Source organism: Absiella sp. AM09-50 (genome assembly GCF_003433845.1).
GTDB classification, from domain to species: domain Bacteria; phylum Bacillota_I; class Bacilli_A; order Erysipelotrichales; family Erysipelotrichaceae; genus Hoskinsella; species Hoskinsella hominis.
The window spans coordinates 57,672-115,342 of the sequence record NZ_QVFI01000006.1; the positions used below are offsets into that span (position 1 = coordinate 57,672).

A 57,671-nucleotide genomic window follows, 5' to 3' on the forward strand; every position below is an offset into this window, starting at 1 on the left:
CATTGATCCTGTTTGTGGTCTAGGATTAAGCTATGAGGAATGCATTCGTGATGCCTGTGATAATTTCAACCGTCATGATGTGCAATTATTCATAGGTGCATTGGAAAAAGATAAAACCAAAACCGTGATCATCAAAACATTGGAAAATCATGCATTTGATGTATATGAAAGTAAAGTATCTTCTCATGGAAAACGGGAAGGCATTATGCTGGAAAGCTTCTGGGATATGCTGGGAGAACAGATTTTAAAAAGATTAGGCAACAAGCGTTGTTACTGGATTAAAATCTATTGTGCAAAAATGGGAAGAAAGTCTGATATTGAAGTGCGAATCAATGATGTACTTTCTAAAGAATTAAGTGATCTATTAAAAGACTATGTTGGCAATTGGGATTGTATCGATGCATATCATACAGAAAAACAAAGCTTTTTGTTTTATCAAAAAGATGATACTTACACACCACCTGTATTCACAAAGGAACAGATTGTCACATATACAAAAAAAGCAATTCATATGTATGAAAAATGTGAAGATAAAGAGGAGTATAAAAAACTACGTGTTCAGTTGATCAAATTATGCAAAGATGAAAGTCTGGGTATGGAATTGTTTGGGTTTATTCCTGAATTATATTGTAAACACGTATTTAGTGATTTGGAATGTGGAGAACAATTATTTCTCATCAGAAAAGGGGAGCCGACAGTAGAGTTATATCAAAGTCAGGTACGATCTTTCTCATATATAGACGAAACCATTCGAAAATATCTAAAAAATGAAGAACCAAGTCAGGAACTGATTGAACAGATTGCGCAGTTTAGCGCAAATTATCGGGCAATTCAAAAAGCACTAGATGAAGGCGATGATATTAAAGAGCTTTATACACCAGGAATTGGATACTTTGTGAAAGAAAATTATATTTTACGATAAAAAGATTGACATAGTGGAACCACTATGATAAGATAAACAAGCAGAAAAGTTAGTGGAAAGTTAGAAGCACCCCTTCTCACCTGATATCCAAAGGATATGGGTCATAAGCTACATCGATATAGAAGTATTGATATCAGTAGGTTAATCATGCGGGTGCATATAAGTACCCGCTTTTCTTATGGCAACAAATGGAGGTGTCTATTATAAACAAGAAAGTTATTCCTAACAACGTAAACGACGATTTAGTTAATGAAAAGATCAAATTTAAGGAAGTCATGGTCATTGACGCTAATGGTGATAAACTGGGTGTCAAACTTCGTCGTGAAGCTTTACAAATCGCATATGATCAGGATTTGGATCTGTTGTGCGTAGCGCCAAAGGCAGTCCCACCGGTATGTAAGGTGCTGGATTATGGTAAATATCGCTTTGAACAGCAGAAAAAAGCGAAAGAGGCCAAAAAGAAACAGCATGTTACAGAGGTAAAGCCTATCCGTCTATCTCCGGTTATTGATAAACACGATTTTGATACAAAAATGCGTCATGCAAGAGCTTGGATTGAAGATGGTATGAAGGTCAAGGTAGATATGCGTTTTAGAGGACGATTGATTACAAGACTGGAAGTTGGTAAAAAGATTATGAATAACTTTACGGAAGAAATTTCTGATATTGCGACCGTAGAGAAAAAACCGATTCTTGAAGGTAACACAATGTCATGTGTTTTGGCACCGAAAAAGAATAAATAAAAAAATTAGAGGAGGTACTACTTATGCCAAAGATGAAGTCACATAGAGGATTAGCAAAACGAGTTAAAACAACTGGTTCTGGAAAATTAAAAAGAAGTCATGCTTATACTTCTCACCGTTTCCATGGAAAAACACAGAAACAAAAACGTCACTTGAGAAAATCAGGAACTGTTAACAACACAGATTTCAAACGTGTAAAACAGATGCTTGTTAAATAATAGGAGGAAGTAAATATGGCTAGAGTAAAAGGTGGATATACAACACGTCAGAGAAGAAAAAAAGTTATTAAATTAGCAAAAGGTTATTACGGAGCTAAACACATTTTATACAAGACTGCTCACGAGCAGGTAATGCATTCATTTAAATATGCTTACAATGACCGTAAAGATTTAAAACGTAACATGCGTAAGTTATGGATTGCACGTATCAATGCTGCAGCTAGAATGAATGAAATCTCTTATTCAAAATTAATGCACGGATTGAAACTTGCTAACGTAACAATCAACCGTAAGATGTTATCAGAAATCGCTATTCACGATCCTAAAGGATTCACAAAAATCGTTGAAACAGCAAAAGCTGCTTTAGAAAAACAAGCTGCTTAATTTGAGGAATATCTATGGATGACACACGTCATACTTTAAATGAACTTCTGGTAGATTTATTTAACTACATCCTTCTGATTGAGGAGAAGAATCTTCGTGATCAGGGGGTCAAGTTATCCATGACCGAAGTGCATATCCTAGAAGCAATTCAAAAAAGTGAATCCAATATGATGTCCGCAATCGCTAAACGTTTGATGGTAACACAGGGTACGCTTACCGTTTCGACAAGTAAGCTTGTAAAAAAAGGGTATGTAGAAAGAGTCAAGGATGAGAAGGACAAACGTATCGTGCGTCTGACATTAACGGATAAGGCAGAATCGATCATGCAGATCCATAATCAGTTTCATGAGGCAATGATTGAAAAATTATTGAATGAATTGGAACTGGATAAGGAAGAAGAACTGATCAACTCCTTAAAAAATCTAATGAAATTCTTTAAAGAAAAATATTAAGTCTGTTTGAAAAAACAGGCTTTTTTTATATGAAAAAATAAAAATCAATTTTTGATGAAAAAAGAGAACTTTTTGGCTCTTAAAACCATTAACTTAGTGAGGAGGTCAGATATGAAAGAAAAACATCTTGTCAAAAAGATACAAGCCGGCGATCAACATGCATTAGATGAATTAATTTCTAAACTGTATCCTCAAATATACTCCTATGTTTATGTACGTGTGAAAGGAAATGAATGTAGTAAAGATATTACGCAGGAGGTCTTTTTAAACTTTATCAAAAATATAGACCGTTTTGAATTTATCGGAAAAACTAAGCATTATTTGCTACGTATGGCAGTCAATGGCTGTCATAACTGGTATCGTACACATCCTATCCAGGAGAATGATGATAAACTAGAGAATATTGGTATAGAACCGCTTCATCCCCAAAGGGATTTAAAATCATTATTAGCAACGTTGCCGATGCAGCAACAGGAAGTCTTGGTTTTAAGGTATTATGAAGAATTGAAAATCAAGGAAATCGCAGATATATTAGGAATCAGTGAAAATACGGTAAAAACCCGGATAAGACTAGGATTGGAAAAGTTAAGAAAAATCACCAAGAAGGAGGACTGGCTATGAAACTGGATTGGAAAAGTGTAGAGGTTTTGGAAACAGAAGGATTAGATGAAACGCTACAGGCCTGTAAAGTGCAGCTCATGCAGAAAGAAAATCGTATAGAACATCAAAATATACATATCTTTACATCATATCTAAAAGCAGACGGCAACAAGATCATCATTGGTTATCTGATATTTTTATTCGTTTTTATATATTTGATATTCACAAAATATTTTGAATTATTCAACATCTCCTTATATTATTGTGCACTGGGAATCTATTTCACAACTTTGCTATTTCGCCATCAGGAAAGTGGCCTGCATGAAATTTTATATACAACACCGCTAAATGGCGCAAAGCTATTCCTTTTTCAGATTGGATGTTTTCTTACACTTTATATCTTAACTATAGGACTGTTAATCACCTGTGGCAGTTTTTCCCATCATGAAATCATAGAGGTGGTCACAACATCCGTGCTTCCATTATGTTTATCTGAATTTGTACTCTTATCTAGTATTGTCCCTATACGCAGCTATCAAGTCGCATTATCTGTATATGTAGTACTGTATGTATTATTTACTTATGTTTTTACCGGTGTGTTTGAGAAGCTTATACAGTATTCATTATCTTCCACATGGTTTTCATCATGGATATCTTATCAGCCATATTTGTGTGTGATAGCGATTATTTTATTCCTATCTGGCTGTATCTGTAAATATCAAAGGCTTGGAAAGGAGGGCTTTTATGAAATTAACAATTGAACATCTACAAAAATCATTTAAAGATAAAATCGCAGTAAACGATGTATCGTTCACTTTGGAAGAAGGTATTCATGCGTTGCTTGGCGCAAATGGCAGTGGCAAGACAACATTGATGCGTATGATTTGTGGTATTATGAAAGCTGATCAGGGGATTGTGAAAATGGATGATATCGCAATCTTGCAGAATTATAAAGAATATACAAAATCTTTGGGTTATCTGCCACAAAATGCTGGATTTTATATGGATTTTAATATTGAATCATTTTTACGATATATCGGTGTATTGAAATGCCTGAAGAAAGATTATTGTGAACAGAAAATAGATGAACTTTTAACAAGATTAAATCTTCAGGATGTCAGAAAGAAGAAATTAAAGCATTTATCAGGTGGTATGATGCAGCGTGTAGGGATTGCACAGGCTTTATTAAATCATCCCAAAATATTAATACTGGATGAACCTAGTGCAGGCTTAGATCCAAAAGAACGTATCGCATTACGACAGCTGTTGTCACATGTTGGCAAGGATACGATTGTCATTTTATCAACACATATCGTTAGTGATGTAGAATCGATCGCCGATGATATCATGTTGATGAAACAGGGACAGATCTTATTTAAAAAGCCATTGCCAGATATATTACAGGGAATGAGTGAAAAGGTTTATGAAATTAATGGGAATGAACAGGCAATCCGTGCATTTGAGCAGGATTATACAATCGTCAATCGAAAAACAGATGGAAATATTATCACAATCCGATTATTGTCGGATCACAAGCCTTGTGCACAGGCAATAGAAAAAGAACCGAATTTAGATGATGTGTATCTATCCTATTTCAGGGAGGAAAACGCTTATGTGGAAACTGATTTATTATGAAATGAAGAAACTGATCTCTTCCTTTTCTGGTAAACTTATATTATTGTTATTTTTAGGCATTTGTATCTGGCAGACACAACAGGATATCAAAAGTGTTTTTAATGATGACTGGAATGGGATGGAAGTATCACAGCTTATAGAAAAACAAAAAAGTTTAGAAGGAAATTATCAAGACATCTATAAGAAAATTCCTGATTTAGAAAAAGATGCGATGCATTATAACCCTAACCGTGAAATCGATGAAGAAATGACTAACAATATGAATTCCTTCGATTGGAAAAAGATCTACAAGGCTTATGAAAATCATACATTAACACTGGAAATGGTCAATGATCTGATTGATATAAAATTTCACTCCTTAGATGAAGTAGTTATCCATTATGGTTATAAAGATGATTTATTATGGTCTAATCTTATCCGATATATACCAGATCAGGATATCATGCTAAATCGAAACAACTATATATATCAACCAGGAAATAACTCATGTTTGTTAGGAGAATGTGATAATGTAAAAGATGAAGTTTCAAAGAAAGAAATCAATCGACGCTTCTTAAATCTTTCCAATACTTATCAAAGTAATTATATTGAAAATAATATCGTTGATCGCATAAACTATACGAATATGGTCATATTGATTGTGATTGCTGTACTTTTTGCGAATATCTTCAGCCGGGAAGCACAGGGAAAAACTGATACGTATCTTGCATGTTCACCTATCACTGCCAAAACAGTAGGAGCAAAGATTATTTTTGCGCTATTATTAGGAGCAGGTATCCCACTTTTATGTAAAATAGTTACTTTTGTTTATGCGATTCTTCAATCATCCGGTATCCATTGGGACATGTTTTTCTATCAACAGGAGAATTTGATTGCTTCCTATGTATTTTCCATCAAAGAGCTTGTAAGTATTGGATTTATTAATCAGCTATTGATGACGATATCCCTTTGTATCAGTATTTTGTTTATTTCACAAAAGTCAAAAAACACATATTTTTCTGCGATATTATCCTTGATTTTTGTAATTTTCCCAATATATTACGCGGTATTCCACATGGGCGGGTATGAAATTGCCAGCTATTTTCCTAGCAATCTTTTAATGTATTTTAGTGAGCATTTAAATGTTGTCAATTATACATCCGGCGTCACACCATTATTTATGTCAGTTGCAGGATTAATCATACCAGCAGCCACAAAATACTGGATCATCTGGATAATTTTAGATATAATTCTTGTTTTATGGATGTTTAGAGAAGGTAAATTACATCGTGTATTGCATGCATAAAGGCTAATGTGACCATAGCCTTTTTTTTAATTTTCAGACAATCTAGTAAAACTATATGTTAAAAAAATATCCATTTATTTGGAAATAATTAGAATAAGTCTATTGACATATCCCATCATCTGCTGTACTATTGTATTAGATGATTAATACAATGATGCATCATCTTTGAAAAAGAGGAGGAGCTTTATGTTTTGGAAATTATGGAAATATGAATTAAAATGTTCTTATAGAAGTTATTTATTTACGTATGCGATTTTATTATTATCTGCATTATTCTTCAGTACCAGAAGCAGTGATATCATTATGATGATCGTATCTCTTCTGTTTACGATTATGCTTTTTGTGGTTTTTATATTAACATTTGTGATGATTATCAGAACTTATCAACAATCGATGTTCACAAAAGCCGGCTATTTGACGATGACGCTGCCAACTTCAAGTAAGATGATCCTGTTAGTGAAAATCTTAAATTCTGCTTTATGGTTTATCTTATCTATGATTGTTATTGTATTAGCTGGAGTTTTATTGGCTTACAAAGCAGGTGGATTTACGTTATCTGAATTATTTGATGCATTTGGTAAAGTATTTCAGCAAATGGATTTCAATTTCCTAATGAATATCATCATGGTATTGATTGGTACGATTGAATCAGTTGCTATGGTTTATTTTGTGATGAATGTGACACATACAAACTATATTCGCCGTCATAGAGGAATCATTGCTGTCTTATTATTCTTCGCTATTACGATCGTGATTTCTTTATTTAATAATTATGTAATAGGAATAGATTCTGTAAGCGTCTTGTTTGGTGGAGGCGAAATGAATATTGTAAGCAGTAATGCATCACAGTATATTTCTATGGTAGAAGATGCCATCTTAATGGTTGCATTCTATTTTGGATCTGTTTATATCTTAGACCACAAACTGGAATTAGAATAATGCATGATTTTAAGGAAAACCTGTTGGCAATCCTGGTGATTCTTATGTTTACTTTCTGGTATTTATATACCGGATATTTGCTGGTCGACTATCTACAGCTGGGATTTGTGTTTCTGATGATAGGATCAGGTGTATTGCTAATCATTATTCTTGCAGTGTTGAGAACGATGCATATTATGAAAAAAAGAGAATATTAAGGAGTGGTCTAAATGAAGTTTGATGATAATATACCTATCTATTTACAAATCATAGATGAATGTAAGCGACGAATCATCACAGACGAATATCAGCCTGGAATGAAGGTACCGCCAGTTCGTGAGTTGGCAGTGGAATTTGGTGTAAATCCTAACACAGTACAGCGGGCAATGCAGGAATTAGAGCGGGATGGCTTGTTTATAAGTGAGCGAACAAACGGGCGATATATTTGTAAAGATCCTGAACGAATTATGGTATTAAAAAAGCATGTTATGAATGAAAAAATTGATCTTTTTCTGGATGAAATGAAAGAATTTGGAAGCAGTGAAGAAGAAATCATACAAATGATAAGGGAGCGTTACGAAAATGGAAAAGCTGATTGAAATATGTGGATTAAATAAATCCTATGGAAAAAAACAGGTATTAAACAATGTTGATTTAACCGTAGAAAACGGTCAGATTATTGGTTTATTAGGACCAAATGGAAGTGGTAAAACTACTATGTTAAAAATCATGACAGGTCTGTTAAAAGATTATCAGGGTGTTGTGAAAATTGATGGAAAAAGCGTTGGCGCAGAATCCAAAGCAGTTGTTTCATATTTGCCAGATGAGCCTTATTTTTCTGATTGGATGAAGGTAAATGATGTGCTTGGAATTTTCCGTGATATGTATCATGATTTTGATGAAACAAAATGCAAAAGAATCATGGATAAATTTAAAATTGATAATAAAATGCGTATCAAATCTATGTCAAAAGGAACAAAAGAAAAGTTTCAGCTGGCACTTGTGATGAGCCGTAAAGCAAAACTTATCATCATGGATGAACCAATTGGCGGTGTAGATCCTGCAGCACGTGAGGTGATTTTGGATACGATATTAGAAAATTATGATGAAAATCAGACAATTTTAATCGCAACCCATTTGATTGCGGATATCGAACGTATTTTTAGCAATGTTGTATTTATCAAAGAAGGCAATATCGTTTTAGATAAAGATGTAGAAACGTTGCGACAAGAAACTGGAAAATCAATTGATGAATTATTCCGTGAGGAATTCAAATACTAAAAGATTATGAAACAGGATAAAAGCCTGCAGAAAAAAAGAATCAGTTTAGTCAGTTTAGCACTGATCTTTGGTGTAGCGGGGTATTTAAGATTTCAACTGGTTTCTTGTATGTTTTTAGGCATCCTAACAGCAGTCATATGTATGCGTATGCATAATTTTGGATAGAGGACGTTCATGCGTTCTCTATTTTTTTAGAAATATATAAAGCAAAATGCTCATCATAATGGTAAATGAAGTTTCAAGCAGGGTGGATACACCACTATTTAAAAGATAGAGCAACAGATCACATACAACAAGGAGGGTATACGGACGCACGCAATATTGAAATAAAGGGATATCTTTTTTCATGATGGTTGTCAGGATATGATAAAACAAGATCACATATGCAGCTGTTCCTGCCATCGCAAGCTGTGTATGCCATTTTGAGAAGAAGGGGGCATGCATAGGATCATAGGGTATACATACCGATATGGCCATAAAAATACAAGCGAGCATTAATAGAAGATAACCAAGCCGATAGGAATATCGGTTTTTTTTCATAAATACAAAGGTATAAATGAAAAAATATAGGGCGGCACTGATTCCCCAAACGATGAGGTAAAATTTATGCCCCAGAGCATTTCCAAGATCACTTAGGTTTTGTGATAAAGGTGCAGTAAAGAAAAAAGTCCCTAAATTTATAAAAATGATAAAAATGAGGAATAGGATTTGAAAATGTTTAAAAAACGCTTTATTCATCGGCGATTTCTCCTTTCAGAGGTAGGAATATTATACCATTTTAATTATGTGAAAATATGTGAAATGACTAAAAATTTAGGATTTTCAGAATTTTTTACGTATGTATACTTGTACGGATAAAAAAAGAGGTGTTGAAATTGGAAGAAGAAATAAAAAAATTGGAGAAGCGTGATGATGGATTTGTGGAAGTAACGTTAAAGAAAGCAAAAGATTTTGATGAATACGTTTTGGCTCAGATGTGTAAAGATACATCTTGCCTGAATGTAATTCGTGATCCTAACAGCAAAGTGAAGTTCTATTATGATACCAACGGCTATTTAGATTTATTGTCTTATTTGGAAATGCATCGTTTTGAAGAAGATGAAGCAATGAAGTTTCTGATTTATTTATTTGAACATTTGGTAAGAACAAATACCAATAAACCGGTTGTCTTACAAAGTGATTTGATTTACCTAAGCTATGATGGCGGTATCTTAAAATTTATGGCATTACCATTGACGATGGATAAATGGGTATTTCAAAGTGAACAGAGTAAGACGTTTCTAAAAGAACTGATCAAAGTGTTGAAAGGAGAAAATCTATATGCGATATCAGGTTTCTTAGTTGAACAATTAAAAGGTAAAGAAGTATCCTTACCAAATGTTCTTCAGGGACTACATAGACTTTTTGATGCGAATAAACCAAAAGCACCATGGTATGCGAAATTCTTTCCTAAAAAACAAGAAGTCGCATTTGTTGTGAATGGACTTCCTAAACCAGCTGTTATACAAAAACCGCATTCTCCTATCGAAGATGAATTATTTATGGAAACGATGGTGTTATTTGGAAGAGATGATCAATCTTCATTCATTGATCAAAAAACGAAAGCTATCTATATCGTACAAAAGGATGAATATCATATTGGCAGAGATAAGGGAAATGATTTATGTATCAATGATACATTTGTTTCTGGCAAACATGCCGTATTTGATTCAAAAAGCAATACTTTGACAGATTTAAATAGTAGTAATGGAACCTTCGTGAATCATGAAAAAATTCAAGAACGAACATTAAACCATGGAGATATCATCAGCTTTGCCAATCATGAATTCCAGTTTCAATCACCATTTTCAAAGGAGGAGGAGCATGTGTAAGACATATCAGAAAATACGTTTATTAGGAAAAGGCGGCATGTCACAGGTATGGCTGGTAGAACATTTAGAAACTAAAAAGCGCTATGCTTGTAAAATTTGTAAGAAAGATGACGCAAAATCAGCGTTATATGCTTCAGCTTTACGAAAGGAAGCCTGTTTATTGGCAGGACTTCATCATCCCATGATTCCATCTTTGATTGAATACGATCCAAAAGGCAGCTTTGTTATGGAATATATCGAAGGGGAAAGCCTAGATCAATACATAGGTCGTAAAATCAGTAAGAAACAGCTGATAACATGGATGAAAGAGGTTCGTGATATTTTAGATTATCTTCATCATCATGGTATCTATTATCTGGATGTAAAACCTCAGAATTTGATATGTGATAAACAGAAACATTTGCATTTGATTGATTTTGGTGTTAGTGTCAGTGAAGAAAATCAGAAGGTATATGCATTAACTCCCAGGCTATGGAGCACCGGCGTTAAAAAAGCAGAAGCCCACTGCCACATGTGATGTATATAGTTTTGGACAGACTTTTTATGTTTTAGCACATCAATGTTTTGTGCCTGATCAAAAGCCAAAAGAAGCAATTGACATCTTCTTATGGCGATGTGCGCAAAAAGATCATAATCAATGTATCCATGATATGTCAGATGTAGCACTTCAGCTGGATAAGCTTAGTAAACATCATAAAAAACACATATCTTCATTCTTCTTAACAGGAATTATGGTAATGATGATTCTTGTATCAAGATATTGCATGCTTTGTTATGAAGATAAGAAACAACAAATCTATAACGATTTGATACGACAAAAAGCATTTGAAAAAGCCATATGCGCCAATCCTGATCAAATCGATGCCTATCGTGCATATCTATCTTATACAAATAAAAAAGATGCTTTAAAGCATATCGAAAGATTGTGTGAACAGGAAGCATTTGATTTACATCCGGATATCAAACAATATCTGGTATTGGAAAGTATGACGTTAAAGGATTTATCAACTGCCCATTTTGCATATCAATTATTGCAGAGGTCCAAGAGTGAATTTGATCAATCTTATCGACAAATACTGGGCGATGTCTTAGATAAAAAGGATTGTAAAAGAAGTCTTAGTGCATTGTATACACAGATCATAAAAGAAACAGACACTGATTCATCCGTACATAAAGAACTGTTGGCTGATTTATATGAATTAAGCAATGATCTGGATAAAACAATGTGGATGCAGCTGATACAACTGTATGAGGAAGCATCTATGCAGGATGAAATGCATCGTGTGCAATATGCTTTTGTGGTATGGCAGATAGAGCGTAAGGATAAGGACGTGACTGGCTATATCCAAAAGCTGGAGAAGGAATGGCAAAGTGATAAGGATTTGCTGTTACTAAGCTCTCTATACATGGATGCATTTGAATCCTGCATATCAGATGAAGAAAAACATGCCCATCTACATATGCTTCAGGAAGCGAAAACACTGTTGAAGAAAATCAAACACGAAGATGCCATCAGAGAAAGTATTCAACAGACAATATCACAACTTGATTATCTGATGGAGAAATGGAGAATATATGAGTGAATATTTTATCGCAAAATTAGGATATCTGATTGCCTGTATTCTGGTATTTTATATCATTTTATCTCACATTGATAAACAGCATCAAAAAACTAAAAAAGAAGTGCTGATGGCACAGACACAGGAAATGAAAGGAGAATAACTTGAGAAAAACCAAAACTGCGGGAGCCTGTATTTTATCCGCAATGTCGCTTTATTGTATGGATGCATCTCTATTTGCGAAGGAACAGATGTTTTTGATCAATGGTGCACAAATACAGGAAAGTTATCATGAACAGGCGAATTTAAGCTTTTTAGTAGACGATGATAAAAAGGATAAGGCCCAATTATTTGTGAAATCATCAAACCTGGATATGAAAGAAATTAAAACGATCACATGGCAGAAAGTAGAAAATGGCTGGATTGGACAGGTAGAGGTATTGGATGGTGATGATGTACAATACGAATTAAAGATTGATAAAGAAAGCTTTCTGACACCAGCCTTTGATAAGGATACTACACCATATTCCATAAAATTCTATGAAGATAAACAAGAATGCGGTGCTTTACAAGATACCTATTCTACACACCCTTTGATTACTTTTCAATTCTTTGATCAACATCAAAAGCAGGTGATTACAAGCGTAAAAAAAGATGGCGTAGAACAAACCATCTCTTGGTTAAAACAACAGGAGGAATTTCAATTACAATTAGAAAATGGATCATATCAATTTCATTTTGAAATGGAAGATGCCTATGGGAATCAGGCTGTCTATGATAAAGAAATTTTAGTAGATGATACCCTGCCACAGGTTACATTAATGAAAGATGGTGTAAAATGGGAGCCACAAGTCATGGAGCAGGATGGAACCTTTCGTTTATATGTAGTAGATGAGCATCTGGATATCGCTGCATCTAAGATTTATATCAATGATGTTTTACAGGAGGTTGCCTGGGAAAGTGACGAAAATGGACAATATATGACATTTTCCATTATGGGTGAAAACGAGCATGTATTGCGTTATGAGATTGTGGACAACTGTGGCAATATGGTAAAAGATCAGGTAGAATTGTCGATTGATCAAAGTGCACCAATTCTTCATCTGTTTGAAGGTAAGGAAGAAATCACAAATCTACAGCCAATATATGATCATGCACTTCAACTGCGTTTTCAAATCGATGAACCACATTTAAATTATGAAGAAAGCTATATTGAAATAGATGATAAAAAACAATTTCTCAATGAACCACGTGAAGCATATACCGTTTCTTTAAGTGATGGAAGCCATCATATCCGTTACTATTTTGTGGATCAGGTTCATCATGTCTGTGAACAGGATTTAGGGAAAGTATTGATTGATCAAATGGCACCTGTCATTGATATGAAAATCGATAAATATCAAAAAAACAATGTCACATTTCCCATTACGATTACAGAGGAGCATATCGATCAATATTGGGCGTTTATGAAAAAGGATGGCAAGGAAAAAGAGCTAGTCCTCAACTGGACACAAAAGGGTAACCAATACTTTGCATATCCAAAATTTGAACAGGAAGGTGTATATGAAATTGAAGTAGGCGCAAGTGATCTGGCATCTAATCGAACGATAAAAAAAGTAGATTTTGTCATTGACCACAATGCACCAACAGTAAGTTATACATATGATGATCATGAGCATACAAAGTATTTAAATCATGCCAGAATGCTTTGCTGGAATGTAAGTGATCTATATTTAGATGAAGAAAACAGCATAATACAAATTATGCGGGATGGAAAAGTCATTGATGAATTACATCCCAAAGATAACAAACAGGATACTTTACGCTATCAGATAAAAAAAGACGGCGTGTATGATATCAACTGGAAAATATTTGATCTTTCCGGTAATCAAACAAGTGGAAGTGATCATTTCATCATTGATCAAAAGGCACCAAAGTTATCTTTACAGGCATTAAGTGCTCCTATCACGAATCAACATCCATTGATTCAATATGCTGTATCAGATGATTATTTATCTGACTATACACTATCGATCACAAGAAACAGCCAAACAAAAACATATGAAGGAACACAAGCCATATGTGAACAGCTTTCTTTGATGGAACAGGGATATGGAGAATATGATATTCGATTAAGCGCAAAAGATCTTGCGGGAAATATAACCACGACTGACTCTTTGCATCTGATCTATGATCCTATCGCACCCAATATCAATACAACGATCAATCATCAGCCCTTTCATAATGCTCTTCCCTATATCACCAATAAAGATGTTCAAATACAATCATCCATCAGTGATTTATGGCTAAATCAGGTAATAGCTACTTTGTATGAGGATGATCAGTTCTTTAAACAGCTGCAAGGCAATGAAGTGCAGTTGTATATTGGAAAAGAAGATGGAAAAAAGCATCAATATAAATTAGTGATTGACGCAAGTGATCTAGCAGGAAATCTTACTTCCAGACAGTATGACTTTGTGATTGACAACTATAAGCCGAATATCCATTTTGAAAATGAAAAGGATGCCATCTATCATGCTCCCTATACGCCAGCTATCAAAGATGATCAAAAGAAATTGTCTGTGGTACATTGGACATTAAAACGTAATGGGGAAGTACAACCTTATTTATGGAATCAGCCAATCAAAGAGGAAGGTGATTATGAGTTAGAGGTGGATGTAAGAGATCAGGCAATGAATCGCTGGAAATTACCACCATATCATTTCACAATAGATGAACAGGCTCCCATCATATCACTTTATGATGTTGATCATGCATATCAAATACTAGATCATGGAATGATTCATTCTCAGATTTCTTTATACATTGATCAAAAAGACAGTCATAAACGAAGCCATGAATATTTTACAAAAATAATGATTGATGGCAAGGAAATAGATGTGAATCAAATCAAATATGATGAAAACGGTTATGCATATTATCTAATCATGCTGGAGCATGAAACACATATTTATGCGAAAGCGGAGGATGAGGCAGGCAATGTCACAGAATTTGATCAGATCATCACCCCACTTGAAGAAGCACAGGTAAAAGAAGAAATAAAAACTGCCAAACAGCAGGATTCTATTCAAATGAGTGAACAACTGGAAGAAAACGAAAGCAAAAGTGATATTATGATCTATTCATTAACAGGTATTTTATTTGTGATTACAGGTACGATCTGGTATGGCTTGCGAAAACGCAGAAATCATCATTCTTAGTCCTACCCATATTGATTCCTGTTTATTGCCATCACAAGCGATTGGAAGATTCTGGCTGTACAGACAAAAAAACCAACATCATATGCCGATCATGGAGGTGTGTGGACAAGACAATGAATGGTGTTTGTTGAAGAATCCACAATGTGACTTTCCCATTGATTTTCCTAAGTATTATCCATTAACCAAAAACAAACAGCTGTGTATACGCCATGATCATGATTTGATATATCTTTTATATATTCAAAAAGATACATTTCAATATCGTTATTATGCATTAGAACCATCAAAAACATATAAAATCGGCCGTCATAAAACATGCGATATATACATACAGGATACAATGATTTCTCATCATCATGCCAGCATATATTATCAAAACAATGCCTGGTTTATCAAAGATGAACAAAGTCGCAATGGCTTATATGTGAATGCATTACGAATAGATCATGAAAAACTTCATCCCGGAGATCGTATACAGATAATGCAATATTTGTTTATTATGGGGAAGGATACATTATTGGTTGTTTTACAGGATATGATGAATATCCATATGGAGGAAGGAAAAGAAAAAGTACATACCATACATCCATTCACTCCACAAGATATTCTTCCATCCGTTCATGAAACCTTTACGATAGAACCATTGGAACTAACGATAGAACTGCCACAGGAAATATCACAAGTGGATGATACACCATTCTTTATGAGTGCAGGACCCTCCTTTATCATGGGAATCGCTTCTATGGCAATGGCAATCGTCAGCGTGACTTCAATGAAAGCAAATCATGAATCCTTTACCAGTATTTTGCCAACCCTCATCATGAGTGGAAGTATGGCTTGTACAATGATGCTTTGGCCAATCATGACACGTATTTATGAAAAACGAAAACATAAGAAAAAAGCAAGCATCCAACAACGCCAATATCTTTCTTATCTTGAAAACATGCGTAAAGAAATCAAGGCATACCAACAAAAAGAATGCCACAGCAGAGCTTCTCGATATGAAGATACACAAGATGCCTTAAGAATGTTGAATCAAGCACCATGGAAGCTGCATAATCGATTGCCAAATGATCATAACTTTTTACATATTACGATAGGAAAAGGAGATTGTGATGCAGACATTCATCTTCACAGTAATGTAGAACCAGCCATTCATGAAGAAAGTATCTGCTGGGATGCATATCATGAATTTATGCAAAATACTACTAGACTGCATGATCAAAATATCACGATTAATTGTCGATGCAATCATAAAATTGGCATCTATGGTGAAGAAGCACTATGCCAGCAATTTCTTGCGAATATCATGTTACAGATCTATTTACTACATCATCGTGAACATATCACTTTCTGTATTCTGGCAGATATCGGTTTCATAAAACGCTATGCCCTTGGCTTTTTACCAGCTGTATATTTTGAAGAAACACGTTTTATCGTCTGTGATAAGCAAACAGGAAAACAGGTGAATTATGCTTTAAAACAATGGTGGAAAGAAAAAGATGAAGAAGATTATTTAATGATTTTCTCATTTGATCGGCATCTGGAACAAAACATGGATTACTTATCGTATCTTTTGAAAGAGGAACGGGTAGTATATTTTCAAATAGCACCATATCTACAATTATTACATCCCAAGTGCGAGCAGATCATCCAGCTTATGGATGATACCCATCTAATGCTTCAAAATGAACAGTTATCTATGCATTTAGCCAGTCGACAGGAAATAAAAGATACCATTTCCAAGTATCATACATATCATTTTCCCACCCAGCAGAAACAAGGTTATCCTGCTTCATTTACCTTTTTAGACTTGTATGAGTGTGCAAATGTCGAACAGCTGCAGATTCTTGAACGCTGGAAAAAACAAACTTCTTCTTTAGAAGCACTCATTGGCATCAATGAACATCAAGAAACGATTTCTTTGGATTTACATGAACATTTTCATGGACCACATGGCTTAATTGCCGGTATGACAGGTTCAGGTAAAAGTGAATGGATCATGACTTTGATCTTATCGCTGGCAGTTTCTTATTCTCCTTCACAACTCAGTTTTGTATTAATTGACTATAAAGGAGGAGGCATGTCACAGGCATTTTCAAAACTGCCACATGTTGCAGGTGTCATGACCAATCTGGATAATGATCAGATCATGCGTTCCATTCAGGGAATTCAAAGTGAACTTACTAGACGGCAGAAGATATTTAAAGCAATGCAGGAAACATGCCAAAAGCATGTAATGCATATCGATCAATATCAACAGTTATATAAAGAAGGCGTAGTATCAGAGCCATTATCCCATATTTTGATTATCGCAGATGAATTTGCGGAATTAAAACAACAACAGCCACAATTTATGGAAGATTTAAAAAAGATATCACGTATTGGCAGAAGTCTGGGCATTCATTTATTATTGGCTACCCAGAAACCAAGTGGCATTGTGGATGATCAAATCTGGAGTAATGCACGCTTTCATGTATGTTTAAAGGTTGCGGATCGTATGGATAGTGTGGAAATGTTGAAAAAAGATGACGCCATTTACTTGAAACAAGCCGGAATGTTTTATTTACAGGTGGGATATGATGAATGGTATGTAAAGGGTATGGGTGCATGGGCGAATGCTCCCTATTATGAAAAAACAAAGCATGAGCCATTTGCCCATCGTCAGATCAGCATTATTTCACCAACGGGAGAACCATTATTTGAAAAGGCTGTAGAAGAAAAAACGAAAAGTACAATGACCCAGCTGGAGGCAATCGTAAATCATATTCAAATATGTGCCCAAAGAAGCAGCCAGCAAGCCACTACCCTGTGGTTACCACCACTTTCTAACGATATAGAACAAACAGAAGCATACATGTTGGGGATGGTTGATGATCCAATGCATCAAAAACGCTTTGTATTACATCTACATCAGGAGCATTTTGCATATATCGGCACCAGAGAAGAGGATAAAGCATACTTTCTACAAGCCATATTGTCCTCAATCCAACAAATGGATGCGGATTGTTACATATTAGACCATTGTAGAAAAGAGTATCCTTCAGTGGATGATGTCATCATTTATGAAGATAAAGAAAAGATGGAAAGTTTCTTTTATCAGATAAAAAAACAACTGCATTTACGTAAAAAACAAGGATATACAAAACCAGTCTATTGTATTTTCCAGCATTATGAAATGGTAAATATACAGGATACCACCTATATGGAAGATATACGTATGCTACTAAAAGAAGGCGCAAGCTTTGGTATTTACATTTGTCTAGGACTTCAGGATCCTTATGCATTGACTTATCAGATCAAAACATATCTGCATGATATCTATTGCTTCTATATGGAAGAAAAAGATGATTATCATGTACTGTTTCATCATTGTGAGGTATTGCCTAAAAAGATATGTGGACGAGGAATCTTTGAAAAAGAAAACCAGATTTATCAATTTCAAAGTGTGAAAGCAACTGTGAAAGCAAAAACAAAACGACAGCAGATACCTGTATTACCAAAACATATCACTGTCAAAAAGAAAAAAGGACATGTTTATATTGGAAAACATGTCATCAGTAAGGAAGATATCTTTCTAAAAGAAGAGGAAGTGGTGATGTTGTGTGATCAAACCTTTTATGTGCCCTTTTTAAAAGCCATAACGAAACAGGAATGTCAGGTAGAAAAGTATGCTGTTCATGAAATCCCGGATTCCTGTAATTTACATGGAAAAACCATTTTATGGAATGGCGCAAACCTGAATGCTGCCACATATACATTACATTTACCTTACTTTAACGAAGAACATATCGAAGAAAGGATGGGAATCTTATGGAAAGATGGAAATTACCACACCATCCAGTTAGTGGAGGATATAACATATGGATGATCGTATTCTTGTGGAGGTGTACATCCCGTTCGTGCAGACCTCCCTAAGCATCTATCTGCCATTACAGGCAAAGCTTCAGGATTGTATGGATGTATGTATTGCATATATCGAAAAGAAACAAATACCAATACAAAAACAGTTTTATTTGTATCATGAAAATGACCAGAAGATTCTGGCAATGGATTGCTGTGTTGCCCAAAGTGGTTTACATACAGCATCCTATATCATTTTAATTTAAGGAGGAATGGCTATGAGCATTCAAATCAATGTAGATTACCAGCGTTTAGAAAGCAGTGCCGCAAGAATTGAACAACAGGCAGATGCCTATGAAAGAGGATATCGTCACCTATTTCAGGATGTAGATAATATGAAACAAGGATGGCAGGGAAAAGACAATCAGTCATTTACCAGTCAGATCAAAGGATTTGAAACAGATTTTGTAAAAATGGTGACCTTAATGCGTCAATATGCACAATATCTAAGACAAAGTGCATCCATTTATCGTAGAACGCAGCAGGAGCGTGCAGATATGGCACGCCGCTTAAGTAACTAAGGAGGCAGCTTTATGGAAACAATGAATATATCTTTGGCAAAGGTCACGACCTGTGCAAACCAGATTCGACAGGAAAACAATCAGTTAAATACCAATTTAAGAGAAATCACATCCACGATGCAGCAATTGTCCAATTTTTGGAACAGTCCTGCTAGTGATACGATTCGTCAACGCTTTATGGCAATGCTGCCAGCTTTTGAAAACTATCGCACGATAGTAGATACATACGCAAAATTCTTAGATCAGACAGTACTCACTTATCAGACAATGGAGCAGCAGCTAAATGCAGAAGCTGACACCTTCCAACGTTAATCAAATCTATACCTATCAAAGACAATTAAACCAAATCCAACAGTATCTTCAAAGAATGGAACAGGATGTACACACATCTGTTTCTTCTATGGAGCTTCCCTATGTAAAACAACATATCGCTAAGATGAAAAAGAACATACAGGAGCAACGCTATATCTGTGAAACTTTACTATAAATCTTACGTATATGCTGAGCGTACATACTGGAAAACTTCAGCAGACTTTAGCACTATGCAATCAAACTAGCTCACACATACAATTACTGCCTTATTATTTCTATCATGATCAGCTGAACTATAAAAATCATCAGCTGATCAATGATATGGCAAAATTACAAAGTTATCTTGAAGAATCCAAAGAAGCCTATGAATTAGCAGAAGAAGATATCGCCAATATCGCTACAGATGTTATTGAACGTGTTACACAGGTATTTCAAATTCTTGCTGCGCCAGTAAAAGAGCCATTCTGGGATTTCAGCTGCAGTAAGTGGAATGGTACCCATCGTTTTCATACATCTATATCACCAAGTAAATCATTAGATGATTACATCAAGAACGGTGTATGTTTTGGTGCATTTGGAAGTGCCAGTATTCTAGATTATCAAATTGGTAAAACCATGAAATTTGCAAAAGCGCAGGGAAATCTTTCCTTTGGCAATGTGGAAGGCAATACAGACTTACATATACAGCTATATGATGAAGATAAAAAAATCAACCCAGAAGTAAACCTTGAAGTTGGTGGAAATGCATCTATTGGTGAAGCAAAAGGATTATTGCGTATTGGCACAGAAAACTTTAATGTTGAAGGTGAAGTCAGCGGCAAAGCCGGTGTAGCATATGGAGAAGCAAAAATAACAGCGAATAAGGAAGAAATTACCATGAAAGCAGATGTAGGAATTGCTGCACTTCAGGGAGAAGCAGAAGGCGGATTTAATTTTTTTGGAGCGAAAATTACTGTAACAGGTACAGGTGAATTAGGAGCATTAGGTGCAGGAGTAGAGTTTTCCAGCAAAAAAGGGGAACTTGAATTTGGTGGTAAAGCTTCATTTTTGGCGGGTATAGGATTAAAAGTAAAAGTGGAATATTAATGATAAGTGAGAGAGGAATTAAAACGTACATGAAAAAGAGAACATTAGAACAAATTTTACCATTAGGTACCATTGTACTTCTAAAAGGCGGCAATAAAAAAATCATGATCATTGGCAGATGTCAAGAGGATGTCAAAACAAAGCACCAATATGACTATAGCGCATGCTTTTATCCTGAAGGATGGATATCTGCACAAGAAACGATCATGTTTAATCAAAGTGAAATCGATTATGTATATTATCTTGGATTACAGGATGGAGAAGAATTCGCATTTCGCGGTTTTATGGAAGAACGTCTGAGTGAATTAAACCTATTGGAAGAATAAAAAAAGGAGAGCTAGGCTCTCCCATTATAGACACTTATCGGATAACAGAAACAATTGCCATAAAATAAAAGGCAATTTGTGAAGTCTTAATACGACGTCCACTTTGTAACATCATCTCACTAATCGCACAATACTTATCAACTGCCTGTACGATCCAGCCTTCCTTTGTCTTAGGACAATGGATGGTCATCGGCCACATATGATGAACGATACAGTCCTCCATTACATGATTGATCTTCGTTGCTTTTTTTGCATTTTCTAATGCAATCTGTGGATGGATAGAACAATGTCTTCCTTCCATTGGACGTGTATCTTTTTCACGCCAGTCATAAAAATATAAATCATGTAATAATCCAGCTCTTGCAGTACTGTATGCATCCAAGTGAAACTTTCTTGCTAATAAAAAACTATAATATGAAACATTCAATGAATGTTGGAAACGACTTGTTTTTAAATGCTGTGAAAAGTCCTTTAACTTATGAACATCATCAATCTCAATCAAATCCTTGACACAGTCGAGATATTCATTTGCTAAATAACTGTTTACATTGTTTAAATCTACTTTTGAAAATATTGCTTTTTCCATTCCATCAGCCTTCCTGGTCCTTTTTCTTTTCTACCCAATATTCATTGTAGCACATTACACAAAAAAGTCATGTGAATTTTTTGTGATTTTGATTATTTTTACTTTTACAATCTAAACTGGAAAAAATATTTAAAATAAGGTATGATAAACAGGACGAAAAAATAAGGAAAAGAGGAATTTCATGGAACTAGAAAAAAGTATCGTGCATATTCTGGATTGTGAACATAACACATATATCGCAAGCAGTAAATGTATGCAGGAAATGAATGAAGATATTTTAAGCATGATAGAAAAAAAGGCAAATAAAGCTTTTGCCAGTACAAAGAAAAAAGCTGCTCACTTTAAAGAAGGCAGCATTGCCAAATCATGGATAGAAAACTATACCGCATCACGCATTTCTTTTGAAGAAATCAGTGAAAAACTGGCTAAGCATATTTTTGACTTAAAGATGCAATATGGGGTTTATGAAGGAAGTGACTTGATTATTGCCAGTGTCATGCAGGAGGGAAGACGCTATCTTTTGATTTTAGACAATGGATATCAAAGTGGCTTAACACATGACTTACATCAGGAAGAAGCAGTTTATAACGAATTGATTTCCTATCGTACACTGTTATCATCCAATTTGACAAGTAAAGATCGTGCTGCCTTAATCGAATGTAGTGATTTAAGTATTCATTGTGTAGAAAATAAAATTGAAATTGAAGCACAAAAGGTAAACTTTTTAGCCGAACTGGTTTTACAATGCACCACAAAGCCAAGTTATCAGGAAGCTGTAAAAACCATGAGTAAAACATTAGAAGAAGTCAGTGAAAAATATGATATACAAGAAGTAAATCTCATGCCAAAAATGAAAAGCATTATCGCAGATACAGTGGATCGTCAGGCACCGATTGATGTAGAAGAAATCGCAGAAATTCTGTTCGCAGAAAAACCACTCATAAAAAAAGACTTCACCCAAGAAGTCAAAGATAAAGGCATTGAAGAAAAAGTCGATGTAGAATACGTAAAACCAAGACGCAGTGAACGTGTACAGAAGATTAAAACGGATAATGGCATAGAAATTATTATTCCAGTAGATTATATGAATTCAAAAGATTATGTAGAATTCGTTACACAAAGTGATGGAACTATCAGTATTCAGTTAAAAAACATCACCAATATCACCAGTAAATAGACAGAAGGGAGTTATTAAAACTCTCTTTTTTTATTGCCTAGTTTGCCCATGCACGTAAATCAAATGCCATTCATGTATATAAAAAAGCACCCAATCGGTGCTTTCCTTATAAGGTAAATTATTCCTGAGCAACCTTTACACCAGTTACGCCGGCAACTTCATCTAATAAAATTGCTTCAATACCTTCACTAATCGTATCATCCAGGGCAACACATCCCATGCAGGCACCTAACATACGTACCGTGACGATACCATCTTCAAAAGAAACAAATTCAACATCTCCACCATCTCTTTGGATATATGGACGGATTTTTTCAATAACGTGTTTAATTTCATCTATTTTTGTCTGCATACTCATACCTCTTTCCTATATGTGTAGTAACTCAAATAAAATCAGAGCTACCAATATACCTAATAAAATACCACCTAATACTTCAATAAATTTATGACCAAGAACACTCTTGATTTTCTCATGATAGATCGGATCAGAAAATTTTAAACCCTTTAATGTTTCCAAATCAGATATCAGCTGCTTGGTTAACTGTATGTTTTTTCCAGCATAATAACGTACATTGGTCGCATCATAAATGACGATAAAACTGAATACGCAGGTAATGGCAAATAAAGTTGAATCAAAACCTTCACTCATTCCAATCGCAACAGTTAATGCAGTAACGGTACTGCTGTGTGAACTTGGAAAACCACCACAGGCGATACATTGATGTACATCTAACTTCTGGGTGCGTAGATACAGTACAACGGGTTTTAGTACCTGGGCAAATACGTTTGCCAGCAAAGCGGCCAATAACGGGTATATAGAACTCATAATGTCACCTCAAATAAATGCGAGAGTGGAAAATTTCCATCTGGCATCTATTATTATAACACATAAAAGCGAAGATATGATATAATAAGCACGATGAAATGAGGTGAAACCGTGCAGTATATGATTGGAAGTGTTGTAGAAGGTGTCGTCACTGGGATTAAACCGTATGGCGCATTCGTCTATCTGGACAGTAAGCATACCGGATTAATTCATATCTCGGAGATATCTGAACGCTTTGTAAGAGATGTGCATACGTATGTCAAAGTTAACCAGCGGGTGAAGGTAAAAATCCTGGATGTGGATGAAGATGGCACACACTTTAAACTGTCACTGAAAGCATTACAGCCGCAGAAGGCAAGAAGTATGCGTAAAAGAATCACACATGAATTGCCACCTATGAAAATCGGTTTTGCTTCTTTGCAGGAAAAACTGGATGGCTGGATCAAGGATGCCATTCAATAGAAGGAGGAAAAAAAGAAATGATGAAGTTAGATTTATCTCATGCCTTGTTGAAAGAAGACGTATTAAGCTATCAGGATGTTGTAAGCAAATATCATGATCAGCTGGTAAACAAGACAGGTAAAGGAAACGACTTTACAGGCTGGGTAGAATGGCCAAATAACTACGATAAAGAAGAATTTGACCGTATCAAGAGTGTAGCAAAGGATCTGCGCGATAAATGTGAAGTATTCGTTGTTTGTGGAATCGGTGGTTCTTATTTAGGAAGCCGTGCTGCGATTGAAATGATCAATGGCTTATACAACAAGGATAAAGTAGAAATCGTATTTATGGGAAATACATTCTCTAGCAGCTACATTAAGAATGTCATGGATTATATTGCTGATAAAGAAGTTTGCGTAAACGTTATTTCTAAATCTGGAACAACAACAGAAACAGCGTTGGCATTCCGTCTATTGAAACAGTTCATGGAAGAAAAATACGGTAAAGAAGAAGCTAGCAAACGTATTGTAGCTACCACAGATAAAGCACGTGGAACATTAAAAGCAATCGCTGATAAAGAAGGATATGAAACTTTTGTTATTCCTGATGATATCGGAGGAAGATTCTCTGTCATCACACCTGTTGGTTTATTGCCAATTGCAGTTGCTGGCATTGATATTGACGCAATTATGAGTGGTCTTGCAAAAGGTTATAAAGACTTTGGAGATGCTGATTTAAACAAGAATATCGCTTATCAGTATGCAGTTGCCCGTCGTATCCTTGAAAACCAGGGAAAAGATGTAGAAATGTTAGTATCTTATGAACCACAGATGAACATGGTCGCAGAATGGTGGAAACAGCTGTTTGGTGAAAGTGAAGGAAAAGAAGAAAAGGGAAATCTGCCAACAAGTGCTAATTTCTCAACTGATTTACACTCTTTAGGACAGTTTATCCAGCAGGGTAAAAAAGTATTATATGAAACATTATTGTTAGTAGAAAAACCAACAAGTGACTTAGAATTCCCAAGTGATCCAGATAATGCAGATGGCATGAATTATTTAAGTGGCAAGAGCGTTGACTGGGTAAATAAAATGGCTTGTAAGGGAACTTTGGAAGCACATGAAGTTACTGGTAATGTACCAAATATCCTGATTACTATTCCAGATATGGGAGCTGAAAGCTTTGGTTATATGTGCTATTTCTTCTTCAAAGCTTGTGCAATCAGTGTTTATATGTTAGGTGTAAACCCATTTGATCAGCCAGGTGTTGAAGTTTATAAGAAAAATATGTTCCGTTTATTAGGTAAAAACTAAAAAAGGTTAATAAGTGAGAAAAGTGCTTTAAAATAGCACTTTTCTTTTGCATAAGAAGTATCAAAAATGGTACTGTAAGTTACATGTAGGGTACAAACACCAGTAATGGTTTATAAAAAATAAAACGATGAATACAGCGATAGAAGCAGATGATTTAGCAAATCCTATAGCAAAAAAATTTTTCTGTCATAAACGCCTAACTAAATGGTTTTTTGTTTGCTTGCCAACAATGTTCATAAAAAAGTGAAAATTTAACTAGTCATATGGCATAGTTTATAGTATAATAGTACCAATGAAATGTAAACGATTACATTAGAGGAGGAATGCTTAATGAGCAAAAAGTATGTTTACCTTTTTTCTGAAGGAAACGAAAACATGCGTGAATTGTTAGGTGGAAAGGGTGCCAACCTGGCAGAAATGATGAACTTAGGTATGCCTGTACCATTCGGATTCACTGTAACAACAGAAGCATGTAATAAGTATTACGATGACGGAGAAAAAATCTCTGAAGACATTCGTAAAGAAATCTTTGAATATTTAATGAAATTGGAGGAATTGAGCCAGAAGCAGTTTGGGGACCCAAAGAATCCACTGTTAGTATCCGTAAGATCAGGAGCAAGAGCATCTATGCCTGGAATGATGGATACCATTTTAAATTTAGGGATGAATGATGATGTTGTAGAAGGGGTTGCTTCCTTAACAGGAAACCCACGTTTCGCATATGATTCTTATCGTCGTTTTATTCAGATGTTTGCTGATGTTGTTATGGGCTTAAATAAGGCAAAATTTGAAGAAATCATTGATGAAATGAAAGATAAAAAAGGCGTAAAACAGGATACTGAATTAGACGCTGATGATATGAAGGAAATGGTAAAACGATTCAAGAAGTTCTATCAGGAATCTTTAGACGAAGATTTCCCTGCTGATCCAAAAGAACAGTTATACCGTGCAATCGAAGCAGTATTCCGTTCTTGGAATAACCCTCGTGCAATTTTCTATCGTAAGATGAATGATATCCCAGGCAGCTGGGGAACAGCAGTTAACGTACAGATGATGGTATTTGGTAATATGGGTAATGACTGTGGTACAGGTGTTGCCTTTACACGTAATCCAAGTACTGGTGAAAATAAACTATATGGTGAATTCTTGATGAATGCACAGGGTGAAGATGTTGTTGCTGGTATTCGTACACCACAAACCATCGATCAGTTGAAAGAAACTGCACCTGCTGCTTATCAGAAGTTTACTGAAATCTGTGCAACACTTGAAAAGCACTATAAAAACATGCAGGATATGGAATTCACAATCGAAAAAGGAAACCTGTTCATGCTACAGACACGTAATGGTAAACGTACTGCAGCTGCAGCATTAAAGATTGCATGTGATATGTATGATGAAGGAACAATTACACGTGAAGAAGCATTGATGATGGTAGAACCTAAACAATTAGATAGTTTGCTACACCCACGTTTTGATGATGCAGCATTAAAAACTGCAAAACCAATCGCCAGTGCACTTCCAGCATCTCCTGGAGCAGCTTGTGGACAAATCGTATTTACTGCGGAACAGGCAATTGAAGAAGCAGCATTGGGACACAAAGTTGTCTTGGTACGTTTGGAAACTAGTCCGGAAGATATCGAAGGTATGCATGTATCTGAAGGTATTTTGACTGTACGTGGTGGTATGACAAGCCATGCAGCAGTTGTTGCCCGTGGTATGGGAACATGCTGTGTATCCGGTTGTGGTGAAATCAATATCAATGAAAAAGAAGAAACATTTGAAGTCAAAGGTGTGACTTATCATAAAGGTGATTATATCTCACTTGATGGTTCTACTGGTAACATTTATGGAGAAAAAATCCCTACAGTTCCAGCAGAAATCTCTGGTGATTTTGAACGCTTCATGAAATGGGCAGACGAAGTTCGTGTCTTGAAAGTAAGAACAAATGCAGATACACCAAAAGATGCAGCACAAGCAGTTGCATTTGGTGCAGAAGGTATCGGTTTAGTTCGTACAGAACACATGTTCTTTGAAGGAGATCGTATCAAAGCTGTTCGTGAAATGATCGTATCTAAAACAGAAGGACAAAGAAGAAAAGCACTTGCAAAATTATTACCTATGCAGCGTGGTGATTTTGAAGGAATTTATGAGGCAATGAAGGGCTTGCCAGTAACGATTCGTTATTTGGATCCACCTTTACACGAATTCCTTCCAACAAGCTCTTATGATATTGCTCAGTTAGCAAAAGATATGAAGATTGATTTGGATGAATTACGTTCTGTCATCATGGGATTACATGAATTTAACCCTATGATGGGACACCGTGGATGTCGTTTGGCTATTTCTTATCCAGAAATTGCTGAAATGCAGACAACAGCTGTTATTGAAGCCGCAATCAATGTAAATAAAGCACACCCTGATTGGAATATTGAACCAGAAATCATGATTCCATTAGTAGGCGATAAAGCAGAATTGAAATATGTAAAAGACGTTGTTGTACGTACAGCAGATGAAATCTTAAAACGTGAAAATGTTGAAATGAACTATCATGTAGGTACAATGATTGAAATTCCTCGTGCAGCATTATTGGCTGATGAAATCGCAGAAGAAGCTGAATTCTTTAGTTTCGGAACAAATGACTTAACACAGATGACATTTGGATTCTCTCGTGATGATGCTGGTGGATTCTTAAATGATTACTATGAAAAGAAAATCTTTGAACAGGATCCATTCGCTAGAGTTGACCAGAAAGGTGTCGGCAAATTAATTAAGATGGCTGCAGAACTTGGAAGAAGCACTCGTCCAAACATTAAGCTTGGTATCTGTGGAGAACACGGAGGCGATCCTAGCAGTATTGAATTCTGTCACCGTATGGGATTGACTTATGTAAGTTGTAGTCCATTCCGTGTACCAATTGCTAGACTTGCTGCTGCTCAGGCTGCAATTACAAATAAATAATAAAATTTATCAAAAAAGTGTCTTGTGGATATGCAAGGCACTTTCTTTCATATGTTAAATAATAAAATGATTGAGGATGTTTACCAAGGTAAATTAAAGGATGAATGAATATTGAAATGAGAATAATTCAATTTTTTGTATGATGATACATATGATGAATTGTGTTATACTTTATGGAGAAAACAGGTGATACTCATGAAAGACAAATTAACACGCGAACAGAAAAAAGAATTGGTAAGAGAACGTAATCAACCACCACGATTAACATTGTTAGAGGAAATAGGCAATGCTGTAACACATGGCTTAGGCGCAGTACTAGCCCTTGTTGGGATGATTTTATTACTAATTAAATCAGACACAGGAATGAAGGTAGCGGCATCTTTAATATTCGGTATCAGTATGTTTATTCTTATGCTTATGAGCTGTTTATATCATTCCTTTAAAAAGGACTCTACAGTAAAACGTTTATGGCGAAGATTTGATTATACTTCTATCTATTTCTTAATTGGAGGTACTTTTGCGCCAATATGTCTGGTTTATATCGCAAGTCCATTATCCATTACCATGTTCATCATTCAATGGTTGATCATTGCATTTGGTGTAACGATGATTTTAATATATGGACCAGGAAAATGGCCACCATTACATTTTACTTTATATTTCTTGATTGGGTGGAGCGGTGTTTTATATCTGCCAGATTTATATCAACACAATCAGCCTTTGCTTTGGATGATTCTGGCAGGAGGATTAGTCTATACGATTGGCATGATTCCATTCGCAAAAAAAGGAAATGGGATACATTTCCTCTGGCATTTATTTGTATTGGGTGGTGCGTTTTTACACTGGTTAGGAATTTATTTGTTTATATATTAGAAATGAAGATGCGCTATGTATCTTCATTTTCTTTTGTATAGTACTATAATCATAAAGCGTATTTCAATATGCATTTTCTTGATCATGTTCATTCCCCTCAAGTAACATTTTTAATTGCGTTTTGAGAAAAACTGTATGATTTTCATTCCTATGTTTCTCCTTTTATTATGAATTATCTGTGCTGTTGCTTGAGAATATGTTCATCTAACAATACGCCATCTTTTATGATAACACTATTGGATAGTACAGGATCATCATTACCCTCAACTAAGTAATCTATATACTGACACATAACTTCTGAAATGGAAGCAGTGGCAGATTTATAAAAGATATTTGGAACATTGCCTACACTATAGATCATAATGTCATCCAAATAATAAATAGGATGATTTAACAAGGTTGACCGGCTTTGTTCGATTGCACCATTTGCGTCATCACTGATATCAATAATAATTGCGGTTTTCTTCATACTTTTTCTTGCGATGGATGTAATTAAATGATCCGTTCTTAAAGTATCCCAGCGAATCGCCATAACGACGATATCCATATTTGGCAGCTCCTCTACAAATAAAGCTTCTTGTTTACGATTATATTGACGAATGATGACACCAAGTTTTGATAACATGGAGAAAGCTCCCGCAGCACTGTCCCCTCTGCCAATGATACCAGCTTTTAATCCATCAGGCAGATAACCAGTATATTGTAAAGCATTAATAACGCCACCTGCTCCAGCAATACGATTGTTTTTCCAAAATAAATGACGATGATCTTTATAGAAATTTTCCCATGCATAACAGGTAAATTTATGATTGATCAGGGTATTTGTCAAAGCTTTATCTGCACCTGCATGAATCCATCCGGTAATGATTTTGTTATCGCCAATAGAATTCAAATAAGAAGCATTTCCAATTTTGGTATCACATAAGATATCTTTTTGTAAAGCTTCCTCTTTACTTACGATATGGCAACCATAGGTTTCATAGCAAGCATCTTCGATTAAGAAATCTTTTCCATAGCCACTTTCAAAATAAAGCTGTTCACAATGTTTCACACTTTTTAAATCTTCTGGCAGAATGGCAATTCTTTTTTCATAAGGCATTTCACTTCTCAGAAAAGACATTGTTAAATTTTGTTTCATAAACTTCCTCCATACTCAAATGAATGAGCTTTCCTTATGCATCTTTTGCATAATAAAATAAGAAATCGTTTCTTAGAAGGAATGCAGAAAAATGTATCATAACATTTCAGTGTATGGTTGAAAGAATAATAATACGATTAAATATTATATTTATATTTCCTATTACTCATAGTATAACACAAAATAAGTTTATAAATATGCTTTTATTGATTTCACATAATTACTGACCATTATTTTTGGAATAGCGTATGATATCGTCTGTTTAAAAAAATAAGTTTTAAAATATCCTTATAAACAATAAATGTCTAAAACATAATAAAAGAGTTCTTTTTATGCTTTTGAAAAATCGATATACTAAAGGCATGAAAAGGAGGAATATCATTTGAAAACAGAAGAATTAAAGCAACATGTTGCACATATTCGTGAGAATATCGTCCGTATGGTCGCTAATGCGAATAGCGGTCATCCAGGTGGATCTTTATCCGCAGCTGATATATTAACGGTATTATATTTTGAAGTCATGGATATCAATGAAGACAATGTCAAAGGTATCGATCGTGATCGTTTTGTATTATCAAAAGGTCATGCTTCACCTTTACTGTATGCCACTTTATTTGAAAAAGGTTTATTAAAGGAAGATTTAAATACTTTCAGAAAGATCAACAGTAAACTACAGGGACACCCAAATATGAACTATGTAGATGGTGTCGATATGTCCACAGGTTCCCTTGGTCAAGGTATCTCTGCCGCTGTTGGTATGGCATTAGCTAACAAAGTAGATGGAAATGATCATAGAGTCTATACCTTATTAGGTGATGGAGAATGTGAAGAAGGCGAAGTATGGGAAGCTGCTATGGCTGCTGCTCATTATCGTTTGAATAATCTATGTGCGATCGTAGATTTCAACTCTTTACAGATTGATGGAAACATTCGTGATGTCATGAACCCTACACCAATTGATGAGAAGTTTAAAGCATTTGGATGGAACGTCGTCAACATCAAAGGACATGATTATGAAGATATCCGTTTCGCATTCGATGAAGCGAAGAAAGAAAAGGAAAAACCAACGATGATCTTAGCGCATACGATCAAAGGAAAAGGTGTATCCTTTATGGAAAACAACGCCGCATGGCATGGAAGTGCACCAAATGCAGAACAGTGTGCACAAGCAGTAAAAGAATTGGAAGGTGAAGGCAATGAGTAAAGTAGCGACAAGAACAGCATATGGAAAAGCACTAGCTGAACTGATCGTAGAACGTGATGATGTGATCGTACTAGATGCCGACCTGACCAAATCTACCAAGACATGTGATGCGAAAAAGGCAAGACCAGACCACCATTTCAATATGGGAATCGCAGAAGGCAATATGATGGGAGTCGCAGCAGGACTTGCGGCAAGTGGCAAGATTGTCTATGCATCTAGCTTTGCGATGTTTGCGGCAGGAAGAGCCTATGAACAGGTAAGAAATAGTATTGCTTATCCTAAGTTAAACGTAAAAGTATGTGCCACACATGCAGGTATTACGGTAGGCGAAGATGGCGCAAGTCATCAAAGTGTAGAAGATATCGCATTGATGCGCGCAATGCCAAACATGAAGGTATTCAATCCATGTGATGCCAGACAGGCAGAGATGATCGTAAAAGCAGTCGCAGATATCGAAGGCCCATGTTATGTAAGACTTGGACGAGGCAATGTGGAAGATGTGTACAGTGATGATACAGCATTCACATATGGCAAAGGCAATGTCTTGAGAAAAGGCAAAAAAGTCGCAATCGTAGCCACAGGTATGATGGTACAGGAAGCCTTAAGTGCATATGAAACATTGAAAGCTGAAGGCAAAGATGTGACAGTAGTAGATATGCCATGTATCAAACCAATCGATGAAGAACTGATCAAAGAACTGGCAAAAGAACATGAAGTCATTGTAAGCTGTGAAGAACACAGTGTCATCGGTGGTTTAGGCAGTGCCATCGGGGAAGTATTGGTAAAGAATGAACCAGTGAAGATGGTGATGATCGGTATGCAGGACTGCTTTGGAGAAAGTGGAACACCAGATGCTTTATTAGAAAAATACGAACTAGACGCAAAAGCAATTGTGAAAAAAATTAAAGAAATATTATAAAAAAAGGAGTTGTACAGAATATGTACAGCTCCTATTTTAATAATACCGATTCTTTTAAGGTTGGATCAAAATTAGTTTCAAACATTTTGGTCGTATGTTGATTCAAGACAAAATCCTTTGGCATATTTTTCGGTGTATATCCGGTAATTTCTTTAAATACACGATTGAAGTGACGAATCGTTTCAAAACCACATTGATAGGATATTTCCGTAACGGTAAATGCTTTTTCTTTTAATAAGGAAATCGCTTTTTCAATACGTATGATATTTAGATATCTGGAAAAGGTCATACCGGATAATTTATGAAAATATTTTGAAAAGTATGATTCTGAAAGCCCCATATAAGATGCCGCCTGAGAAAAGGTGATATCCGTATAGTTTTTCTGTATTTCAGAAAGCAGCCCTTTATAATCCATCAGATTCACATTCTTATTGATTGCATAAAATTTGTCTATGTTTTCTTTTCGATAAATTTCAATCAACAGCTGTTCTAACAGGTTATGACAGCGTTCAATATAGAAAGCATGCTTATGTTTTAGTTCATATTGGATGGATGAAAAAATATCTAAGAAATGATAAGCTGATTTTAAAACAGCATCCTTTGTATAAACGTCCTGTAATGCTTCAGGCAGAAAGTCCCCATGAAACATAATGATTTTCACAATGCAGTCCTGATCACAGTTGATATAGTGAATCTGTCCACTGTTGATATAAATCAAATCACCGCTTCGTAAGTGATATTCTTCATCGTTATGCGAAATGATTGCCTGCCCCTGTTCAATATAGATTAACTCTGTTTCCATATGCCAATGTGCTAGATTATGCAGGTTTCTATAACCACCAATCCAGATATGACAATGATCTTCATAGTTTCGTTTTTCAAAATTTGCCAGCATAAGATCACCTCTAGCTGTATTGTATAAGAAATGACAATAAATGTCCATATTTCCATAAGGAATTTCTTTTTTTCATTACCTGGTTTCATTATACTGTAAGTGTAAGATAAAGAAAGCAAAGGAGGTTTATGATCATGGAACATACAACACAACAAAAACAATTTAAAAAGCTGTATCTGGGAATAGAATTAGGGTCTACCAGAATCAAAGCGGTATTGATCAATGAAAATCATGAAGTGCTGGCACAGGGAAATTACGATTGGGAAAATCAGATGCAGGATGGTATCTGGACATATTCTCTGGATATGGTTCATACGGGTTTACAAGCATGTTATCATGCGTTAAAAGAAAATGTTAAAACAAAATATGGCTTTGTTTTGAAAAAACTAGATGGTATGGGAATCAGTGCAATGATGCATGGATATCTTGTATTTGATAAAGCAGGTAACTTATTGACACCATTTCGTACATGGCGCAATACGATGAGTGAAACAGCAAGTAAACAGCTGACAGAACTTTTTCAATATAATATCCCTCAACGCTGGAGCATTGCCCACTTATATCAGGCAATCTTAAACAAAGAACCACATGTAAAACAAATTGCATTCCAAACAACCTTAGCCGGCTATGTGCATTATCTATTGACGGGTGAAAAAGTATTAGGTGTTGGTGAGGCAAGTGGTATGTTTCCCATTGATTCTTCAAAAATTGATTATGATGAAGCAATGGTACAGAAATTTAATGAAAAAATATCAGGGGAACAACTGCCATGGAAACTACGGGATATCTTTCCAAAAGTATTAAATGCAGGGGATGAAGCAGGTCATTTAACGACTGCCGGTGCTGCTTTTTTGGATGTAGAGCATGATCTTTGCGCAGACGTTCCATTATGCCCTCCAGAAGGAGATGCAGGAACTGGCATGGTCGCAACCAACAGCATCAATGTAGGAAGTGGAAATGTATCAGCGGGTACCAGCGTATTTGCAATGGTCGTGCTTGAGAAAGCATTAAGCCGGGTATATGAAGCATTAGATATGGTCACAACCCCATCAGGAGATCTTGTTGCGATGGTGCATTGTAATAATGGTACCTCTGAATTAAATGCATGGGCAAATATATTTTCACAATTTCTAAACGGCATGAATGTGAAGGCAGATTTAGATGATATCTATGGAATACTATTTCAAAAAGCCTTACAGGCAGAACTTGATGGTGGCGGACTTATTGCATGTAACTATTTATCAGGAGAACCGATTACTGGCTTTACATCAGGCGTACCATTATTTGTAAGAAAACCGGATGGACATTTTACATTAGAAAACTTCATGTTGACATTGATTTATTCATCCTTATCTACATTAAAAATGGGTATGGATATTTTAACTCAAAAAGAAAATGTAAAAATTCATCAGATGTTTGGACATGGCGGCTTCTTTAAAACTCCGCTTGTCGGACAGAAAATCATGTCAGCTATTATGCGTGCACCGCTCAGCGTATTAGAAACAGCAGGAGAAGGCGGGGCATGGGGATGTGCTGTTCTTGCGGCATACAAACAACAAAAAGAAGCAGGAATGTCCCTTTCAAATTATCTACAACGACGGGTTTTCTTGAATGTAGAATGTAATACACAAATGGCAGATGAAGCATTGATTAATGGTTTTGATGCATTTATCAAAGATTATAAAAAATGTCTGATCGTAGAAAGAACAGCTGTGAAAGAGCTATAGGAGGAAATAAAAATGAAAAGTTTAGGAAATTATACATTCTGGTTTGTGGTAGGAAGTCAGGATCTCTATGGAGAAGAAGTTTTAAAAACCGTGGATGCACATACGAAAGAAATGGTAGAAGGATGGAATCAGGATGCCTTACTGCCTTGTGAAATTATCTGGAAACCAGTGGTGCGCAATCGTAAAGAAATCTATGATGTAATGTGTGCCGCAAACATGGATGAACATTGTGCAGGTGTGATCACTTGGATGCATACATTTTCACCAAGCAAGATGTGGATCAAAGGCTTTGAAGCACTTCAAAAACCATTATTGCATATCAATACACAATTTAATCGTGATATTCCTTGGAATGAAATCGATATGGATTTTATGAATCTGAATCAATCCGCACATGGAGATCGTGAACATGGCTTTATCACTGCTCGTATGCGTTTGGCACATAAGGTGATTAGTGGGTATTGGAAAGATGAAACGATGCGTCAACGTATGGGGAAATGGATGCGTGCAGCCGTTGGTGCTTATGAAAGTAATCGTGTAAAAGTTATGCGTATTTCTGATAATATGCGTGATGTTGCAGTTACGGAAGGAGATAAGGTAGAAGCGGAAATCAAGCTGGGATGGATTGTGGATCATTATGGTGTTGGAGATATCATTCAATATGTACAGGCAGTAAGTGAAGAAGAAATCGATGAACAGATGAAAGCTTATGAAGCATTATATGATATCGCAACAGAAAATATTGAAGCGATTCGTTATCAGGCGAGGGAAGAAATTGCCATTGAAAAATTCATGCAGGAACATGGCGGATATAATGCATTCCATACCAATTTTCAGGATTTACAACAATTAGAACAGCTGCCAGGACTTGCGGCGCAGGACTTAATGCGTAAAGGCTATGGTTTTGCGGGTGAAGGCGATTGGAAAACAGCAGCATTATGTCGTATCATGAAAATGATGACGAAGGATAAAGATGGTGGTACAGCGTTTATGGAAGATTATACATATCATTTTGATCCAGCATGTGGCATGAATATGGGAGCACATATGTTAGAAGTGTGCCCAAGTGTGGCAGCGACACGTCCAGAAATCAAAGTTGTGCCATTAGGTATCGGAGATCGTAAAGATCCTGCTCGTTTAACATTTAAAGCAAAAGAAGGACCAGCTGTACTTGCGACAATCATTGATATGGGCGATCGATTCCGTATGATTGTAAATGATGTCATTTGTCAAAAACAAAAGCATGATATGCCAAATTTGCCTGTGGCAGGTGTTTTATGGAAACCACTTCCAAGTTTAGAAACCAGTGCAGAAGCATGGATTTATGCAGGAGGTGCCCATCACTCTGTCATCAGTTATGATTTAGATGCGGATATCTTGCGTGACTTCGCAGAAATCATGAACATGGAATTTATTCATATCTGTAAAGAAACAAAAATTCCAGATTTACGTAAAGAATTAACATGGAATGATATGATCTGGAAACTGAAAGGATAAAACTTATGTTAGAAAACTTGAAACAAAGCGTATTAGAAGCTAATTTATTACTTACAAAATATCAACTTGTGACCTTTACATGGGGAAATGTATCTGGGATTGATCGTGAAAAAGGCATCATTGCGATCAAGCCAAGTGGTGTAGCGTATGATAAAATGAAAATGGAAGATATCGTGTTAATTGATCTGGAAGGAAATGTTGTGGAAGGACATTTAAAACCAAGCAGTGATTTTATGACACATATCGTATTTTATAAAAACTTTCCTCATATTGGTGGGGCAGTGCATACGCATTCTCGTTTCGCAACCAGCTTTGCACAGGCAGGCAGAGATATATTAGCTATGGGTACAACACAGGCTGATTATTTCTATGGCGATATTCCATGTACAAGATATATGCGAAAGGAAGAAATACAAGGCGCATATGAACTTGAAACTGGAAATGTCATTGTGGAAACATTTAAAGAAAGAGGCATGGAACCAGATGAGGTGCCAGGTGTTTTGGTACATAGTCATGGGCCATTCGCATGGGGAAAAGATCCATTTGAAGCTGTACATAATGCAGTGGTTATGGAAGAATGTGCCGCTATGGATTTTGTCAGTATTATGTTAATGAACCATGAACCACAAAGAATGCAACAGTCCTTATTAGACAAGCATTTTAAACGTAAACATGGACCTAATGCTTATTATGGTCAAAAAGGATAATGCTATGGAACAAATATTTGATCAAAAGTATCCTAATATCAATGTATATCGTTTAGAATCAGAATCTTTATGTGTGGATATCATCAATCTAGGTGCCACGATTACATCAATTCGATATAAAAAAGATGATACAGATGTCGTCTTAGGTTATGATACCATTGATGAATATCAAAAGTTTAAAAACTACTATGGCGCAACCATTGGACGGTGTGCCAATCGTATCGCAAAAGGAGCTTTCACATTGCATGATCAAGCATATCATTTAGATATCAATGATCATGGCAACAGCCTGCACGGTGGGAAAAATGGCTTTCATACACGTTTATTTCAGGTGCTGGCATATGATAAAACAAGTGTAACCATGCGATACAATAGCCCGGATATGGAGGAAGGATATCCAGGAAATCTTATATTGGATATTACATTTACATTGCATGATGATACGTTATGTATTGAATATTCTGCGATATCGGATCAGGATACCATTGTGAACTTTACCAACCATTCTTACTTTGCTTTACAAGGGCATGGGGATGGTTCTGTCGATGAACAGATACTAACAATGAACGCTTCATATTATGCAGAGAATGATGAAAACCGTTTGGTCACAGGAAAATTATCAGAAACAAAAGGTACGCCATTTGATTTTACCAAAGGCAAAGCAATTGGAAAAGATATTTATGATCAAATGAATATTCAAATACAAAGAGCCAATGGATATGATCATTATTTCCGCTTTGATGAAAACAAGGAACATATGGTAAAACTAGTGGATCAAAAACATCAACACAGCCTTATCGTGAAAACAGATTTACCAGGATTTCATCTTTATGTGCCAGATGATCAAGAGCCACAACATGGTAAACACGGCAAAGAATATATCGGGCATTGTGCAGTATGTATAGAAACATCGTATATGCCAGATGCGATAAATCTTCAAGAATGTCCAGAAACACTATTGAAGGCCAATGAGAAATATACAACAAAAACAACATATCAGTTTCAATAAAGTTGAAAATAATAAACTAAGTATTCCTTAATCTTTTTGGAATACTTTTTTATATTACTTAAGGCTAGATATTCCTACAACAATCTGATAAGATACACTTATAAAAGAAAAGGAGCTGTTTGTATGTATTATAAAACAACATACCATTCTCCCATTGGAGATATCTTGATTGTAAGCGATCATGAATCGATTGTTGGTGTATGGTTCTATGGACAAAAATATTTCTGTGGTCGTTTGAAGGAGGAAATGATAGAAAAAGAAACTGCTGTTTTATCAGAATGTAAAGCATGGTTAGATGATTATTTTCATGATTTACAACCTGAAATATCAAGACTTCCTTTACATCCGATGGGTAGTGAATTTCGATTAGAAGTATGGAATATTTTAAAAGAGATTCCTTATGGAGAAACTATGACGTATAAAGATGTTTCAAAAGAATATGCAAAGCGTACGGGGAAAGCTTCCATGTCCTCACAGGCAATCGGTGGGGCTGTTGGGCATAATCCGATTTCTATTATCATCCCTTGTCATCGTGTCATCGGCGTAAAAGGAAATCTGACAGGTTATGCAGGTGGTATGGATAAAAAAATTGCATTACTTCATCATGAACATGCGGATGAAAAACAATTGTTTATCATAAATACTTCAAAAAACAAGCGAGGGAAATCAATATGCTTTTGATAGAAAAGCTTCAACATTTAGAAAAGATATCTGATTCTCAAAAATCAGTTGTAGATTATATGCTGGAACAAAAAGAGCGAATAGAAAAACAAACAGTAAAAGAAATCGCAGCAGCCATTTATACATCAAGGAATTATTTAATAAGTTGATGGTGGACAATGCTTAATGAAAAAAAGATGGATGATCTAAAGGTGATCGTCCATCTTTTATGAGGTATTAATCCCACGCTATTTCATTTCCATTTTCTTTTACAATACGATATAATTCTGTTTCATTTTCCACTAGAGATTGAATGATTTCTATGAGTGATTCATTCAATGATGGTTGCAGATATTGATAGGAATAGGATTTGATATTAATTAATTCAAAACAAAATTAATTAATATCAAAAGTAAAAATATATAGCATAAGTTGACAATATTGATTATTTCAGTTTTTTTAGTAAAATTTTTACTAAGATCGCTATTGTTGATAGTAAGAAGTCCTAAGAGTAAGACTATAGGTGATAAAATAGGAGAACTATAGCTATCATTTATGAAAATCTGATAGACAATAATACATGCAATAAATAAAATTATAATTCTACTTAAAAGGATAGTGATTTTTTTTGTGTTCATAATTATTCTCTTTTCTCATATATAAGAATATTGTCTAACTATAACAGTTATTCTGTTTCCTGTCAAATTAGTTAAAAAAACAGTAGAATATACATTGCTTAAATGGTGATAATACTCATAAATGAGTATTAAACCAAGCTATTTCATTATCAATTTTTGACAATCTGATATAATTCTTCTTCATTTCCATTAAGATTGGATGATTTTAATGAATTTTTCTGTTTTGTTCCATTCGCTGATGCATGAGGATAAAAAGTTGTGTTATTTTTCAAATAGTAATAATACTTACAGGTGAAAATAAGGATTTTTTTTAAATGAGCAAATTTCTAATATTGACTTAGAGTTCACTCAAAGTGCTATACTGAAACTAACAATGAGGAGGGTGTAAGTTATGAAAATGCGTAAGATTGAACGTTGCAATATGATAGTAAGTGAAATAGGTCTTGGATGTGAAGGGTTTCATGAAGCTGATATGGATTTATATCAATTATTAGATATTGCAGAAACAAGTGGGGTAAATTGTATAGATTTATATTCACCAGATCCTATAATGAGAAAACGATTAGGAGAAGCTTTAAAAGGTAGAAGAGAAAAATTCATCATTCAGGGACATCTATGTTCTGTATGGAAAAATAATCAATATGAACGTACCCGTAATTTAGAAGAAACCAAAGCTGGCTTTGAAGAAATGAAACAGCTTCTTCAAACCGATTATATCGATATTGGCATGATACATTATGTTGATGCAATAAAGGATTTAGAAACAGTCATTGCAAATGGGATACTTGATTATGCAAAAGTTCTAAAAGCAAATGGTGAAATCAAGGCGATTGGTATTAGCTCTCATAATCCGCAAGTGGCGTTAAAAGCAGTAGAAACCGGGGATATTGATGTATTAATGTTTAGTGTAAATCCATGCTACGACTTAATGCCGGCAAATGAAGATGTAGAAGAATTATGGAATGATGCCAATTATGATAAAGACGAATTACAGATGGACAAAGATCGTGAACGCTTATATGAAACTTGTCAAAAATTAGGTGTTGGGATTACGGTCATGAAGGCATTTGCAGGTGGAGATCTATTAGATGCTTCCTTATCACCAACAAAGGTCGCATTAACGATACCACAATGTCTGCATTATGCTTTGACAAGACCTGGTGTTGTTTCCATCATGGCAGGCAGCCACAGCATTAAAGAATTTTTAGACTGTTTGGCTTATGAGCAAGCAAGTGATGAAGAAAAAGATTACGCAAAAGCGTTTGCGCAAATGCCAAAAGTAAATTGGGAAGGGCATTGCATGTATTGTGGCCATTGTGCACCATGTCCAAAAGCCATTGATATCGCTAGTGTCACAAAATTTTTGAATCTGGCCAAAGCGCAGAAAGAATTACCTGAAACGGTAAGAGAACATTACGCAGTACTTGAACATTATGCTTCAGAATGTATCCAATGTGGTGCATGTGAAACACGTTGTCCATTTCATGTATCTATTCGTGAGAACATGAAAGAAGCTGTAAAAATATTTGGTAAATAAAAAAAATCCAGTGTTTTCAAATCGAAAGCCTGGATTTTTATGTATTATAGGCGTAATCCCTTGATATCTTTAATACGGGATAAGATGATATTACAGCTGCTACTAATGACACCAGGAAGTTTATCAATGGTATTTTGAATCAGGTCTTCCATTTCTTCATTAGAAGAAGCTACCGCATGAACATGCAGTTTATTTTTACCTGTCACACGATAAATTTGTGTGATTGTATCATTTTGATTTAATTGATGAATTACTTCAGATAATGAATCAGGAGTGGTTTCTATTTCAAAGTAACAGGAAACAGCGCCATTAATCTTGGAAGGATTGATAATGGTGGTATATTCTTCTATAATGCCACGTTGTTCTAAAGATTGAACACGCATTTTTACAGCGACACGGGAGATTCCCACCTGTTGAGCAATATCAGAATAAGACATGCGGGCATTTTTTATCAATAATTGTAAAATCTGTTGATCCAAATCATCTAAGCCATGTAGAAACATAGGGGGAACCTCCTTGAAATGTATGGTTTCATTATAAGGGAAAATATTACATAAAGCAATTAGAGAATTGACTTATGGTATCTCTATTGATACAATAATTACGAAACGAAAGATAAAAGTTTCTTTTTGTAACTTGGAGGGAATTATGAAAGGTGATTTAACACGTGGACCAATCATGAAAACAATGCTTTGTTTTGCGATTCCAATGATTTTAGGAAATCTGCTTCAACAATGCTATAATATTGCGGATACCCTGATTGTTGGGCGTTATTTAGGCTCTAATGCACTTGCGGCGGTTGGTTCTTCTTTTACTTTGATGACATTTTTAACGTCGATTTTATTAGGCTTATGTTTAGGAAGTGGAGCTGTTTTTTCTATCCGTTTTGGACAACGTGATGAAAAAGGCTTAAAGGAAGGCATGTTTGCTTCATTTATACTCATTGGAGCGTTAACGATTATTTTAAATATTTTGTCACTTTGCTTTATTGATCAAATTATCAGTTTTCTTCAGGTTCCTTTAGAATTAAGAGGGATGATGCATGATTATCTGATGGTGATTTTCTCTGGTATCGTCGCTACCTTCCTATATAATTATTTTGCTTCCTTATTACGTGCAGTAGGCAATTCCATCATTCCTTTGATTTTTCTAGCAGTATCAGCAATTTTAAATATTGTTCTGGACTTATGGTTTGTGATAGGTCTACAAAGAGGTGTGGCAGGAGCAGGTGAGGCTACTGTAATTGCTCAATATGTATCCGGTATTGGCATTGCCATATGTACATGGATAAAATATCCAAAATTACGTATCACAAAACAAGACTGTCATTTACGTCTTTCCTGTATTAAAGAAATCAGTAATTTTTCTGTATTGACCTGTGCCCAACAATCAGTTATGAATTTGGGTATCTTGATGGTACAAGGCTTGATCAATAGTTTTGGAACAACGATTATGGCAGCGTTTGCGGCAGCAGTCAAAATTGATTCATTTGCGTATATGCCAGTCCAGGATTTTGGCAATGCTTTTTCTACTTTTATCGCACAGAATTATGGCGCAAAAGAAGAAAAACGTATACAGGAAGGTTTAAAGGGCGCAATCATTGCGGCATTTGTTTTTTGTATCATCATTTCTTTAGGTGTCTTTATTTTCGCAAAAGAATTGATGATGATCTTTATTGATGGAAGTGAAACTACGATTATATCAGAAGGCGTTCGTTATTTAAGAATCGAAGGAGCATTTTATTGTGGCATTGGTTGTTTATTCTTATTGTATGGATTTTATCGAGCACTGGGAAAACCTGGAATGTCGCTGGTATTAACGATTGTTTCTTTAGGTACACGTGTATTGCTTGCTTATGTATTATCCGCAATTCCTGCGATTGGGGTAGTAGGAATCTGGTGGTCTGTGCCAATTGGATGGATTTTGGCAGATATGATTGGATTGATCTATTATAAAATTAAGAAAAAAGCCTTATTTGTATTTCAAAACGATTAACTTTATAATGTAAATGAACTCCTTGTATGATAGTATAAAAATACGTGATACAAGGAGTTTATTAGCATTTATGAAGAAAATACAAAATATTATAAAAAAACTTTACTGGCTGGGGCTGATTGGTGTGATAGGAACAGTTTTTCATGTGACATATCTAAAGCTGTTTTATCTTTTTTTCCTATTGGTATTTGTGGATATATGTATTTCTTTAGGATATCGCATGAAGTATGGCAAAATGAATGAATATGTGGCAGACTTAAAATTTCTCTGGCAGAATATCATGATTTTGATAGGGAATATTTGTATCTATATACGACATGGGTTCCATTTACCTAATGTACAAACATATTCACCAAAAGTTAGTTGTCACTTGCCATTTCAGGGAAAATGGATGGTTGTAAATGGTGGAACTGATCAGCAGCATTCACATTCATGGGGACTTGTAATGCAACGATATGCATACGATTTTTATAGGATAGAGAATGGTAAAAGTTATCAGGGGAATGGATCAAATGTTTGTGATTATTATTGTTATGATCAGCCAGTATTGGCTGTGGCAGATGGAATCGTTATAGAAATCAAAAACAAATTCGAAGATACGAAAGTTATAGGGGAATCAGAAGTTTTATGTGATGCATCAGATGTAAGAGGTAATTATATCGTCATACAACATGCCTCACATGTATTCAGTATGATTGCTCATTTGAAAAAGGACAGCTTTTGTGTGAAGGTAAATGATAAAGTAACTGCTGGACAAATAATCGCAAGGTGTGGAAACAGTGGAAACAGCAGTGAGCCACATATCCATTTTCAGATACAAGAAGGTAAAAACTTTTATTTTTCTGCTAGTCTGCCCGTTTATTTTGATGAAATCATCAATCATATCAATAGAAATGATATGCATCATATCAAAGAAGGAGATATTGTAGAAAACAGGTGAGTTTTAATTGCAGTTTCTTTTCATAAAGGGTACAATTATCGTATAAAGAAAGGAAGCGCTAACATGGAAAATATTTGCGTTGTTACAGGTGGTGGAAGCGGTATGGGTTTAGAGGCTGCTAAACTGCTGGGAAAAACAAATCATATCATTTTAGTAGGAAGAACAGTATCAAAACTAGAACAAGCTATTTCAGAATTAAAAGAGCTGGGTATTTCTGCAGAAGCATTTCCTGCAGATGCTAGCGATCGACAAGCTGTAAAAAAGCTAGCAGAATATGCATCAGAAAAAGGAAATGTAAAGACATTGATACATGCTGCTGGGGTATCACCACATATGAGTGATGGAGAAAAAATCTTTGATATCAATGCCCTAGGAACAATTCATATGGATGAAGAATTTGCAAACATCATGAAAGAGGGAAGCTGTATTTTAAATGTTTCCTCTATGTCAGCTTATATGATGCCGGCTGATAAAGCACCAAAACAGGTATACAAACTGAGTTTGTCTGATGAAGAAGCATTTAAAAATACAATGCATCAGATTATCAAGGGTGTTCCAGAGGAACAACAAAGAGAAATGGCGTATACGTTATCAAAAAACTTTGTGGTATGGTATACATCTCGTATGGCAGTTTCTTGTGGTAAAAAAGGTATTCGTGTAGTTTCTATTTCACCAGGCACATTCCGTACACCTATGGGAGAAATAGAAGGTGAAGAAGCAGCAGCATTTGCGAAACGTGGTGCACTAGGAAGACTTGGAGAACCAGAAGAAATTGCAAAGATGATGGCATTTATGGTCAGTGAGGAATGTTCATATTTAACAGGAGTGGATATCCTGTATGATGGTGGTTCTGTGGCAGCTTTACAGGCAATGATGGAAGATAAAGCGTAAATAAATAAAGGGTCAGGCATTTTTTTACTTGACCCTTTCTAATGAATATCAGTATAATAAAACCTAGATTAGGGGTGGTGCTATGTTACTACAAGACAAAATGCGACATACGAAATTTTCAACAAGTGAACAGATTGTAGTAGACTTTATGTTAGACCAACAAGAACATCTAAAAGATTATTCTACGACGATGATTGCACAGGAAACATATACCTCACCATCAATTCTGGTAAGAATATCAAAAAAACTGGGATTTTCAGGTTATTCAGAGTTTAAAAAATGTTTCCTAGAAGAAGTACATTATCTTATGAAGGATTTTAAAGAAATAGATGCGAATATGCCATTTTCAAAAGATGATACATATTTACAATTAGCAAGTAAACTGGTTGCTTTGAAAAAAGAAAGTTTAGATGATACTTTTTCTTTATTGCATTATGAAGATATACAAAAAGCCATTCACTTGATGAAGAAAGCTTCTATCATAAAGGTATTTGCTATATCCAACATGACATTTCTTGCGGAGGAGTTCGTATTTAAAATGCGTCATATAGGTAAAGAAACCCAGACCTATTCTTTATCTAATATGATATATCAAGAAGCTGTTTTATCAACTCCTTCTGATTGTGCAATTTGTATTTCTTATTCAGGCGAATCTGGAGAATTATTAACAACTGTTAACCATTTAAAGCATAATCAGGTTCCTGTAATCGCCATTACAAGTATAGGACAAAATACTCTTACAAAACTTGCGGATGTGACTCTGTATACGACCACAAGAGAAAAAGCTTATTCTAAAATTGGTGGTTTTTCTTCTATTACGTCAATATCATTATTATTGGATACTCTTTATGCTTGTTACTTCCAAAGTGATTATTACTATCATTATGCTTATAAATTAAAACTGGCACAGCAAACAGAGCAGCGCCAGATTGAAAACGATATTGTTAAGGAAGGCTAATAAAGCCTTTTTTAATATAACTCTCCATACAGATGCGAATTGTATCTTCAATAGAATATTGTGGAGAATAATCCATCAGTTTTTTTGCATTCTCGATGCTATAGTAACCACTTCTTGCGATATGATAATAGGTATGGTCTATCTCATCTTGTCTGTTGACATAGGAGCACCATTGATTCCATGGCAAAAATTGAATATCTTCTTTCTGATGGAAAAATTCATACAACAATGAAGCATATCCATACAGAGTGATAGAATGATCACTTACAGCATGAAAGCTTTGTCCCAGTACCTGATCTTTATGTTGAATAGCTTTTATAAACATTTGCGCTACATCATCAGCATGTACATGATGCAAGGTTTCCATGCCCCAATTAGGAAGATATATGGTTTTTCCATGTGCTACTTTTTCAATCACATCTGTATTGGTATTTCCATAAGGATTAATAATGAGCCATCCAGGACCGGATATTTGTCCAGGCATAATGATCGTAGCAGGAAAACCATTATTTTGAAATTCCTGTTTTAAATATAGTTCACTTTGATATTTCTGTATACCATAATCATCTAATGGAAATTTTTCATCATTTGGATCAGCAGGCAGATGTTTTGCTCTTCCATGTGCCCATATAGATGAACAAAAAATATACTGGGTGAATGGAATACTTTTTAAAGCGGCGACAATTTGCTTTGTATCATTCAGATGAAAATTAATCAAATCGATTACAATATCAGGATGCATATCTGCAATCTTTTTTGCGAATAAGGGATCTTTTTTGCGATCCATAGAAATATGCTGTACCTGTTTCCATGCATGATGTTGATGGTATGGTTGTGATAATCCTCTAGATATCGCAATCACCTCATAGCCTTCCTTAACAAGGCGTGGAATCAAATAGGTGCCAATATGTCCATAAGCACCAATAACAATCACTTTCATAAAAATTCCTCCTTTTTAATCGACTACAGATTATCACGATTTCAAATAAGAAAAAACAGGGAATCGATATCTTAGAAAAGCTTTTCCAAAATCACCATGTCCTATGCATGATATTTGAGAAAGCTTTTTTACTATTCCTATTAGGCATGGCAAATCATGTAATATAAGTATTTGTTTTTTACAAGCACTAAATTTAAAATGTAATTAGAAAAGGAGGCTGATTAATTGAAAGGTATAAAATTTCTACTAATCACAGTAATCTGCTTATTTACGGTCAGTGCATGTAAAGAAAAGCAGACTGCCAATCAAAAAACAATGTCACAAAAGGAGAAAACAACCATGAAAATACAAGTAGAAAACAATCAGACAACTATCCTATATAAGTTAAATGAAAGTGATGGGGCAAAACAGTTATATGAGCAACTGCCATTGAAGGTGAAAATAGAAAATTTCAATACCAATGAAAAAATATTCTATCCACCTAAAAAACTGGATACGAAGAATACACCCATGGCAAATGCGAAAGCAGGTACTCTTGCCTATTATGCACCATGGGGTAATATTGTTATGTTTTATGGAGATTTTGGAAAAGGACAAGGTTTATATGAATTAGGAAACGTCATATCTGGTAAAAACGATATACAAAATTTAAAAGGAACCATCACGATAGCTAAATTGGATCAATAAAGTAATACAGCTTTCATGATTTAGAAACAATTATATGAATACAACAGGAGGAACGAAAACATGATGAATTTTATATTTGACAACCCAACAAAACTGCTTTTTGGAAGCGACAAAATAAAAGAACTGCATACACAGGCACTACCTGGCAAGAAAGCATTATTATTGATATCTAATGGGAAATCTACGCGTGCAAATGGATATTTAGACCGTGTGATGGAACAATTAGAAATGGCAAATGTGGAAGCTGTGATTTTTGATAAAGTCATGGAGAATCCACTGAAAGAAATGGTTATGGAGGGAGCAGCTTTTGCAAAAGAAAATTATTGTGATTTTATTGTGGCACTTGGTGGTGGTGCAGTGTTAGATTCTTCGATTGCGATATCTGCGATGGCTACCAATCCTGGTGATTTATGGGATTATGTACAGGGTGGAACTGGAAATGGGCAGCCTTTACAGGCGAAAGGATTACCAGTTGTTACGATTGCGACAACATCAGGCACAGGCTCTGAAATCAATTGCTGGGGTGTAATTTCTAATCCCGAAACAAATGAAAAAATCGGTTTTGGCGATCCTTCCTTAACACCAGTATTATCTATTGTAGATCCCAAGCTTATGTTGAGCGTACCTGCAAAATACACTGCTTATCAGGGTTTTGATGCATTATTTCACAATACTGAAGTCATGATTAGTAATGGTGTGAATGTATTAAGTGAAACATTAGCTTTATCGGCAATTGAACATATTGCCACATATCTTCCTAAAGCTGTGAAAAATGGTTTAGATTTAGAGGCAAGAGAACATGTAGCTTATGGCAGTACGATTGCGGGTATGACCATGCAGTTGACAAGTACGACCGCAAAGCATGCCATGGAGCATTCTATGAGTGCTTATCATCACAATTTGCCTCATGGTGCTGGATTGATCATGATTTCAAAAGCATTTTACGAATTTTTCATTGAGCATCATGCATGTGATGCACAGTTCATTAAAATGGCAAAAGCTATGGGAATCAAAAACGCAGATAAACCAGAAGATTTCATTACCGCACTTATGGATTTACAAAAAGCATGTGGTGTGGATCAGTTAAAAATGAGTGATTATGGTTTCCATATAGAAGAATGTATGACATTAGCCAAAGGGGCACGTTCTATGCAGGGAGGGTTATTTCTGGCAAATCCTTGTGAAATGAGTGATGAAGATTGTGCTGAAATTTTTAGAAAATCTTATCGATAGCAAAGGACTCTGTGAATATTCACAGAGTTTTTTGAGAAATTATTTATAAGCTTGGTATGAATTGTATTGGTATAGAATTTAGTATATTTATTTTGTAGCGAAACAAATATAGTATGCATAAATGTGTATATGATGGATTGACATGCATATAAATGCGTATTATAATATAGATGTGAAGGGAGGTCATGTAATGCCAATGACTTCAAAGCAGATGATCAAACTGCTTAAACAAAACGGTTTTATTGAGATAAGACAGGCTGGCTCGCATAAAATTATGAATAACCCTGTAACCAATAAAAGCGTTGTTGTCCCTTTCCATGCAAAAGATTTACCAAAAGGCACTGAAAGGAATATTCTAAAACAGGCAGGACTGTTATAGTCCGCCTGCATTAGGATTATTTCGAGATAAACTAAAAGGAGGAAATGATATGAAAGCGATGTATCCAGCTTTATTCGAAAAGGAAGATAATTGCTATAATGTTACGTTTCCAGATTTGCCAGAAGCTATTACATGTGGAGACACATTAGAACAGGCGATTGAGATGGCCAAAGAGTGTTTAGGTCTTTGTTTAGATGTGAGAAGAGCAAACAAAGAAGAAATGCCTATTATGAGTGATCCATCTACAATTAAATGTGCAAACAGTTTTTTTGTTATGATGATTGAATACGATTCAATTGAATTCAACAAACGATATAACAAAAAAGCAATAAGGAAAAACGTCACGATACCGGCATGGTTAAATGAATTAGCCGAAGAGAAAAATGTCAACTTTTCAAACGTATTACAAAACGCATTAATTAAGAAACTGAATATCTGAGATAACATATATTCAGACAGCACCTAATTGGTGCTTTTCTTTTAGAAAAAGAAATTGAAAAGAATCAGAATATTGTATTATAATGAAACAGAATTTAGATGAGGTGAAATATATGGAATTAACAATGTTAGGAACGGGCAATGCCATGGTTACAGAATGCTATAATACGTGTTTTGTATTAAGTGAAAACAAGGAATGTTTTTTAGTGGATGCAGGTGGAGGAAATACGATTTTACATCAGCTGAAACATGCTGGTATTGACTGGATGAAGATAAAAAATATCTTTGTGACCCATAAACATGTAGATCATATCATGGGAGTTGTCTGGATGATACGTAAAATCACAACTGCTATGCATAAAGGAGTTTATGAAGGAGAAGTCAATATTTATGCACATGATGAAGTCATTAAAATTCTACAGACGATGTGTGAAATGTTGTTACAGAAAAAGGAAACGGCATGGATTGGTAAAGGTGTGCATTTTGTGGAAGTAAAAGATGGTGAAAAGCGCAATGTGATGGGACATGACATCCAGTTTTTTGATATCCATTCCACGAAAGCAAAACAGTTTGGATTTACCATGTGGTATGATAATAAGAAACTTACTTGTTGTGGAGATGAACCATATAATGAATATGAGAAAACATATGTAGAAAACAGTACGTGGCTGCTTCATGAAGCATTTTGTTTGTATCGTGATAGAGAACAATTTCAACCATATGAAAAACATCATTCTACAGTAAAAGATGCGTGTGAATTAGCACAGGCCTTACATGTGAAAAATCTTGTGCTTTATCATACAGAAGATCAAAATATCAAAGAAAGAAAAGCATTATACACCAAAGAAGGCAGAGAATACTTCCATGGCAATCTGTTTGTGCCAGAAGATTTAGAATGTATCAAGTTATAGGGCAGTAAAATTACTGCCTTTTTACATACATATGATTGGCTTTCTGTTATGCAAATAGTATATACTTATGGTAGAGTCGTGATGATTCACGTTACACCAAATATAAGGGGGTAATAAACATGCTGAAGCTTGATAAAATCAGAAAAACATATAAAACCGGAAACTTTGAACAAACAGCATTGGATGATGTTTCTATTTGTTTTCGTAACAATGAATTTGCGGCAATCTTAGGTCCTTCTGGTTCTGGGAAAACCACAATGTTAAATATCATAGGAGGATTAGATCATTATGATTCTGGCGATCTGATGATTGATGGGATATCCACAAAGAAGTATACCTCCAAAGATTGGGATACGTATCGTAATAATCGGATTGGCTTTGTATTTCAAAGTTATAATCTGATTCCCCATCAAAGCATTCTGGCAAATGTTGAACTTGCTTTGACTTTAAGTGGGATACCTGCGACACAACGTAAAGAGCGGGCAATGAAAGCGTTAGAGGAAGTTGGATTGTTGGAACATATTCATAAAAAACCAAACCAGCTGAGTGGTGGACAAATGCAGCGTGTTGCTATTGCCAGAGCACTTGTCAATAATCCTGAAATCGTATTGGCAGATGAACCAACAGGTGCCTTAGATACAAAAACCAGTGTACAGGTCATGGAGCTGTTAATGAATATTGCGAAAGATCGATTGGTCATTATGGTAACGCACAATCCAGAACTTGCACATCAATACGCTAATCGTATCGTACAGTTAAAGGATGGAAGCATCATTTCTGATTCTCATCCCATAAAGGAAGAGGCAGCACCTGCACCTGTGAAAAGGAATATTCGTAAAGCAAAGATGTCCTTGCGCACAGCGGTTGCACTTTCTTTTAGTAATCTGATGACAAAGAAAGCTCGTACATTTGTGACCGCATTGGCTGGATCTATTGGTATTATTGGAATAGCGGCTATCTTATCACTTGCCAATGGTATCAATCAGTATATTGAAAATGTAGAACGAGAAACTTTAAGTTTATATCCTTTATCCATCCAGCGCTCAGGCATTGATATCTCAAAAATGCTGAGTGAACCAACGGGGAAACCACAAACATCCACAAATAAAGAAGATGATAAAAACGTCAGTGAGATCAGTATGATCAAAAATATGTTTTCATATCAAAGCCAAAACGATACTGCCGCTTTAAAGACATATTTAGAAAAACATAAAACAGAAATTGATCCTTATGTGAATACGATTCAATATATGTATCATATTACGCCTCAGATTTATTTAACTGATACTTCAAAATCCATTGAACAGGTCAACCCGGATACTTTGTTTCAAACAGGCAATGATACCTCCCAGGGAATGAGTTCTTTGATGGGCGGTTTTGGGACAATGAGTGCTTTTCATGAATTGCCGCAGGAATCAAAAATGTATGAGAATCAATATGATGTGATGGAAGGCAGATGGGCAAAAAACTATGATGAAATGGTGCTTGTGCTGTCCTCAAATGGAAAGGTATCTGATTATGTATTATATTCTATGGGCATAAATGATCGAGAGAAATTGCGAAAATTAATGGAAGATACAGAGAATGGAAAACCAGCCGTTATGGATGAAAAAGACAGTGATGTAAAATATGCTTATGATACCTTGATGGCACCTAAGTTTCGAGTGATTGATCCAGCGGATCGTTATGTATATGATGAAACGCATCAGATATGGAAAGATCAGTCGAAAGATCAAAGTTATATGAAAAAGCTGATAAAAAATGGTATAGAATTAAAAATCGTTGGTATCGTAAAACCAAAATCTGATTCTGCAATCACTTCCTTATCCAGCGGATTGAATTATTCTTCGCAATTGACAAAGCATCTGATGGATGCGGCGATGGATAAACCAATCGTAAAACAACAGCTACAACAGCCGAATATCAATGTATTTACAGGAAAATCTTTTCAGGATGAAAATAATGATCAGCGTAACAAACTGAAGTTTTCTGATTTGATTTCAATAGATGAGAATAAGTTAAAGAATGCATTTGGCATGGATACCTCACAAATTAATCTTAATACAACAATACCATTTGATCAGTTTTCATTAGATATCCCACTAGATGCTTTACCTAAACCGGATATGCATGTACAGGATATTATGACATCCATTGCCAATCAGGTACATGTGCCAGTAGAACAGTTATCACCAATCATGATGTCACTTTATCAGGATTTTATGAGTGAAGAAATCAAGCAGGGTGTAAGTGATCCTACCCAGATAGTACTTGATCTTCAAACGTATTTATCAAAGCCTGAAATACAGGAAAAGCTGATGAAACAGATTCAGGGAGTTGTGGATCCAACCCAGATATCAAGTCAAATAAGTGAAGCAATCAATACCCAATTAACGAGTGTGATGCAGACATATGTCAAAGAGGTTAGTACGATTTTACAGGATCAGATAAAAACCCAGTCACAACAGCTGATGAGTCAGATGATGGCACAGCTGCCTGATCAGTTAAGAAACAGTATCCATATCGATACCAGTGCTTTTCAAGAAGCTTTCTCTTTGAATATGAGTGAAGAAGAATTAACGAATCTAATGAATTCGCTTATGAATCCTGTGACTTCCACGTATGAACGCAATATGAATCTTTTGGGATATGCCGATGTCCATACACCATCACAGATCAATATCTATCCATTGAATTTCCAGTCTAAACAAAATATTTTAGATTTTTTAGATCAGTATAATGCAGGTCTTGAAAAAAAGGGGAAAGAAATGATTCACTATAATGATCTGGTGGGCACCATGATGACATCTGTGACCGATATCGTTAATACCATCAGTGCGGCATTAATTGCCTTTGTGGCCATTTCTTTAGTGGTATCTTCCATTATGATTGGCGTAATCACATATATTTCTGTGATTGAACGTAAAAAAGAAATCGGAATATTAAGGGCACTGGGTGCCAGTAAGCATAATATTCGCAGTGTATTTAATGCGGAAACATTGATTGTAGGCTTTGTGGCTGGAATGCTGGGAGTATTGGTTACCGCACTGTTATGTATTCCTGCCAATATCTTTGTGGAAGCGAAGTTTGAAATTGAAAATATTGCACAGTTACCGATCGATGGGGCAGTGATTCTGGTCATTATCAGTATGTTGTTGACATATATTGCAGGCTTATTTCCTGCATCTGCGGCCGCAAGAAAAGATCCAGTGGAAGCTTTACGAAGTGAATAAGCTATGTAAGAAGCATAACCTTTGCTATGCTTCTTTTTTATATCAGTGATTCATAAACTTCATAAATGGTATTCCATGTGCTTTCCCCCACAAGACCATCCTGTACCAGACCAAATTCTCTTTGAAAAGCCCGTACAGAACGTTCCAGTCCAGCACCAAAACGAGAATCAACCGTCACAGCTGGAATAGATTCATATTCTTCTGCGACAATGGATAAGAAATATTGTAACTGTTGTACCTCAATACCAACATCCCCACGCCGCAAAACTTTACCCGTCCATAAACCTGTAAAATATCCCTCTAAACGTCCTAAGCTGCCTAATTCCGCAAGCTTTCTAACGGCTACATAAATTCTTGAAAGCATATTCCAAGTAGAGCGTCCTACCACCCCATCCACCAATAGATTAAACTGTCGTTGAAAGGTTTCAACTGCACTTTCTGTGACACTGCCAAAAATCCCATCTGGTGGATATATTAACGGAATATTAGGATAGTTCACCGCAATTCCATTGAGTAATTCCTGAATGATGAATACAGGCTGTCCAAAAGATCCGATTTCTAAAGGATAGCCAGGATAAGATGATGTGATTGGTTGTACATTATCACTTTCTCGCAATAAGATCGTATCCCCATAATAATAGCGAACGATACGCATAGAATCATAGCCACGATTAGCAAGATCCAAGGTACCCCATTGTTTTAAGCCAGGACAAGTTGCTATTTTTCCATCACAATATTCCGCATAATATGGTTCACGATAGAAAGGGCGCTGTAAGTATTGACCAATGACTTCATCCACGATTCTGGAAACACTGTCAAATATATTTCTGCCTTTCACAAATGCCTGATCAAAAGCCGTTGAATTGGTAATATCAAAGTTATATCCACGAGAGCGATACCATTCGGTATATACCCGGTTTAATACAAGTGACATCTGACACCAGATATTCGCACGCAGAGCTTCATAAGGCCATGTTGGATAAATTTCTGAAGATGCGACATTTTTCAGATAGTAAATAAAATCTACTGTCAGATTTTCCGCAGGAGAGGAAGGTCTGCCTAAATGAACGGTAATACTTGTGGGTATGATGATTTCCTCAAGCATTGAAATTCACCTGTGCAAGCCACATCTTATGATCTTCTAATATACGTATATTACGGCGCTGATAATCCTGCATGGATGGTTGAAGCTCTACATGCAGTGTTGACCCGTTTTCAGGAAATACCTGAACATTGCGGGTTTCCTCAATGTCAAAGGTTTCTTTAATAACCTCCACATGGTATTGTTCATAAGGGCGCTCATTGCTTTGCATCATGGATAATGAAATATCTGGTGCATCTAAAGCGATATCCTCAGTTCTGCCATCCGCTCCTGTCGTTGTTTGATAAATCATATTTTCGGCTTTCATATCTGTATGATAAATATTGACTTGTGCATCATTTACTGGTTGTTGATCTGTGTTATACGCTTCAATGCGTAAATATCCTGTAGCGATATCTACCACCTCCACTTTAGACTATGTAAGGAATGGTATCTGCCATAGTCAATTGTCTAAAATCATGAAATCTTATATAAGAAAAGCAGGTACTCTTCGCACCTGCACATCTATTTGTTGTTTTGTTTTTGATAATCAATACCCCAGTTCCACATAGCATCCAAAATCGGTTTTAAGCTTCTGCCTTGTTCACTCAGCGTATATTCTACTCTTGGTGGAACTTCTGGATACACAGTTCTAATCAATAGGCCATCTGCTTCCATAGCGCGAAGATTACTGGTTAATACTTTCTGGGAGATGCTTCCAATGGATGCTTTTAATTCATTATAACGCATTGTTTTTTCCATAAGATCACGTAAAATCAATACTTTCCATTTATTACTGATCAACAGCAGCGTTGTTTCTACAGGACAAGCGGGCAATTCTTTATTCATCATGATTCCTCCAATAGTATCTTTTTGGTTCCTATAGCACTTTCATGTACCTACTTCACAAAGGGACCTATGTAGACTATTATAATGATGCGGATGATAAAACGCAAGTATTTATATAAAGGAGATGTAAGATCATGAATGAAGTAGTAAAATTTTTGAATGACAATCCAGTCCAATATCTGGCAACAGTTGGAAGAGATGGAAAAGCAAAATGTCGTCCTTTTATGTTTTGTTTTGAAAAGGATGGAAAGCTGTGGTTTTGTACAAATAATACAAAGGATGTCTATCAAGATATGCAGGCAAATCCCAATGTTGAAGTCAGTGTAGCAAGTGCAGAGTATGCATGGATTAGATTACATGGGGAAGTGGTTTTTGAGGATAACAAAGAAGTCAAACAACTGTGTATGAACAACCCTATCGTCAAGGGACAATATGAAACTGCGGATAATCCAATCTTTGTGGTATTCTATCTGAAGAATGCAGAAGCAGTTATTGCGGATTTTAGTGGACAGCCACCTAAGACATATCGGGTATAAGTAACTATTGAAAAGCAGTTTGAATGAAAACTGCTTTTTCCTTGCATATAATCTATGGTATCATAAAAGAAAGAAGGAGGTCTTTATGATGAATTATCAAAAAATTCTGGTAGAAAATATTCATTCCACAGCAATCGCAACCGTTGATGCAGAAGGAAAACCAGTAAATCGTATCATTGATATGATGTTGGAGAAAGATGGAAAACTGTATTTTTTAACCGCAAAAGGAAAAGCATTTTATGATCAACTAATGGCACAGGCATATGTATCCATAGTAGGGGTAAAAAATCAGGCATCCATTTCCTTACATGGAAATATACGAAATATTGGAAAACAATATCTGGATGAAATCTTTGAAAAAAATCCATATATGAAACAAATCTATCCAGATGATCGCAGAGAACCTTTGGAAGTCTTTGAAATCTATGAAGGAGAAGGGGAATACTTTGATATTTCTGTAACACCGATTGTTCGTGAAAGCTTTACAATCGGAGAAGTAAAGGCATCCAATCATGGCTATATCATTCATGATACCTGCATCGGTTGTGGAAAATGTATAGATGTATGCCCTCAAAACTGTATTGAAGAAGGTGTTCCTTATCGAATCATTGAGCGTCATTGTGTGCATTGTGGTGCCTGTATGCAGGTATGCCCGCAACATGCTATAGAAAAGAGCAATGTATGATGGAGGAATTATTAGATCAGCTGCTTCAATATCTGTTAAGTGAAAAAGAGGAATATCAGGGAATACAGCTTCCTGACAGTTTTGATGAAAAATTCAGATTATATCGTTCTTTGGTAAATGTAAGATTGCCAAAACCCATAGATCCTGCTTATTTAAAAATTCAAAATGAATTTCTGCATGAATACAGTCTGCGTAAAGGAATCATTACCCTAAAGGATATGGAAAAATTAGATACCCATATATACCTATACAAAGGGGATATTACACGATTACAGGTAGATGCGATCGTTAATGCCGCTAACGCACAGATGCTGGGATGTTTTGTGCCGTGTCATGGCTGTATCGATAATGCGATTCATACATTTGCGGGGATTAAATTACGTGAGGAATGTGCCAATATCATGCGTATACAAGGACATGATGAACCATGTGGCAGCGCCAAAATTACCAAGGCATATCAACTTCCCAGTAAATATATCCTTCATACAGTAGGACCGATTGTTTATGGCAAGCTGACAATGGAACACAAAGAGCAATTGGCTTCATGTTATCGTTCAGTTTTACAACTTGCAT

Annotated in this window: 63 protein-coding genes (2 of these 63 cut by a window edge); 52 read left to right on the forward strand and 11 right to left on the reverse strand. The window is 35.6% G+C overall.

Annotation, left to right across the window (positions count from 1 at the left end; all coding sequences use genetic code 11):
• The 13 genes from DW114_RS07340 to DW114_RS07400 all read left to right on the forward strand — a co-directional run.
• A protein-coding gene (locus tag DW114_RS07340) for a DUF6348 family protein (protein ID WP_117453129.1) crosses the window boundary here: on the forward strand, positions 1 to 922 show its 3' portion. 221 nt of this gene lie to the left of the window's left edge; 922 of the gene's 1,143 nt are visible here — the last part of the coding sequence; its start codon lies beyond the left edge, outside the window; it ends in the stop codon at positions 920 to 922.
• A gap of 188 nt (positions 923 to 1,110) precedes the next feature.
• Positions 1,111 to 1,665 (forward strand): translation initiation factor IF-3, encoded by a 555-nt coding sequence (gene infC, locus DW114_RS07345; RefSeq protein WP_117453130.1) that lies wholly within the window; start codon positions 1,111 to 1,113, stop codon positions 1,663 to 1,665.
• A 23-nt stretch (positions 1,666 to 1,688) separates the two neighbouring features.
• Entirely contained in the window at positions 1,689 to 1,883 is a 195-nt protein-coding gene (gene rpmI / locus DW114_RS07350; protein WP_117453131.1) for a 50S ribosomal protein L35, read from the forward strand.
• 15 nt (positions 1,884 to 1,898) lie between these two features.
• On the forward strand, positions 1,899 to 2,267 hold the full coding sequence (gene rplT / locus DW114_RS07355) for a 50S ribosomal protein L20 (protein WP_117453132.1): 369 nt from the start codon (positions 1,899 to 1,901) through the stop codon (positions 2,265 to 2,267).
• Between the two features lie 14 nt (positions 2,268 to 2,281).
• Positions 2,282 to 2,719 (forward strand): MarR family winged helix-turn-helix transcriptional regulator, encoded by a 438-nt coding sequence (locus DW114_RS07360; RefSeq protein ID WP_117453133.1) that lies wholly within the window; start codon positions 2,282 to 2,284, stop codon positions 2,717 to 2,719.
• A 111-nt stretch (positions 2,720 to 2,830) separates the two neighbouring features.
• Entirely contained in the window at positions 2,831 to 3,340 is a 510-nt protein-coding gene (locus DW114_RS07365) for an RNA polymerase sigma factor (protein WP_117453134.1), read from the forward strand.
• On the forward strand, positions 3,337 to 4,080 hold the full coding sequence (locus DW114_RS07370) for a hypothetical protein (protein ID WP_117453135.1): 744 nt from the start codon (positions 3,337 to 3,339) through the stop codon (positions 4,078 to 4,080). The genes DW114_RS07365 and DW114_RS07370 overlap by 4 nt, the downstream gene beginning before the upstream one ends.
• On the forward strand, positions 4,064 to 4,954 hold the full coding sequence (locus tag DW114_RS07375) for an ATP-binding cassette domain-containing protein (RefSeq protein WP_117453136.1): 891 nt from the start codon (positions 4,064 to 4,066) through the stop codon (positions 4,952 to 4,954). Before DW114_RS07370 ends, DW114_RS07375 begins: the two co-directional genes overlap by 17 nt.
• On the forward strand, positions 4,932 to 6,239 hold the full coding sequence (locus tag DW114_RS07380) for a hypothetical protein (protein WP_117453137.1): 1,308 nt from the start codon (positions 4,932 to 4,934) through the stop codon (positions 6,237 to 6,239). Before DW114_RS07375 ends, DW114_RS07380 begins: the two co-directional genes overlap by 23 nt.
• Positions 6,240 to 6,425: 186 nt before the next feature.
• Positions 6,426 to 7,178, forward strand: a complete 753-nt coding sequence (locus tag DW114_RS07385; RefSeq protein WP_117453138.1) for a hypothetical protein — start codon at positions 6,426 to 6,428, stop codon at positions 7,176 to 7,178.
• Positions 7,178 to 7,375 carry a hypothetical protein gene (locus DW114_RS07390; protein WP_117453139.1) on the forward strand — a complete coding sequence of 66 codons (198 nt, stop codon included), beginning with the start codon at positions 7,178 to 7,180 and terminating at the stop codon, positions 7,373 to 7,375. The genes DW114_RS07385 and DW114_RS07390 overlap by 1 nt, the downstream gene beginning before the upstream one ends.
• A 12-nt stretch (positions 7,376 to 7,387) precedes the next feature.
• The gene (locus tag DW114_RS07395; RefSeq protein WP_117453140.1) at positions 7,388 to 7,756 is read left to right on the forward strand and encodes a GntR family transcriptional regulator; all 369 of its coding nucleotides are present in this window, start codon (positions 7,388 to 7,390) and stop codon (positions 7,754 to 7,756) included.
• The gene (locus DW114_RS07400) at positions 7,740 to 8,438 is read left to right on the forward strand and encodes an ABC transporter ATP-binding protein (protein WP_117453141.1); all 699 of its coding nucleotides are present in this window, start codon (positions 7,740 to 7,742) and stop codon (positions 8,436 to 8,438) included. Before DW114_RS07395 ends, DW114_RS07400 begins: the two co-directional genes overlap by 17 nt.
• A gap of 183 nt (positions 8,439 to 8,621) precedes the next feature.
• Here the strand turns inward: DW114_RS07400 and DW114_RS07405 are convergent, their stop codons facing one another.
• A complete protein-coding gene (locus tag DW114_RS07405) occupies positions 8,622 to 9,176 on the reverse strand; it encodes a hypothetical protein (RefSeq protein WP_117453142.1) in 555 nt (184 codons plus the stop codon).
• 137 nt (positions 9,177 to 9,313) lie between these two features.
• Here DW114_RS07405 and DW114_RS07410 point away from each other — a divergent pair, with 137 nt between their 5' ends.
• The 12 genes from DW114_RS07410 to DW114_RS07460 all read left to right on the forward strand — a co-directional run bounded on the left by DW114_RS07410 (position 9,314) and on the right by DW114_RS07460 (position 21,237).
• Positions 9,314 to 10,309 (forward strand): FHA domain-containing protein, encoded by a 996-nt coding sequence (locus DW114_RS07410; protein WP_117453143.1) that lies wholly within the window; start codon positions 9,314 to 9,316, stop codon positions 10,307 to 10,309.
• Entirely contained in the window at positions 10,302 to 10,826 is a 525-nt protein-coding gene (locus tag DW114_RS07415; protein WP_158552211.1) for a serine/threonine protein kinase, read from the forward strand. Before DW114_RS07410 ends, DW114_RS07415 begins: the two co-directional genes overlap by 8 nt.
• A gap of 49 nt (positions 10,827 to 10,875) precedes the next feature.
• Complete coding sequence (locus DW114_RS07420; RefSeq protein WP_117453145.1) at positions 10,876 to 11,892, forward strand: hypothetical protein; 1,017 nt, start codon at positions 10,876 to 10,878, stop codon at positions 11,890 to 11,892.
• The gene (locus DW114_RS21240) at positions 11,885 to 12,031 is read left to right on the forward strand and encodes a hypothetical protein (RefSeq protein WP_158552210.1); all 147 of its coding nucleotides are present in this window, start codon (positions 11,885 to 11,887) and stop codon (positions 12,029 to 12,031) included. The genes DW114_RS07420 and DW114_RS21240 overlap by 8 nt, the downstream gene beginning before the upstream one ends.
• Position 12,032: 1 nt before the next feature.
• Entirely contained in the window at positions 12,033 to 15,089 is a 3,057-nt protein-coding gene (locus DW114_RS07425; protein ID WP_117453146.1) for a hypothetical protein, read from the forward strand.
• A complete protein-coding gene (locus tag DW114_RS07430; RefSeq protein ID WP_117453147.1) occupies positions 15,055 to 18,960 on the forward strand; it encodes an FtsK/SpoIIIE domain-containing protein in 3,906 nt (1,301 codons plus the stop codon). The genes DW114_RS07425 and DW114_RS07430 overlap by 35 nt, the downstream gene beginning before the upstream one ends.
• Positions 18,953 to 19,198 carry a hypothetical protein gene (locus DW114_RS07435; RefSeq protein ID WP_117453148.1) on the forward strand — a complete coding sequence of 82 codons (246 nt, stop codon included), beginning with the start codon at positions 18,953 to 18,955 and terminating at the stop codon, positions 19,196 to 19,198. Before DW114_RS07430 ends, DW114_RS07435 begins: the two co-directional genes overlap by 8 nt.
• Positions 19,199 to 19,210: 12 nt before the next feature.
• Positions 19,211 to 19,513 carry a WXG100 family type VII secretion target gene (locus tag DW114_RS07440; protein ID WP_117453149.1) on the forward strand — a complete coding sequence of 101 codons (303 nt, stop codon included), beginning with the start codon at positions 19,211 to 19,213 and terminating at the stop codon, positions 19,511 to 19,513.
• A gap of 12 nt (positions 19,514 to 19,525) precedes the next feature.
• Positions 19,526 to 19,825: a pore-forming ESAT-6 family protein gene (locus tag DW114_RS07445; RefSeq protein WP_117453150.1), complete on the forward strand. Its 300-nt coding sequence runs from the start codon at positions 19,526 to 19,528 to the stop codon at positions 19,823 to 19,825.
• Entirely contained in the window at positions 19,797 to 20,000 is a 204-nt protein-coding gene (locus tag DW114_RS07450) for a hypothetical protein (protein ID WP_117453151.1), read from the forward strand. Before DW114_RS07445 ends, DW114_RS07450 begins: the two co-directional genes overlap by 29 nt.
• 146 nt (positions 20,001 to 20,146) lie before the next feature.
• Positions 20,147 to 20,911 carry an amino acid transporter gene (locus DW114_RS07455; protein ID WP_147322879.1) on the forward strand — a complete coding sequence of 255 codons (765 nt, stop codon included), beginning with the start codon at positions 20,147 to 20,149 and terminating at the stop codon, positions 20,909 to 20,911.
• Between the two features lie 29 nt (positions 20,912 to 20,940).
• Positions 20,941 to 21,237, forward strand: coding sequence for a DUF4176 domain-containing protein (locus DW114_RS07460; RefSeq protein ID WP_117453243.1), 297 nt, complete (start codon positions 20,941 to 20,943; stop codon positions 21,235 to 21,237).
• 34 nt (positions 21,238 to 21,271) lie between these two features.
• Here DW114_RS07460 and DW114_RS07465 read toward each other — a convergent pair whose 3' ends face one another.
• On the reverse strand, positions 21,272 to 21,823 hold the full coding sequence (locus tag DW114_RS07465; protein WP_117453153.1) for an HD domain-containing protein: 552 nt from the start codon (positions 21,821 to 21,823) through the stop codon (positions 21,272 to 21,274).
• A 181-nt stretch (positions 21,824 to 22,004) separates the two neighbouring features.
• Here DW114_RS07465 and DW114_RS07470 point away from each other — a divergent pair, with 181 nt between their 5' ends.
• Positions 22,005 to 23,000, forward strand: a complete 996-nt coding sequence (locus tag DW114_RS07470) for a nucleoid-associated protein (protein WP_117453154.1) — start codon at positions 22,005 to 22,007, stop codon at positions 22,998 to 23,000.
• A 118-nt stretch (positions 23,001 to 23,118) separates the two neighbouring features.
• Here the strand turns inward: DW114_RS07470 and DW114_RS07475 are convergent, their stop codons facing one another.
• Together DW114_RS07475 and DW114_RS07480 are read right to left on the reverse strand one after the other, a co-directional pair.
• Positions 23,119 to 23,352, reverse strand: coding sequence for a NifU family protein (locus DW114_RS07475; RefSeq protein ID WP_117453155.1), 234 nt, complete (start codon positions 23,350 to 23,352; stop codon positions 23,119 to 23,121).
• A 15-nt stretch (positions 23,353 to 23,367) separates the two neighbouring features.
• Positions 23,368 to 23,826: a divergent PAP2 family protein gene (locus tag DW114_RS07480; protein WP_117453156.1), complete on the reverse strand. Its 459-nt coding sequence runs from the start codon at positions 23,824 to 23,826 to the stop codon at positions 23,368 to 23,370.
• A gap of 111 nt (positions 23,827 to 23,937) precedes the next feature.
• On the opposite strand from DW114_RS07480, the gene DW114_RS07485 reads away from it, so the two are divergent.
• The 4 genes from DW114_RS07485 (at position 23,938) to trhA (ending at position 29,411) form a co-directional block, all read left to right on the forward strand.
• Positions 23,938 to 24,288, forward strand: coding sequence for a CvfD/Ygs/GSP13 family RNA-binding post-transcriptional regulator (locus DW114_RS07485; protein WP_117453157.1), 351 nt, complete (start codon positions 23,938 to 23,940; stop codon positions 24,286 to 24,288).
• Positions 24,289 to 24,305: 17 nt separating this feature from the next.
• Positions 24,306 to 25,580 (forward strand): glucose-6-phosphate isomerase, encoded by a 1,275-nt coding sequence (locus tag DW114_RS07490; protein ID WP_117453158.1) that lies wholly within the window; start codon positions 24,306 to 24,308, stop codon positions 25,578 to 25,580.
• A 330-nt stretch (positions 25,581 to 25,910) separates the two neighbouring features.
• Positions 25,911 to 28,538 carry a pyruvate, phosphate dikinase gene (gene ppdK / locus DW114_RS07495; RefSeq protein WP_117453159.1) on the forward strand — a complete coding sequence of 876 codons (2,628 nt, stop codon included), beginning with the start codon at positions 25,911 to 25,913 and terminating at the stop codon, positions 28,536 to 28,538.
• Between the two features lie 195 nt (positions 28,539 to 28,733).
• The gene (gene trhA / locus DW114_RS07500) at positions 28,734 to 29,411 is read left to right on the forward strand and encodes a PAQR family membrane homeostasis protein TrhA (RefSeq protein ID WP_117453160.1); all 678 of its coding nucleotides are present in this window, start codon (positions 28,734 to 28,736) and stop codon (positions 29,409 to 29,411) included.
• A 172-nt stretch (positions 29,412 to 29,583) separates the two neighbouring features.
• On the opposite strand, the gene DW114_RS07505 is transcribed toward trhA, so the two are convergent.
• Positions 29,584 to 30,549, reverse strand: coding sequence for a N(5)-(carboxyethyl)ornithine synthase (locus tag DW114_RS07505; RefSeq protein ID WP_117453161.1), 966 nt, complete (start codon positions 30,547 to 30,549; stop codon positions 29,584 to 29,586).
• Positions 30,550 to 30,931: 382 nt separating this feature from the next.
• On the opposite strand from DW114_RS07505, the gene DW114_RS07510 reads away from it, so the two are divergent.
• Both DW114_RS07510 and DW114_RS07515 read left to right on the forward strand, forming a co-directional pair.
• A complete protein-coding gene (locus DW114_RS07510) occupies positions 30,932 to 31,753 on the forward strand; it encodes a transketolase (protein ID WP_117453162.1) in 822 nt (273 codons plus the stop codon).
• Positions 31,746 to 32,672 carry a transketolase family protein gene (locus DW114_RS07515; RefSeq protein WP_117453163.1) on the forward strand — a complete coding sequence of 309 codons (927 nt, stop codon included), beginning with the start codon at positions 31,746 to 31,748 and terminating at the stop codon, positions 32,670 to 32,672. The genes DW114_RS07510 and DW114_RS07515 overlap by 8 nt, the downstream gene beginning before the upstream one ends.
• A gap of 31 nt (positions 32,673 to 32,703) precedes the next feature.
• Here DW114_RS07515 and DW114_RS07520 read toward each other — a convergent pair whose 3' ends face one another.
• On the reverse strand, positions 32,704 to 33,567 hold the full coding sequence (locus tag DW114_RS07520) for a helix-turn-helix transcriptional regulator (protein ID WP_158552209.1): 864 nt from the start codon (positions 33,565 to 33,567) through the stop codon (positions 32,704 to 32,706).
• 134 nt (positions 33,568 to 33,701) lie between these two features.
• Between DW114_RS07520 and DW114_RS07525 the strand changes: the two genes are divergently transcribed.
• From DW114_RS07525 to DW114_RS07555, 7 genes are all read left to right on the forward strand, one after another.
• Entirely contained in the window at positions 33,702 to 35,294 is a 1,593-nt protein-coding gene (locus tag DW114_RS07525; RefSeq protein WP_233509557.1) for a xylulokinase, read from the forward strand.
• Positions 35,295 to 35,306: 12 nt separating this feature from the next.
• The gene (araA, locus tag DW114_RS07530) at positions 35,307 to 36,791 is read left to right on the forward strand and encodes an L-arabinose isomerase (RefSeq protein ID WP_117453166.1); all 1,485 of its coding nucleotides are present in this window, start codon (positions 35,307 to 35,309) and stop codon (positions 36,789 to 36,791) included.
• Positions 36,792 to 36,796: 5 nt separating this feature from the next.
• Positions 36,797 to 37,498 (forward strand): L-ribulose-5-phosphate 4-epimerase, encoded by a 702-nt coding sequence (locus DW114_RS07535; RefSeq protein WP_117453167.1) that lies wholly within the window; start codon positions 36,797 to 36,799, stop codon positions 37,496 to 37,498.
• 4 nt (positions 37,499 to 37,502) lie between these two features.
• Positions 37,503 to 38,507, forward strand: a complete 1,005-nt coding sequence (locus DW114_RS07540) for an aldose epimerase family protein (protein ID WP_158552208.1) — start codon at positions 37,503 to 37,505, stop codon at positions 38,505 to 38,507.
• 123 nt (positions 38,508 to 38,630) lie between these two features.
• Positions 38,631 to 39,188, forward strand: coding sequence for a methylated-DNA--[protein]-cysteine S-methyltransferase (locus tag DW114_RS07545; RefSeq protein ID WP_117453169.1), 558 nt, complete (start codon positions 38,631 to 38,633; stop codon positions 39,186 to 39,188).
• Positions 39,179 to 39,337, forward strand: coding sequence for a hypothetical protein (locus DW114_RS07550; RefSeq protein ID WP_117453170.1), 159 nt, complete (start codon positions 39,179 to 39,181; stop codon positions 39,335 to 39,337). Before DW114_RS07545 ends, DW114_RS07550 begins: the two co-directional genes overlap by 10 nt.
• An 859-nt stretch (positions 39,338 to 40,196) precedes the next feature.
• Entirely contained in the window at positions 40,197 to 41,342 is a 1,146-nt protein-coding gene (locus tag DW114_RS07555) for an aldo/keto reductase (RefSeq protein ID WP_117453171.1), read from the forward strand.
• Positions 41,343 to 41,386: 44 nt separating this feature from the next.
• On the opposite strand, the gene DW114_RS07560 is transcribed toward DW114_RS07555, so the two are convergent.
• Positions 41,387 to 41,845, reverse strand: a complete 459-nt coding sequence (locus DW114_RS07560) for an Lrp/AsnC family transcriptional regulator (RefSeq protein WP_117453172.1) — start codon at positions 41,843 to 41,845, stop codon at positions 41,387 to 41,389.
• Positions 41,846 to 41,990: 145 nt separating this feature from the next.
• On the opposite strand from DW114_RS07560, the gene DW114_RS07565 reads away from it, so the two are divergent.
• The 4 genes from DW114_RS07565 (at position 41,991) to DW114_RS07580 (ending at position 46,126) form a co-directional block, all read left to right on the forward strand.
• Positions 41,991 to 43,337: an MATE family efflux transporter gene (locus DW114_RS07565; protein ID WP_117453173.1), complete on the forward strand. Its 1,347-nt coding sequence runs from the start codon at positions 41,991 to 41,993 to the stop codon at positions 43,335 to 43,337.
• A gap of 70 nt (positions 43,338 to 43,407) precedes the next feature.
• Entirely contained in the window at positions 43,408 to 44,277 is an 870-nt protein-coding gene (locus DW114_RS07570; protein ID WP_117453174.1) for a M23 family metallopeptidase, read from the forward strand.
• 63 nt (positions 44,278 to 44,340) lie between these two features.
• On the forward strand, positions 44,341 to 45,168 hold the full coding sequence (locus DW114_RS07575; RefSeq protein WP_117453175.1) for an SDR family NAD(P)-dependent oxidoreductase: 828 nt from the start codon (positions 44,341 to 44,343) through the stop codon (positions 45,166 to 45,168).
• Between the two features lie 82 nt (positions 45,169 to 45,250).
• The gene (locus DW114_RS07580; protein ID WP_117453176.1) at positions 45,251 to 46,126 is read left to right on the forward strand and encodes a MurR/RpiR family transcriptional regulator; all 876 of its coding nucleotides are present in this window, start codon (positions 45,251 to 45,253) and stop codon (positions 46,124 to 46,126) included.
• Here the strand turns inward: DW114_RS07580 and DW114_RS07585 are convergent.
• On the reverse strand, positions 46,113 to 47,066 hold the full coding sequence (locus tag DW114_RS07585) for an NAD-dependent epimerase/dehydratase family protein (RefSeq protein WP_117453177.1): 954 nt from the start codon (positions 47,064 to 47,066) through the stop codon (positions 46,113 to 46,115). The genes DW114_RS07580 and DW114_RS07585 overlap by 14 nt on opposite strands.
• 225 nt (positions 47,067 to 47,291) lie before the next feature.
• Here DW114_RS07585 and DW114_RS07590 point away from each other — a divergent pair, with 225 nt between their 5' ends.
• The 6 genes from DW114_RS07590 (at position 47,292) to DW114_RS07615 (ending at position 53,947) form a co-directional block, all read left to right on the forward strand.
• Positions 47,292 to 47,753, forward strand: a complete 462-nt coding sequence (locus tag DW114_RS07590) for a cyclophilin-like fold protein (RefSeq protein WP_199483545.1) — start codon at positions 47,292 to 47,294, stop codon at positions 47,751 to 47,753.
• A 60-nt stretch (positions 47,754 to 47,813) separates the two neighbouring features.
• On the forward strand, positions 47,814 to 48,986 hold the full coding sequence (locus tag DW114_RS07595) for an iron-containing alcohol dehydrogenase (RefSeq protein WP_117453178.1): 1,173 nt from the start codon (positions 47,814 to 47,816) through the stop codon (positions 48,984 to 48,986).
• Between the two features lie 190 nt (positions 48,987 to 49,176).
• A complete protein-coding gene (locus tag DW114_RS07600) occupies positions 49,177 to 49,365 on the forward strand; it encodes a type II toxin-antitoxin system HicA family toxin (RefSeq protein WP_117453179.1) in 189 nt (62 codons plus the stop codon).
• A 49-nt stretch (positions 49,366 to 49,414) separates the two neighbouring features.
• Positions 49,415 to 49,804 (forward strand): type II toxin-antitoxin system HicB family antitoxin, encoded by a 390-nt coding sequence (locus tag DW114_RS07605; protein ID WP_117453180.1) that lies wholly within the window; start codon positions 49,415 to 49,417, stop codon positions 49,802 to 49,804.
• Between the two features lie 112 nt (positions 49,805 to 49,916).
• Positions 49,917 to 50,714, forward strand: coding sequence for an MBL fold metallo-hydrolase (locus tag DW114_RS07610; protein WP_117453181.1), 798 nt, complete (start codon positions 49,917 to 49,919; stop codon positions 50,712 to 50,714).
• Between the two features lie 119 nt (positions 50,715 to 50,833).
• On the forward strand, positions 50,834 to 53,947 hold the full coding sequence (locus DW114_RS07615; protein WP_117453182.1) for an ABC transporter ATP-binding protein/permease: 3,114 nt from the start codon (positions 50,834 to 50,836) through the stop codon (positions 53,945 to 53,947).
• Positions 53,948 to 53,984: 37 nt separating this feature from the next.
• Here the strand turns inward: DW114_RS07615 and DW114_RS07620 are convergent, their stop codons facing one another.
• From DW114_RS07620 to DW114_RS07630, 3 genes are all read right to left on the reverse strand, one after another.
• Complete coding sequence (locus DW114_RS07620; RefSeq protein WP_117453183.1) at positions 53,985 to 55,052, reverse strand: peptidoglycan-binding protein; 1,068 nt, start codon at positions 55,050 to 55,052, stop codon at positions 53,985 to 53,987.
• Positions 55,045 to 55,452: a carboxypeptidase regulatory-like domain-containing protein gene (locus DW114_RS07625; RefSeq protein WP_117453184.1), complete on the reverse strand. Its 408-nt coding sequence runs from the start codon at positions 55,450 to 55,452 to the stop codon at positions 55,045 to 55,047. The genes DW114_RS07620 and DW114_RS07625 overlap by 8 nt, the downstream gene beginning before the upstream one ends.
• Before the next feature lie 101 nt (positions 55,453 to 55,553).
• Positions 55,554 to 55,880, reverse strand: a complete 327-nt coding sequence (locus tag DW114_RS07630) for a winged helix-turn-helix transcriptional regulator (RefSeq protein WP_199483544.1) — start codon at positions 55,878 to 55,880, stop codon at positions 55,554 to 55,556.
• Positions 55,881 to 56,011: 131 nt separating this feature from the next.
• Between DW114_RS07630 and DW114_RS07635 the strand changes: the two genes are divergently transcribed.
• From DW114_RS07635 to DW114_RS07645, 3 genes are all read left to right on the forward strand, one after another.
• Entirely contained in the window at positions 56,012 to 56,413 is a 402-nt protein-coding gene (locus tag DW114_RS07635) for a pyridoxamine 5'-phosphate oxidase family protein (protein WP_117453186.1), read from the forward strand.
• 85 nt (positions 56,414 to 56,498) lie between these two features.
• Positions 56,499 to 57,098 carry a 4Fe-4S binding protein gene (locus tag DW114_RS07640; RefSeq protein WP_199483543.1) on the forward strand — a complete coding sequence of 200 codons (600 nt, stop codon included), beginning with the start codon at positions 56,499 to 56,501 and terminating at the stop codon, positions 57,096 to 57,098.
• A protein-coding gene (locus DW114_RS07645) for a protein-ADP-ribose hydrolase (RefSeq protein ID WP_233509556.1) crosses the window boundary here: on the forward strand, positions 57,095 to 57,671 show its 5' portion. 224 nt of this gene lie beyond the right edge of the window; only the first 577 of its 801 coding nucleotides appear in the window; the start codon lies at positions 57,095 to 57,097; its stop codon lies beyond the right edge, outside the window. The genes DW114_RS07640 and DW114_RS07645 overlap by 4 nt, the downstream gene beginning before the upstream one ends.

Excerpts from the sequence above, each read along its gene's own strand:
- infC (WP_117453130.1), top strand. The coding sequence starts at position 1,111 with ATGGAGGTGTCTATTATAAACAAGAAAGTTATTCCTAACAACGTAAAC.
- rpmI (WP_117453131.1), top strand. The coding sequence starts at position 1,689 with ATGCCAAAGATGAAGTCACATAGAGGATTAGCAAAACGAGTTAAAACA.
- rplT (WP_117453132.1), top strand. The coding sequence starts at position 1,899 with ATGGCTAGAGTAAAAGGTGGATATACAACACGTCAGAGAAGAAAAAAA.
- DW114_RS07360 (WP_117453133.1), top strand. The coding sequence starts at position 2,282 with ATGGATGACACACGTCATACTTTAAATGAACTTCTGGTAGATTTATTT.
- DW114_RS07365 (WP_117453134.1), top strand. The coding sequence starts at position 2,831 with ATGAAAGAAAAACATCTTGTCAAAAAGATACAAGCCGGCGATCAACAT.
- DW114_RS07370 (WP_117453135.1), top strand. The coding sequence starts at position 3,337 with ATGAAACTGGATTGGAAAAGTGTAGAGGTTTTGGAAACAGAAGGATTA.
- DW114_RS07375 (WP_117453136.1), top strand. The coding sequence starts at position 4,064 with ATGAAATTAACAATTGAACATCTACAAAAATCATTTAAAGATAAAATC.
- DW114_RS07380 (WP_117453137.1), top strand. The coding sequence starts at position 4,932 with ATGTGGAAACTGATTTATTATGAAATGAAGAAACTGATCTCTTCCTTT.
- DW114_RS07385 (WP_117453138.1), top strand. The coding sequence starts at position 6,426 with ATGTTTTGGAAATTATGGAAATATGAATTAAAATGTTCTTATAGAAGT.
- DW114_RS07390 (WP_117453139.1), top strand. The coding sequence starts at position 7,178 with ATGCATGATTTTAAGGAAAACCTGTTGGCAATCCTGGTGATTCTTATG.
- DW114_RS07395 (WP_117453140.1), top strand. The coding sequence starts at position 7,388 with ATGAAGTTTGATGATAATATACCTATCTATTTACAAATCATAGATGAA.
- DW114_RS07400 (WP_117453141.1), top strand. The coding sequence starts at position 7,740 with ATGGAAAAGCTGATTGAAATATGTGGATTAAATAAATCCTATGGAAAA.
- DW114_RS07405 (WP_117453142.1), bottom strand. The coding sequence starts at position 9,176 with ATGAATAAAGCGTTTTTTAAACATTTTCAAATCCTATTCCTCATTTTT.
- DW114_RS07415 (WP_158552211.1), top strand. The coding sequence starts at position 10,302 with ATGTGTAAGACATATCAGAAAATACGTTTATTAGGAAAAGGCGGCATG.
- DW114_RS21240 (WP_158552210.1), top strand. The coding sequence starts at position 11,885 with ATGAGTGAATATTTTATCGCAAAATTAGGATATCTGATTGCCTGTATT.
- DW114_RS07430 (WP_117453147.1), top strand. The coding sequence starts at position 15,055 with ATGGCTTGCGAAAACGCAGAAATCATCATTCTTAGTCCTACCCATATT.
- DW114_RS07435 (WP_117453148.1), top strand. The coding sequence starts at position 18,953 with ATGGATGATCGTATTCTTGTGGAGGTGTACATCCCGTTCGTGCAGACC.
- DW114_RS07440 (WP_117453149.1), top strand. The coding sequence starts at position 19,211 with ATGAGCATTCAAATCAATGTAGATTACCAGCGTTTAGAAAGCAGTGCC.
- DW114_RS07445 (WP_117453150.1), top strand. The coding sequence starts at position 19,526 with ATGGAAACAATGAATATATCTTTGGCAAAGGTCACGACCTGTGCAAAC.
- DW114_RS07450 (WP_117453151.1), top strand. The coding sequence starts at position 19,797 with ATGCAGAAGCTGACACCTTCCAACGTTAATCAAATCTATACCTATCAA.
- DW114_RS07455 (WP_147322879.1), top strand. The coding sequence starts at position 20,147 with ATGGCAAAATTACAAAGTTATCTTGAAGAATCCAAAGAAGCCTATGAA.
- DW114_RS07460 (WP_117453243.1), top strand. The coding sequence starts at position 20,941 with ATGAAAAAGAGAACATTAGAACAAATTTTACCATTAGGTACCATTGTA.
- DW114_RS07465 (WP_117453153.1), bottom strand. The coding sequence starts at position 21,823 with ATGGAAAAAGCAATATTTTCAAAAGTAGATTTAAACAATGTAAACAGT.
- DW114_RS07470 (WP_117453154.1), top strand. The coding sequence starts at position 22,005 with ATGGAACTAGAAAAAAGTATCGTGCATATTCTGGATTGTGAACATAAC.
- DW114_RS07475 (WP_117453155.1), bottom strand. The coding sequence starts at position 23,352 with ATGCAGACAAAAATAGATGAAATTAAACACGTTATTGAAAAAATCCGT.
- DW114_RS07480 (WP_117453156.1), bottom strand. The coding sequence starts at position 23,826 with ATGAGTTCTATATACCCGTTATTGGCCGCTTTGCTGGCAAACGTATTT.
- DW114_RS07490 (WP_117453158.1), top strand. The coding sequence starts at position 24,306 with ATGATGAAGTTAGATTTATCTCATGCCTTGTTGAAAGAAGACGTATTA.
- ppdK (WP_117453159.1), top strand. The coding sequence starts at position 25,911 with ATGAGCAAAAAGTATGTTTACCTTTTTTCTGAAGGAAACGAAAACATG.
- trhA (WP_117453160.1), top strand. The coding sequence starts at position 28,734 with ATGAAAGACAAATTAACACGCGAACAGAAAAAAGAATTGGTAAGAGAA.
- DW114_RS07505 (WP_117453161.1), bottom strand. The coding sequence starts at position 30,549 with ATGAAACAAAATTTAACAATGTCTTTTCTGAGAAGTGAAATGCCTTAT.
- DW114_RS07515 (WP_117453163.1), top strand. The coding sequence starts at position 31,746 with ATGAGTAAAGTAGCGACAAGAACAGCATATGGAAAAGCACTAGCTGAA.
- DW114_RS07520 (WP_158552209.1), bottom strand. The coding sequence starts at position 33,567 with ATGCTGGCAAATTTTGAAAAACGAAACTATGAAGATCATTGTCATATC.
- DW114_RS07525 (WP_233509557.1), top strand. The coding sequence starts at position 33,702 with ATGGAACATACAACACAACAAAAACAATTTAAAAAGCTGTATCTGGGA.
- araA (WP_117453166.1), top strand. The coding sequence starts at position 35,307 with ATGAAAAGTTTAGGAAATTATACATTCTGGTTTGTGGTAGGAAGTCAG.
- DW114_RS07535 (WP_117453167.1), top strand. The coding sequence starts at position 36,797 with ATGTTAGAAAACTTGAAACAAAGCGTATTAGAAGCTAATTTATTACTT.
- DW114_RS07540 (WP_158552208.1), top strand. The coding sequence starts at position 37,503 with ATGGAACAAATATTTGATCAAAAGTATCCTAATATCAATGTATATCGT.
- DW114_RS07545 (WP_117453169.1), top strand. The coding sequence starts at position 38,631 with ATGTATTATAAAACAACATACCATTCTCCCATTGGAGATATCTTGATT.
- DW114_RS07550 (WP_117453170.1), top strand. The coding sequence starts at position 39,179 with ATGCTTTTGATAGAAAAGCTTCAACATTTAGAAAAGATATCTGATTCT.
- DW114_RS07555 (WP_117453171.1), top strand. The coding sequence starts at position 40,197 with ATGAAAATGCGTAAGATTGAACGTTGCAATATGATAGTAAGTGAAATA.
- DW114_RS07560 (WP_117453172.1), bottom strand. The coding sequence starts at position 41,845 with ATGTTTCTACATGGCTTAGATGATTTGGATCAACAGATTTTACAATTA.
- DW114_RS07565 (WP_117453173.1), top strand. The coding sequence starts at position 41,991 with ATGAAAGGTGATTTAACACGTGGACCAATCATGAAAACAATGCTTTGT.
- DW114_RS07570 (WP_117453174.1), top strand. The coding sequence starts at position 43,408 with ATGAAGAAAATACAAAATATTATAAAAAAACTTTACTGGCTGGGGCTG.
- DW114_RS07575 (WP_117453175.1), top strand. The coding sequence starts at position 44,341 with ATGGAAAATATTTGCGTTGTTACAGGTGGTGGAAGCGGTATGGGTTTA.
- DW114_RS07580 (WP_117453176.1), top strand. The coding sequence starts at position 45,251 with ATGTTACTACAAGACAAAATGCGACATACGAAATTTTCAACAAGTGAA.
- DW114_RS07585 (WP_117453177.1), bottom strand. The coding sequence starts at position 47,066 with ATGAAAGTGATTGTTATTGGTGCTTATGGACATATTGGCACCTATTTG.
- DW114_RS07595 (WP_117453178.1), top strand. The coding sequence starts at position 47,814 with ATGATGAATTTTATATTTGACAACCCAACAAAACTGCTTTTTGGAAGC.
- DW114_RS07600 (WP_117453179.1), top strand. The coding sequence starts at position 49,177 with ATGCCAATGACTTCAAAGCAGATGATCAAACTGCTTAAACAAAACGGT.
- DW114_RS07605 (WP_117453180.1), top strand. The coding sequence starts at position 49,415 with ATGAAAGCGATGTATCCAGCTTTATTCGAAAAGGAAGATAATTGCTAT.
- DW114_RS07610 (WP_117453181.1), top strand. The coding sequence starts at position 49,917 with ATGGAATTAACAATGTTAGGAACGGGCAATGCCATGGTTACAGAATGC.
- DW114_RS07615 (WP_117453182.1), top strand. The coding sequence starts at position 50,834 with ATGCTGAAGCTTGATAAAATCAGAAAAACATATAAAACCGGAAACTTT.
- DW114_RS07620 (WP_117453183.1), bottom strand. The coding sequence starts at position 55,052 with ATGCTTGAGGAAATCATCATACCCACAAGTATTACCGTTCATTTAGGC.
- DW114_RS07630 (WP_199483544.1), bottom strand. The coding sequence starts at position 55,880 with ATGATGAATAAAGAATTGCCCGCTTGTCCTGTAGAAACAACGCTGCTG.
- DW114_RS07635 (WP_117453186.1), top strand. The coding sequence starts at position 56,012 with ATGAATGAAGTAGTAAAATTTTTGAATGACAATCCAGTCCAATATCTG.
- DW114_RS07640 (WP_199483543.1), top strand. The coding sequence starts at position 56,499 with ATGATGAATTATCAAAAAATTCTGGTAGAAAATATTCATTCCACAGCA.